Below are 57,671 nucleotides of genomic sequence, written 5' to 3'. Positions count from 1 at the left end.
TGATCATGTATCTGTTCTTGCAGAACTTCCGTGCAACGCTAATTCCGACCATTGCGGTACCAGTGGTATTGCTTGGTACCTTCGCGGTGCTAGCTGCGGCCGGCTTCTCGATTAACACCTTGACCATGTTCGCCATGGTATTGGCAATTGGTCTTCTGGTTGATGACGCGATTGTTGTGGTGGAGAACGTTGAACGTGTGATGCAGGAGGAGGGGCTTAGCCCGATAGAAGCCACTAAGAAGTCGATGGATCAGATCACCGGCGCACTAGTGGGTATTGGTCTGACGCTGTCTGCAGTGTTCGTGCCTATGGCATTTATGTCTGGTTCGACAGGTGTTATTTACCGCCAGTTCTCAATTACGATTGTATCGGCCATGGCGCTATCAGTGATGGTTGCGATCATCCTGACACCAGCACTGTGTGCCACCATGCTTAAGCCGATTGCTAAGGGTGAAAGCCACGCTAAAACAGGCTTCTTCGGTTGGTTTAACCGCAAGTTTGACGCACTGACTTCTCGTTATGAAGCGAACGTTGCTTCGATGATCAAGCGTACTGGTCGTACTATGATGGTGTATTTAGCTATCACAGTTGCCGTGGGTTGGGTCTTCATGCGTATGCCAACCGCATTCTTGCCGGACGAAGACCAAGGGATCTTGTTTACTCAGGCTATTTTGCCTGTTAACTCGACTCAAGAAGAAACCAAGAAAGTCCTTGAGCAAGTATCTGATTTCTACCTTAACGAAGAAGGCGACAACGTTAGATCGGTATTTAGCGTGTCGGGTTTCAGCTTCGCGGGTATGGGTCAAAACATGGGTATCGCGTTCGTTGGTCTTAAAGATTGGTCTGAGCGTAGTAACCCAGGTCAAGACGTGCAGTCGGTTGCCAACCGTGCCATGGGTATGTTCTCGCAGATGAAACAAGCCTTTGTGTTTGCCTTTGTACCGCCAGCGGTAATCGAGCTGGGCACGGCTAACGGTTTCGATTTCTATCTTCAAGATAAGAATGGCCAAGGCCATGATAAGCTGCTTGAAGCGCGTAATATGTTGCTAGGTATGGCAGCGCAGAATCCAAACCTAGTGGGCGTGCGTCCAAATGGTCAGGAAGATGCTCCGCTTTATCAAGTGCATATCGATCACGCTAAGTTACGTGCTCTGGGTATTGATATCAATGCGGTTAATAACGTATTGGGTACAGCCTGGGGTGGTAGCTACGTTAACGACTTTATCGACCGTGGCCGTATTAAGAAAGTATACGTTCAAGGTGAAGCCGAATATCGTATGCAGCCAGAGGATCTGGACTCTTGGTATGTGCGTAACTCTAAGGGTGAAATGGTGCCTTTCTCTGCCTTTGCATCGGGTACTTGGGAATATGGTTCACCACGGCTAGAGCGTTTTGGCGGTTTACCTGCGATGAACATTCAAGGCGGTACGGTACAAGGTTACAGTACTGGTGCTGCGATGGATGATATCGAAGCCATGGTGAAGAAGTTGCCGCCAGGGTTTGGTATTGAGTGGAACGGTCTTTCTTATGAAGAGCGTCTGTCGGGTAACCAAGCTCCAATGCTATACGCACTGTCTATTGTGGTGGTCTTCCTTGTACTCGCGGCGCTGTATGAGAGCTGGTCAGTACCATTTGCAGTTATCTTGGTTGTGCCTCTAGGTATTATTGGTGCCTTGATTGCGATGAATGGTCGTGGCTTGCCTAACGACGTATTCTTCCAGGTAGGTCTGTTGACCACTGTGGGTCTAGCGACTAAGAACGCTATCTTGATTGTGGAATTTGCCAAAGAGTTCTATGAGAAAGGGGCGGGTCTTGTTGAAGCGACACTTCACGCGGTTCGAGTACGTCTACGTCCAATCTTAATGACGTCGCTAGCATTTGGTCTGGGTGTTGTTCCGTTAGCAATTAGTAGCGGTGTTGGTTCGGGTAGCCAGAACGCCATCGGTACTGCGGTACTTGGTGGTATGATGAGCTCGACCTTTATGGGGATCTTCTTTATCCCAATCTTCTTCGTGATTGTTGAGCGTATGTTCAGTAAACGCGAGCGAGATGCAGCGAAAGCAGCTAAGGCGGAAGCTAAAGCGGCGAAAGCGAACAAGTAACCTAAGCGTTATTTAGCTCGCGAAACACTAAAAAGCCCAGCAGATGCTGGGCTTTTTGTTGTTAAAAGATAGGTTCTAGGAGCTAGGTTCTAGGACGTTCGCAAGCTCACTGCTAGGACGGTGCTGCGCACCTGCGAGGGCGCCAACAGAGTTGGCTGCTAGGAAAAGCTAAAAGACAGAGCACTCGCAAGCTCGTTTCTAGGACGTTCGCTGGCTCACTGCTAGGACGGTGCTGCGCACCTGCTAGGACGCCAACAGAGTTGGCTGCCGGGAAAAGCTAATAGCTTAAAAGCAAAGACTAAAGCCGATTAATGAAGCCTGAATGTGTTGCTTGTCTCTTTTAAATCTTGGCTTTTCCTAGGGCCTAGCACCTATCTTTTTAGCCTTTCCTCGAAGCGACAAGGTCGCGCTCTCGAAGTGACGCAGTCACGCCTCGCAGGGCGAAGCCCGTCCTCGTCTTAGCTTTCTTTACAACTTGTGATGAATTGGGCAGCTTAGCAATAGCTCATCGTTATCGATAGCACGTACCTGACACTCAGTTGCGGTGATTAAGCCATATGAAGCGCGGCAGTCATTACGGGGGATAGTGGTTGAGCCAGGGTTGAACAGTAATACTTCGTCGCGATATTCAGCGACGGGAATATGGGTGTGTCCATAGAGTAAAGCATCACCCGCTTGCAGCGGTGGTAGCTTATCAGGACCATAAACATGGCCATGGGTCAGGAATAGGCGCATTTGCGGCATCAATACCTGGGCGTAGGTCGCAGTAATAGGGAATTGCAGCAGCATCTGGTCGACTTCACTGTCGCAGTTGCCACGTACAGCAATAATCTTATCGGCATAGGCATTCAGTGTCTCGGCCAAGGCCGCAGGGTCGTATCCCTCAGGAATGGCGTTACGTGGACCGTGATTAAGTAGATCTCCGAGCAGAATCAGGTAATGAGCACCAGATTGCTCAAAGCGGCTCAGCATGGCTTGAGTGGCTGATAGAGAACCATGTAGATCGGAGGCGATAAAAAGTTTCATGGGCTATATGCCTAGAATGATAAAACAGATCGTCAATATAGCTTTGTTTCTCGATATAGCTACTAAAAAGATAGATGATAAGAGCAAGAGCACTCGCAAGCTCGTTTCTAGGGCGTTCGCAGGCTCACTGCTAGGACGGTGCTGCGCACCTGCGAGGAAAAGCTAACAGCACTTCAAAAGCTGAGCATTCCACTTTTTTATCTTTTGTTTTTTCTTCTTAGCCTTTCCTAGAAGAGACGAAGTCGCGTCCTCGCAGGGCGAAGCCCGACCTCGTCTAAGCTTTTCCTAGAACCTAGAACCTAGAACCTTGTTTTAAGGCGTGTAATAGGTGGCTGCGCCAGGACCAACCGGTAAACCAATCACAAATACCCAGATAAAGAAGAAGCAGGTCCAACCGATAAAGAACACGATTGAATAAGGCAGCATAGTCGCTACTAAGGTGCCGATACCTAGGTTCTTCTTATATTGCGAGGCAACTGCCAAGATCAGACCAAAGTAACTCATCATTGGGGTGATAAGGTTAGTTACTGAGTCACCGATTCGATAAGCTGCCTGAATCGTTTCTGGCGCGTAACCTACTAGCATCAACATAGGTACGAAGATAGGTGCGGTGACCGCCCATTGGGCAGAAGCACTACCTAACATCAAGTTGATAAAGCCACACATCATAATAAACAGCACAAACACTAACGGCCCGGTTAGCCCAACAGCGTTTAGCGCGTCCGCGCCAGATACCGCCAGTACCGCGCCTAAGTTGGTCCACTTAAAGAAGGCGACAAACTGTGAGGCGAAGAATACCAATACGATATACATGCCCATGCTGCTCATACTGCTAGACATGGCGTTAATCACATCAATATCGCGTTTCATACTACCCACCACGCGGCCATAAACCAGTCCAGGAATAGCGAAACAGATGAAGATAAAGGCGACGATCCCTTTCAGGAATGGTGAGCCTGCCACTAGGCCGGTTTCTTGGTTTCTAAGTGGAGCCCCTTCAGGAATAATGGTTAGCGCCAGTAGTACAGACATCACTAATACCGCAAGGCCAGCGATTTTAAGTCCCTTCTTTTCAAGGGCGCTCACCGTATCCATCTTCTGCTCACTAAGATCGATTGCCGCTTCGCTAGCATCGTATTTACCAAGTTTTGGCTCAACAATTTTCTCAGTAACGAATGCACCTAGGAAAGTGATTAAGAAGGTAGAGACAAACATGAAGTACCAATTTACTTCTGGGCCTACAAGGTAGTCAGGATCGATCATTTGCGCGGCTGCTTCGGTGATCCCTGAAAGCAGAGGATCAACGGTGCCAAGCAATAAGTTGGCGCTGTAACCGCCTGATACACCAGCAAATGCCGCAGCGAGACCCGCAAGAGGATGACGACCTAAAGAGTGGAAGATCATCGCCGCCATTGGGATTAAGACTACATAGCCTAGCTCTGATGCTGTGTTCGATACGATACCGGCAAAGACTAAGGTGAGTGTCACTAAACGCTTAGATGCGCCCATAACCAGTAAACGCATCGCGGCAGATAACAAGCCTGAACGGTCGGCAATACCTACACCCAACAAGGCAACAAGCACTGTGCCTAATGGGGTAAAGCCGGTAAAGTTAGTCACCAAGTTGGAGACTATCATGCGTAAGCCTTCGGCGTTCATCAAGCTGACTACGTGGATAAGGCCATCGCTACTACGACCAGATGCCCCCTCTGGACGCGGGTCGACAACGGTTAATTCGAAGTAACCGGCGATACCACTGATAACCACCACTGCCGCACAAAATAGTGCAAACAGCGTAATGGGGTGAGGCAGTAAGTTACCAAGACGCTCAACCACGTTAAGGAAGCGGACAAACCAGCCACTAGGCTTGTTACTGGGATCTAATGGAGTTTGGTTAGATAAAGGCAAGCTATCGCCGTCATTACTGCTCATCGTGTCTTCCTCAATATGCTTTTTATTTTATTATTTTTGTTTTGTTGTTGCGGCGGGCGTGACTACTAACGAGCACTATATTGTTAAGCCGATGTGGCATGATGGATAAGAAAAATTAATTAAACCTTAAATCAGTTGTTTTGTTTACTAGCTAATATAGCGTCATTGCGAGTGCCAATGCGGCTTTGCAGAAGAAAAGGCGAGAACTGATGTTGAATCTTGTAGTGAATTTTAGGCAAAAAAAAGGACTCATGTAGGATGAGTCCAAAAGGGATTGATTTGCAGTATCCGTTGGGATTGAGATTACTATAACTAGGGATAGCTGTATCTAAGCTGAACGATGGAAGTGACTTAGATTAACTCTTGTTAACCTTTGTTTGGCTAAAATGATTGAGGTGGTAATTATTTAATCTGAAAGGCTATTTGTGAATTACAGGCAAAAAAAAAGAACTCATAATGAATGAGTCCGAAGGGGATGATTGGGTTGAACGATTTCCTAAGGGATGTGATTACTATAGCTAGGGGATACTGTATCTAAGCTGAATGAGTTGTGAGCCGCTCTTGCGCACAGAGGAGGGCCGCTGTCAGTGACCGATGACATCAGGTGGAAAATAAAATGCTACAAACGGCAGGGTAAGCTTAAAGTTAATCATAAGTACCAATAATTTTAATTATTTGAGTGTTTTTATTGGCTGAAAACCTTAGATGATTTTAGGGGCGTTTAAAAAATCACACTCTAGCTTTTACTGCTAACACCTGTTCTCTAAGGAAATAATAATTTTTATTGCACAGATAGTGTACGCATAATGTTTTTTGGTACGACTCAGAATAGTTAGTTCGTTAAGGCTAGATAAGTTAGTGCTTTTTGGGGTTTCCTCTGCAGTTTTTTTCAAGTTATTTGCTAGCGAGGTTAAAAAGTAACACTGTGAATAGGTTGGTTTATCTGGTGTTGAGGCTAGATTTCGTTGCTCAAATAAGTAACAGTATAAGTTGTCAGAGAGTAGCCTAGTCATTTTTTAGCTCTAATCTACTGATGTGATAGAAATATAAGTTGTTTAAATAAAAAGAAAAATAGGAAGCACAGATGGAAGGGATATTGTTAGGGTCGGGCTTAGTCGTGATTATTGCCTACCTTTGGTATGTGAGCTTAATTAAGAAACGTAATACTGGGCGTGAGGCACTATCGGGCATAGACGTTCAGTTAAAGAAGCGCTCTAATCTAGTACCTAATATTCTCAAGATCGCACAAAAGTATATGGATCATGAGAAGTCTCTGCTAACTGAGATCACCGAGTTAAGAAGCTTAGCGGCTAAAGGCTATAATCATGTTGATCCTGACTCAGTTAAAGCTCACCTCGAAGTCTCTGAAAAGCTAAATCAAAAGATGTCTCAGTTGATGGTGAGTGTCGAGAACTACCCAGAGTTGAAGTCTGACAATACCATGCTGCAAGCGATGCAGACCTATAACGAAGTTGAGGCTCAACTGTCTGCCGCACGTCGTTTTTACAACTCGGCAGTGTCTGAGCTTAATACTGCAGTTGAGATCTTCCCCGGCTCCATCATAGCCTCTATGGCAAGCGTCAAAGTGATGCCTTTCTATGAAGCCGATGAGGCATCTAAAGCTCCGGTTGATGCAGCCGATTATTTAAAGTAACTCAAATTTTGCTATCTGATTGCCGCAGTATGTTTGTATTGCGGCAGCAATGGGTGATTAAATTGCTTGGAGTTAACTGGCAACAAAATGAATATCTTTAGCTTCCTATTTGGCGCGCCGATAAAGCCTATCCGTAATCGTAATAAGTTAACAGCTTCACCAAGTGAAATTGCAAATTTTAAGCAGTATTATCAAGATCATCTTGAGCCATTAACCAGTAAGTTTGAGAATGCGCGGGTGGCTAGTCTCAAGTCCTGTCGCCAGCGCTTATATCTTTGCTGCGCCATTTATCTTGGTATTGCAGCCTTGGCATTTATGTTTATGCCTTACCTCGATGTTGCAGATCCTATGTTTTTCTATCTTATCGGCTTAGTGCTGTTGGCATTGCCCTTTGCTTGGTGGGTCTTCAATCCCGTTAAGCACTATAGAGCCGATGTGAAACAGAAAATCTATCCGTTGATTTTTAAGTACTTTGGTCATGACTTCATTTTTTGTCGTCAACATAAGATGAGCCTGAGCGTACTAAAGGCATCGAAGTTACTCCCCCATTACGATGCTGCTAATTTTGATGATTATGTGCAGGGAACCTATAAAAATGTAGAGATCGCCATTAACGAACTGCATCTAACTAAGCAGGTTAAGCGTGATAAAAATACCGATACCGTAACCGTCTTTAAAGGGGTGATGATCGAGCTTAGCAGCCATAAAGATTTTCGCGGCCATACCGTGGTGGTAAAGAACCGTGGTGGTTTAGTGAATTTCTTGTCTGATTCATTTAAGGGCTTGGAAAGAGTAAAGCTTGAAGACCCGATCTTCGAGAAACAGTTTGATGTATTCTCCACCGATCAAATTGAGGCGCGTTATCTGTTAACTGTGACCTTTATGGAGCGACTGCAGGAGCTATCGGCGAGTTTTGGCAATAAAATCCAGTGTGCGTTCTACCGCAACAAGTTACTGATCATGCTCGGCAGTAAGGATAACCGTTTCGAGATGGCGTCCATCTTCAAGGCTGCGACATTCGAGTACGAGTTCAGTCAGATCAATAAAGAGATGAAGCAGCTATTTGCTATAGTTGATGTACTGCAATTAGAGCGAAAGACCGGATTATGATGAAGCAGGGAGTGCTGATAGCTTTGCTGTGTATCTCGGCGGCAGCAATCGCTGAGACGAGTAAGCCCCATTTTGTTGCCAAACCATCGAATAAGGGCGTGCTGGGCAAAACCGTCTCCAATAATGTTATGCACAATACGGCTCAGGCTGCTGGAGTGAGCTTGAAGCAAGGCGAAAAGGTTTATCACTACATTACCGCCAGCGGTGGGCTAGCTTTTTCCGATTCCGCGCCACAGCAAGGGCATTATCAGGTGCTGCTGTTCGATTGTTACGCTTGTAAGCCCCAGTCCAGTATCAACTGGAACGCTATTCCGCTATTCACCTCTCAATATCAGCAGCAGATCGCCGATGCCGCGCGTGCATACCAACTTGAGCCTGCTCTTATCAGGGCGGTGATCCATGCCGAGTCAGCTTTTAAGTCGGCAGCGGTGTCTAAAACGGGAGCCCAGGGCTTGATGCAGCTGATGCCTGCAACGGCTAACGAGCTGGGAGTGAGTGATGCCTTTCACCCTGAGCAAAATATCTTAGCTGGGAGCCGTTACCTGTCGCAGTTACTGAAACGTTTTAATGGCGATATAGTCTTGGCCTGCGCAGCCTATAACGCAGGAGCTTCACGGGTCGAGCAATATAATGGTGTGCCACCTTTTCCAGAGACCCAAGCCTATGTCGAACGAGTGCAGATCTTGCTAAAACGCTACCGCAATACTTAACTTCTGGGCTTAACGTCAAACCAAGGCATAAGTATGACGGTAAAGCACTGGGTCATGCTAGAGAGTCCACACTCTATCCGTACTCAGAGACCCAAGCCTATGTCGAACGAGTGCAGATCTTGCTAAAACGCTACCGCAATACTTAACTCAGGAGCGCTGCGGTATTGGCTGTACCGATAGTCTGTTGATTATCATGCTGCGCTCTCGACTGCTTTTTTCTCGACTTAACGTCTAACCAGACCATAGGTACCACAATAAGGCACAGGGCGATGTTAGAAAGCGGCATTGCCATCCACACTCCGTTAACACCTAAAAACTTAGGCAGAATCATCAAGAAAGGCAGCTGGATCAGCATATTGCCACAGGCGATGACTAGCGCCTTAACACCTTGGTTAGTCGCCATAAAATACACAGATGAAAGCGCGATAAAACCGTCTAAGGGCATGGCAAATAGATGCATGCGTATTCCATCTATGGCCGTCGTAATCAGCGCACTATCGCTGTTATTGAATAAGCCCACCATAGTCTCTGGAATCGCATTGAGCAGTAAAATCCAGCTGGTACCCGCAATCAAGGTCACCTTGATTGAGAGCTTAAGCATCTTGTAGATGTTCTCGTGTTGTTCTGCGCCATAGTAATAACTGACTGGGGGTTGCATACCCTCGGCCACACCTTCAGCAACTAAGTAATACAGCACCATAAGGTAGCCAACGATGGCGAAAGCCCCAACGGTGAGTGGCGTGCCATATTCGGTAAAGAGTCGGTTATGCAGTGCAAACACAAAGCTGGTATACAGGTACATAAATAGGCTTGAGGAACCTAATAACACGATTTGCTGAGCAAATGAGGCGTTAAACCAGCTGAATTTTGCCGACCAGTTGATGCTGCTATGTTGTGAGCAAAAATAGCCAAGACCTAGCACACACACAACCGCCTGAGCACTAATGGTGGCGATAGATGCACCTAGTAGGCCAAATTCAAATACGCCAATTAACAAGTAGTCGAGCGCAATATTAATTACAGCGCCCAATACCATTAAACCTGTGGCGATATTGGGGCTCTCATCGTTACGAATAAGCAATGGCAAGGCTGAAGCAATAATCGTGATTGCAGTGCCCCAGGTAAATACGCCAATATATTCTTGTGCCATCGCTAAGGTCGCATCTGCGCCACCTTGCGCCTCAAGAAAGAAGTCGCTAAATACGCTTAAAATCGTGGTTGAGATAGCCGCTAAGGCAAACATTAGCACCAAGCAGCTGGTCAAAATGCTTGCCGCGGCACGCGTGTCGCCTTTACCCCGCTGAATCGACAGCAAACTGCCACTCCCCATGCCCACCATGATGCCAAAACCCACCATAAAGTAGATCACCGGCCAGGCCATATTGATGGCGGCTAAGCCTTCGAAACCTATGTAATGGCCAATAAAGATGCCATCGACAATTTGGTACAGGCCGTTAACCAGCATGGCGGCAATTGCGGGTAGAGTGTAACGCCAAAAAGTACGGCTAATGGTATGGTTTGAGCTGTTTTCGATACTTGGGGCTAACATTTATATGCAAAATTTGGAGAATAATAGGTCGCAAGTTACTCTGTTATTAAGATTGAATAAAGTTAGCTTCTATCTGTTTTAGATATAGGTGGGCAGGTTGAAAGTATGAATTGGACGTTGGATGAGCTTAACGCGTTTGTAAACTCGGTCAAGCTTGGCTCATTTTCGGCAGCAGCGAGAAAGATGGGTAAGGCGCAGTCGCGGATCAGCACAGCAGTCAGTAACTTGGAGGCGGGGCTTGGCTTCGAGCTTTTCGATCGCAGTGCAAAACTGCCAGTGCTGACCCCGCTTGGTGAAGAGATGTATATTGAGGCGCAGTCAGTACTCGCTCAGTGTCAGCGCCTTAATGCGCGGGCGATGACGGTAACCTCAGGCGAAGAGGTGGCGCTAACGGTTGCGATGGATGAGGCGGTACCGGTTAACGCGTTTGAAGCCCTGTTTCAACGGATCTCGACCCAATTCCCGCTACTGAAACTCACTATTATTAATGGATCACAAGAGGACATTGCTGCTTGGGTGGATGCCAGCCGTGCAGATATAGGCATTATGTTTCACTCTTCGACTATGCTGCCGGACTCGCTCGATTTTATGTCTATTGGCCAATTTAAGCAGAGCTTAGTGGTAGCGCCCTCGCATCCACTCGCCTCGACTCAAGCGCCGACCTTAGAGCAGTTGATGCAATATCGGCAGCTGGCTATTTGTGATATTACTGGGCAATCACAGACACCGGCGTTATCGCCCAACTATTGGTATATCGATAGTTACTATTATATCGTTGCATTGGTTTTACAGGGCGTCGGTTGGGCGTTAGTGCCTGAACATGTGGCTAAATCTGAATGGTATATTGATGATTTATGTGAGCTTTCTAGTGAATATATTACTAACCCTTTATTGATTGAAATGGGTGTGGTGAATCGTCGTGACCAGCAAATCGGCCCAGTGATGCACTGGCTGTTTGATGAGTTGCATTCGGTGTTGCAGTGAGCTTATAGGCTCTAGATTCTAGGGCGTTCGCAGGCTCGCTTATAGGCTCTAGGATTCTAGGACGTTCGCAGGCTCACTGCTAGGACGCCAACAAGTTGGCTGCTAGGAAAAGCTAAAAGATAGGGCACTCGCAAGCTCGTTTCTAGGACGTTCGCAGGCTCACTTCTAGAACGGTGCTGCGCACCTACGAGGACGCCAACAAGTTGGCTGCTAGGAAAAGCTAATAGCTTAAAAGCAAGACAAAGCCGATTCATGGAGCCTGAATCTATTGCTTGTCTGTTTTAAATCTTGGCTTTTCCTAGGTCCTAGAGCCTCGCACCTAGGACCTATCTTTTAATCCTTTTCTAGAAGCGACAAAGTCGCGCTCTTGAAGTGACGTAGTCACGCCCTCGCAGGGCGTAGCCCGTCCTCGTCTTAGCTTTTCCGGCTGTTACCGTCTTAGCTCTTCCTACTCAGGTACTTCTTGTTTAACTATGGTCTTGCCACCGTTATGGCCCAGGCGGCGCTCAAGATAATCCAACATCTCTTTCGCGGCAGTATCGAGTTGCCAAGGAGGGTTGATGATCCACAGACCCGCGGCAGTCATGCCAAACTCATTGCTATCAGGCTTGATGGCTTGCTCGATGCGCAGCTGATTCTTGATGCCACTTTCGGCAAGCAGTTTAAGCATGCCTTCAGTTTGCTCTCGGTCTACAACCGGATACCACAACATATACACGCCAGTCGCAAAGCGCTTGTGAGCCTTAATAATGGCTTTCGCTACATCTTGATAGTCGGTCTTAATTTCGTAACTTGGGTCAATCAAAATCACGCCGCGACGCTCAAGTGGTGGCACGGCTGCGATAAGACCTTTAAGGCCATCGCCCTTGATCACGCGTACGGCACGGTCGCCAGTATATTGCTCATCTAAGGTTAAGAAGTCGGTGCCATGTAGCTCATGCAGTACCATGCGGTCTTTTTCACGCATGTTCATATCAACAAAAGCGGGAGAGCCTGGGTAAAATTCCAGTTCCTCTTTACCTTGGTTGAAGTGCTTCACATCCTCGATGTATTGCACTAATGATTCGGGTAGATCGCTTCTGTCCCAAAGTCTGGCAACACCATCTAAGTATTCGCCAGTTTTCTTTGAAAACTCGTCTGTTAACGCATAACCGCCTGCACCTGCGTGGGTGTCGATATAAGCCATAGGCTTATCTTTTTTGTGCATGAGTTTGAGCACTTGCAGCAAAATAGCGTGCTTGAGAACATCGGCATAATTGCCAGCGTGATAGCCGTGACGATAACTTAACATTGAGTTTTTAGCCTAAAGGAACAGAGGCTAGATTATATATCAACTCAGGCAAGGGATCATAATTTGAGTGTCTGTCGCTGCATCCACATGATGTTGTTGTTCACCAATGGCAGTTGCCAAACCGCGGTGCCATCGTCTTGATAGACGCGATAAAAACTCAGCGCTGTTTGGGTTAGGTGCTGTTTTCTAAGAGCGAGATAGATAATTTGCGCGGTATCGGATAACGCATTCGGAGAGGAGAGCGTGGTCTTGCTGACCTCGATATCGAATCTCTCTACTTTACGTTGCTGCCACTTCTCTGTGGTGCGTTTGAATTGCCCACGGATCTCGTAGCGAATAGGTGTGGTATAGCAGTCCTCATCGGTAATGCAGGCGGCGAAATAGAAGATGCCACTGTCTGGTGCGAGATCCACCATTGAAATACGGATATCGCTACGGACGAGGCGGTGATCATCAATGGCGAAGTACAGATCGCCGTGATAGATCTGCTCCTTTAAGTCGCCCTGATGTTTTCTAAGCTCAGGCAGATCTAACTTATTATAGGTTTTCTGCTCCATTCTGATCTTCGTGGTCAGAAAGTCAGAAAGAGCCAGCTTGCTACCATGGCCTTTTTCGCTACTGATATTGATCAATTGCTTACCACTACAGGCCTGATCTTGGTAGTCGGGGCAGATGGCAAAGTTGTCCATCTTATCTGTGAGTAGGCCAAAGCTGCTAAATGTTTTGAAGGGCGCCTGCCAATCTAACTCGTTACCTATCTGATTGCTAAGTCGTTGTTTGGCTATAGAGGCTGAAACCGACTCACCATGCCTAGGAGAAAACAGCGTCATCTCGCCCTTAACTTGGCTTAATTGGCTATCGATGTGTGTTTCACTGTAAGGCGGTTGATTATGGCTGACGTAACCATAAGCCATGAGTAATAAACTGGCGAAGACCGCAATGAAAAATAACCAAATCGCTCTGTTTTTGGCTGTGATTTTCTTGGACTTTTCTGCAGGTGATAAATGCAGAATATAGCCATGACGAGGAATGGTCTTTAACTCAATCTCTGGGTAGTTTGCCAGCTTCTTTCTCAGAACGCTGATGCATTGCTGTAGTGATGATGGCGAGACGACTCTGTCGTGCCAGCCCGCTTCTAGCAAGGCTTCGCGAGTGATAAGGGTTCCCTGATGTTTAAGCATCAGTTGCAGCACCGCGGTCTCGGCATAGCTGAGTTCAATACGTGACGAGTCTTCAGCATCAAATAGATGTTGCTGAGCCACATTCAAGCTTAACTTAGGAGTGAGCTGCACAGGATTCTCTAACAAAATGGATATCTAATTGAGTATATTCTTAGGTTAAAAACGATGGAAATTTTAGCCCGTAAACTTTGAGCCAGTTCGAGCTTTGCCYAAAGCTTGTGTCCCGCAGCACTGCAAAATCAAGTATATTTTCAGCATCTTTATCGTAACTTTCTCTTCTGACATTACTAATTCRGTGTTATCTACTCACATAGGTTAAAAACGATGGAAATTTTAGCCCGTAAACTTTGAGCCAGTTCGAGCTTTGCCTAAAGCTTGTGTCCCGCAGCACTGCAAAATYAAGTATATTTTYAGYATCTTTATCGAACGCTAAAAAAGTTGCAGCTCAACGCAGAGCGTTGAGCTGCTTGATCTCTTTGCCTGATTCTTTTGCAGGGACATCAGTCTAGGAAATCAATGACTCGAAGCGATAACCTTAAAGGTTATGTACCTTCTTAAGGTTGTCTACTGAGTGACAAACGGCACAAGATTCCACTTGTAGCTCGTTAGCCGTCACACCGAATCGACCGCCATTTTGTTCCATATGCGCACGCACAGCCTTGTTAATTACCATCTTACCGTCGGCATCTTCTTGCTTAGCATGACACGCATAACAAGTCGCTGAGACTGGTGAGGTATAAGCATCAACCGTGATATCTGTCGCTGGGTGAGCTCTTGAGTCTGGGTTGTAGTCCAGATCTAGGGCCAATGGACGACCCACCGCGGTTAGGCGCTCAACGCCGAAGGTGTCACCTTCGTGGCAACGGTAACAGTTTGCTTTGTCGGCTGGGAACTCGATATTACGCACACCATTTTCACGGTCTTGAGTCGCACGTTGATTAGTGTGAAGTGAGTGCATCCATACCTTATGGTCTGGGTGGCTTACGGTTAACTGCTCTACATAATCCCAGTCGCTTGGTTTAGTGTGCATTTCGCGAATGGCCTGAGTCGGTGGCGTATTCGGGTTATGACAAGCTAAACATGGGTCAACGATATCGGCAGTGGAACTCAAGAAGCCAGGCTTACCTTTAGCAACCATCGCACGTTCTTCAAATGGACGAATATGCTCACCCAGTTCATCGTGGTCATGACCAGAGAAGCAGGTGGTGTCTGCCAGCTCTTTGTTAATCTCCGTCTTGCGGCTATGGCAGTTACGACAGGCTAACTCTGAGTTGTCGTTAAACTCATCATAACCATGGCATGAACCACAGGTTTTGTTGCTGACAATTAAAGGACGCTTAGCTTCTGGTGCTTCTGTGAGGCCATCTTTGTCGAAGAACCAACGCTTGTTCGCTTCGGCGTTTTTAGTGTGACCAGCCTGATCACAGCTCACAAGGTTTTGCGCACCGTCAAAACAGTAAATTAAACGGTTAGTGATAAAACCTGCATCTCCGAGTAGATCGCCAGAGAACTGATCTTGGGTAACAACTGGACCCATTAGGTAGGTAAACACATTGTCTTCAGACTTGTGTAGCGGGGTGCGCGCACGCTCACCTGCTGGAGTGATGCCATCGCTACCATCTTGAGTAATGTCTTTCTTGTTACTCTTAACGAAGATGCTGTAACCGCGGCTGGTGGTGAAGTCTACCGAGGTACCCCAGTTAACATATAGCTGCAGGTTTTTAATCCAGTCGGCATCGGCTGGGTTGTTATTGGCAACGGCGATGCGTTGACCTTGTCTATCGAGTAGCGCAAAGCTGATCTCAGCAAAATGCTCACCGTCTTGCTCAACCAGCTTAGCGTCTTCTAGGCTGATGTTGACGATATTGCGCTGATCTTCCTCAACCGCTTTTTCTGACTTGCTCATATGAACATCATAAGTGTTCTCTGGTGAGTGACAGGTCAAGCAGCTGCCGTTATCAGGTTGAGTACTGTGGTCGTATACTGGGTTAGAGGTCATATCGTGACAGCTAGAGCAGGTCTCACGGGTTGGTACTAGGTTCCAGTTGGTCGCCTGCAGCTCTGTTTCACTGACTTCTTTAGCGTGACAAGTCGTACAGTTACCCAACGCTTGTGGGGTGATACCTATGTGCGCGGTATGAGCCAGTACAGGCCACACCTTGCTAGCGTCAGACATGTAGTTACTGGTATGGCAGCTGGCACAGTTTTCAATGTTGTCGCCGCCATGTTTGATTGAAGCTATGTCATCGTGACAGCTTAGGCACGAACTACCATCAATAATGCTGCGATTGTCGGTGATCTCGCTGCTATCAAGGTTAAAGTCAGTAATCACTTCTGTGGCCGGTAGCTGGTCTGTTTCCAAGACCTTAAACAGTACGCGCTGAGTAAAATCGCCGTTGTGACTTATGTCGCCAGCAACTAACGCAGCATCCATGGTGTAGCTATAGCTACCATCCATGTTGTCGACTAAGTTACCGTCACAGCCCTTTTCTGGTGAACAGGTTTCGCTGGCAAGTTTCTGCCATTGTGAACGCTCACCTTCAATCTGTGGCAATAGTTGCGCGGCATTGATCTTGATTGCAGCAATCTTAACAACGGGAATTGCCAGTTCGTTCTCGGCACTAAAATCGATGCTAAGGATGTTATCTGTAATCGTGGTCTTATCGATAGTTACCGTTAACACTTCGGCGGTCGTGGTAACGTTACCACCGGGCTGGCCATCTTCACCGTCTTTACCGTCATCGCCGGAACACGCCACCATGCTCATTGAGCAGGCCGCGACAAGCGTGGCATAGCACAGTCTTGTTTTGAATCTGTTTGCGTTCATCATCACGTATCTCTCTTTTATATTTTCTTAAAGTCGTTTGATTTATCAACGACGCAAAAAAGTGTGCCTTAAGAGTCAATGGCGTGACGTGAACGGATACCTATTTATAGTTATATTGAAGTTTTTTAGGTCGATTTCAGCCGCTTTGAGCTGTTTTGAGGAGTTTTGAGGAGATAAATCCAGCAAAATAAGCCTGATTTCATCAAAACAGACGCCTTTGGCTGATATGGTTTCGTTGCGAGGAGTGGTATTATCTGCAGGTTAACACTCAAACATAGAGCCTAATCGTGACCAGCATTTTCTTTAATCGCCATTATCCAACCCTTGAATCTGCTTGCGAGCGCTGGGGGCTGGAGTTCGATGCAAACGCAGAGTTTGAGTTGGTGTTTGAGAATGACATCCTGACCCTGATCAAGCGCGATGAACCTAAACTAAAAGGGATCTCTGTCGATTTCGTTTCCGGTGCAGTGGCTCATCGTCGTAAATTCGGCGGCGGCCGAGGTCAGTCGATTGCTAAAGCGGTAGGCCTTAAACAAGGTGTCACCCCAACTGTGGTTGATGGCACTGCAGGCCTGGGGCGTGATGCGTTTGTATTAGCAAGTTTAGGTTGTAAGGTAACCATGGTTGAGCGTCATCCTGTTGTGGCAGCACTGTTAGAAGATGGTCTGCGCCGCGCCTATGAAGATGCCGAAATTGGTGATTGGATGCGTGAACGTATGAGTCTATTTCATGGCTCGAGCATAGACTCATTAGCCGTCGCTGCCCAAGCGTCAAATACTGAAGTCGATGTGGTTTATTTAGATCCCATGTATCCGCACCGTGAGAAATCGGCATTAGTGAAAAAAGAGATGCGCGTGTTCCAATCACTAGTTGGCGCCGATCTCGATGCCGATGGCTTGCTAGCACCTGCGATGGCTTTAGCTACAAAGCGCGTAGTCGTTAAACGCCCTGACTATGCCGATGATTTAGATGGCGCAAAACCCAGCATGGTGATTGCCACTAAGAAAAACCGTTTCGATGTTTATGTTAAAGCGGCAATGACGGCTTAATACAGTAAGAGAAGGCCCTCATAAACTGATTATAGTATCTTGCTTTTAATACAGTTTTTAAGGGTCTAATGTTTGCTTTTTATTTACCCTCATATCTCGCCCTTATAATCTGCTATCCCCCGTCCTTAGTCTTATTATTTTAGTTACTCATGGTGTCGCTTCATTTGCAATCTACCTATAAAGGGGTGCGATAGGTCTCATTTCTTGTCACGAAATGGAACTAGCGTACAACTAATCACTCGAATTGTTTTAACAGGTGATTCGGCGGGGTTACATATCGGTTGGTTTTAATCCATTAGCTTCGTACAAGTATCTGCTACTTGATAATTAGCATTTGCTGCTAATTAATAGAAATTTAACGCAATAGAAATTTAAAACTCTTCTTTAGGAAGAGGGGCTTTGTGCATCCTAAATTCAGGGTGTTAATATTTTAAATAAAAAAAAGATAATCAATAAGAAGGAAAGAAAATGAAAATATCCAGCCTTTCTTTAGCTGTAGTGTTATCGATTACCTGTGTGCCTTCTGCGATAGCGGCAGGCGAAGAGAATCAACAAACTTTGCAGCAGATCTTAGCTGATAAAACTGAGTCAAAAGGTTTGTTTGATTTTTATCAAGATAGAAAAACTGGTGAGACTTTTATGTTAGTTAAAGAGTCTCAATTAAATAAGCCCGTTTTGTATACGGCTCATACAATCGATGGTTTAGCCGATATTTGGCAATTTAGAGGTCTTAAGCGAGATGAAAAGTTACTTGAATTTAGGCGCTATTTCGATCGTATTGACATCATAGCTAAGTCTTCTCGATTCGTGTTTGATGAGAGTAGTCCATTACGACACTCTAGAGAAGCGAATCTTAGTGAGCCAGTACTTGCAAGTTTACAAATTGAAAGCGAGCAAGATGGCAAGTTATTGGTGAATGTTGATGATTTATTCTTAAGTGAGTCGTTACACCGAATTTCACAATGGCCTGTTGCCGATGCTCAAGAAAATAAAAAACAGTTCAAGCTTGGGCAATTAGATATTACAAAATCCCGTATCGTTAAAAATCGTAGCTACGACAATAATATTGATGTGATTGTTGAGTATGTCTTTAATAATGATAATCCTTGGGGGGTCGGCTCAAAAGCCCTAACAGATCCTCGAGTTGCCTCGCTTAAAATCCAACATTCATTTTTTGAACTCCCAGATACTGATTTTGAGTCCCGTCTTGATGATGCCCGAGTGGGATATTTTCCACATCAGTTAGACAATAAAACTTCTGCTGATTGGACGCCCTATGACGATGTAATAGTACGTTGGAACTTACAGAAAAAAGATCCATCAGCGGCTTTATCTGAACCCCTAGTGCCGATAACTTGGTGGATTGAGAATACGACTCCCTATGAATGGCGCGATACGATTAAACAAGGGGTATTAACTTGGAATAAAGCGTTTGAAAAAATCGGTTTTAAAAATGCTATTCAAGTAAAGATACAGCCTGATGATGCAAATTGGGATGCAGGGGACATTAATTACAACGTACTACGCTGGATGTCATCGCCTAAACCATTAAGCAATGGTTATGGTGATGCTGTGTCTAATCCCCTTACTGGGGAGATTTTGGGAGCAGATCTAGTTCTAGAATATCGTTTCATGAGGAACACTTGGGCAGAGCATCAGATGTATAGCCAAGGAATAGATGCTGGTTTTAAAGCCGAAACAAATAATTTAAATACTCAGCCGTTTAATTGTAGCTCAGGTCACCAATTGCAACTTGGGCAGCTATTGGCTCAGTCTATTGCAACAGAAGATATGACCCAAGAGACTGTACTCGAAGAAGGATTGCGAATGTTGGTCATGCATGAGATCGGGCATACATTGGGTTTAAGTCATAATATGAAAGCGTCAAGCCTATGGGATGAAAGGGAAATCCATAATAAATCGATCACTCAAGGTGTACTCACCGGGTCGATCATGGAATATGCACCTATCAATTTGGCTCCAATTGGTGTTGAGCAGGGAGACTATTTTCAGACGGAACTTGGCCCTTATGATTATTGGGCAATTGAATATGGCTATTCTGTAGGTTTGAAAGATAAATCAGCAGAAAGAAAGCGATTGCAACAAATACTGAGTCGCTCCGCAGAGAAGGGGTTAGCTTTTGGTAATGACGCAGATGATATGCGACGTTCAGGAGTGCATATTGATCCTATGAGTATGACCGGAGATATGTCTTCTAACCCAGTCGCTTACGCGGTTGAACGAATGGCACTGATTAATCAGAACTTGGGAGAGCTTAAGAAAACAGCGTTAGTGAGAGGTGAATCGTATCAACAGCTATTAACTTCTGTTAATGCCCTCTATGGTGACTATAAGAAGCAGGCTGTGATTATCTCCCGCCAAATTGGTGGGGTGAATGTCGAGCGTAGCTTTGTTGGCGATAATACGCGTGCGCCTTATACACCTGTGACAGTTGAAAAACAGCTACAAGCAATGAATGCACTGGCTCAGTATGTGTTTTCTGAGCAGGCACTTACGTCTTTAGAGCCGCTTTATGGCTATATGCAGCATCAACGTCGGGGCTGGGATAGTAGCGGAAAAAATGAAGACCCAAAGGCTCATCAAATGGTGCTTAACATGCAATCGTCAGTGCTGGATCATTTGCTTCATAAGAATGTGTTGCAACGCATCTCTGATACCGAGCTATATGGCAATGACTACGGCCTTAATACGTACTTGAACGACCTGACTGCTGCTATTTTCGTAGATTCACAGGCGCTTAAGTCAACCAGCCAAAACCTGCAGGTTGAGTATGTACAAAGATTGATAAAGATTGCAGGCATAGGGCTTGATTCAGCGTACTCACATATCAATAAGTCTGCTGCTTTATATCAACTTCGCGCCATTGCAGATCGCAGTACTCCTTGGGGAGCGGACCAAGTGACTAAGGCACACAAAGCGTATGTGGATCTTTTAATTGAGAAAGCGCTGCAGGTATAGTTGATTCGCGAGTAACCGATTAAAAAAAGCCTAGCTATTCTAGCTAGGCTTTATCGTTTTTGATTGACTGTTATTAGTATAAATACAAAATTGAAGCTAGGCCCAAGAAGCAGAAGAAGCCGACAACATCAGTAACAGTGGTAAGAATAACTGAACCTGATAGCGCAGCGTCTTGATTCATTTTTTGTAGGATCATAGGTACCATGACCCCGGCTACGGCAGCGACTGCCATATTGATTAAGATAGCCGCGCCGATCACTGTGCCTATGATAGGGTCGCTAAACCACCATCCGGCAATGAGGCCAATCACAATCGCCCACAGCACGCCATTTAATATACCTATGCCAAGTTCGTTCTTGAGTAGCGATATGACGTTACCCGAGGAGATCTGCCCCATGGCCATGCCGCGGATCATCAGGGTGAGCGACTGACTGCCAGCAATGCCGCCCATAGAGGCCACTATCGGCATCAGTACCGCTAGGGCGACCACTTTTTCCAGAACATTTTCAAACAGGCCAATGGTGGCCGAGGCTAAAAATGCGGTCAGCAAGTTAATGCCAAGCCAGACAGCGCGGCGACGGGCACCAACGGTAATAGGGGCGAACAGATCGTCGTCCTCGTCCATACCCGCTGTTGCCATTAATTGTGACTCATAGTGCTCACGCACCAGAGCGGTGGCGGTGCGCAACGTCATACGGCCGATCATGATGCCGCTGGCATCGACGACCGCAATTTCTAATTCATTACTGTGTTCAATCGCTTCAGCGGCTTCAATCAAGCTGGCATCGGCCAGAATTGAGCGGCTGTCTTCCCACAATAAGCTTTCTAAGGTGCACTCGGGCGCGGCACGAAATACATCGTGGCGGCGCACACTACCAATATATTTGTCATCATCATCGAGCAAGAATACATGATCATTACAGTCGAGCTTAATACGGCGGAAGAAACGCTGCGCCTGTGAAACCGTCGATGTCAGATTTAACGCTAAGAATTGATGCTCGGCATAACGGCCAATCTCATTTTCTGAATATTGATCGTAGCGGTCATAGTGCTCTCTTTGGCGCTCGCCCATCTGCGATAGCGCACGGTCGGTCATTGCCTCGGGTAGCGTATCGCTCCACTCAATCAAGTCTTCTGGTGAGATCTGCGAGAACAGCGAGTCTAACTCGGTTTCTGGCATCTCTTTCAAGATGCCATTACGAGGATCGGCACGCATCAAGTCTAATACGGCGATGCGCTCGTTAGCATCGACCTGAGACCAGCGTTCGTAACGTTCGTCTAGAGGTAGTGACTCTAGTAGTAGGGCTACGGTTCCCGGTTCCGCTTCTTCTAGCATGTCATTAAACAGCTCGGCCTGCTGCTCGCCTTCTGCATTGGTCAGTTGCTCAACCGATTGGCTCACTTCTACCATAGCTAACTCAGGCGTTTCATATTCTGAATCGCTTAGATGTTGGCTGTTATCGATAGGGGATTCATCTTTTGGCAATGACATGGTTAACCGACCTTTAATGGGACTTTGAAAAGTTCGAAAGCTAATTTGAAAAAGCTAATATAAAAAATACTTTGGTTAAATTACTGACTTACAATGAGTATGCAAGTCGTTGCTGTATGTTAGCTGCGCAATATTAGCATTTTGCAGTATGAGCATGATACAGCTTAAGGGCGGTGATTATACGCTAAGTCTTAGCATAGTAGGTGTATTGTTTAAGTTAAAAGAAGCCATTGGGCTATTTGAGTAGGACTGAGATGGGCTAAAAAAAGCCTTCATAATCATGAAGGCTATAGGTGGCGTGGTTAAATCAACATTTCTAAGAGTGATGAGTCAAAACTGAGTAAAATGTGAGCCCCACTAAATTTAGTATATTTTACTTTTAGAAGTAATAGGCCACGCTAACGTTGAAGCGTTTATCCCAGTCATCTCCTACTTCAGGAAGACCAATATGGTCATTGTTAGCAGTAGAGAATGTCATGTTTTTACCCATGATAAAGTCGATTTGGGTGTAAGTAGGGCCAGCACTGATTGCAGCACCTAACACGTTTTGCATACTGTTATCGTAGCTATCGTCATCGACGTCTGGGGTCATTAAGCCAAAGTCGTTGTAGAACTTGATATTGCCCCAATCGGTTTGCAGTGTTTTGGCGATATTTGCACTGTAGACCTGCCCCTTAGAGGCGACTTCGTACTGCCAGCTAACTACGGATACAGCAATCTTATTATCGTCGGCGCTATCGGCGGCATTAAACTCATACTGCATCGCCTGTAGCTGTAGGTTCCAGCCGTTGAACGTGCTATCTAAGTGAGCTGCGAAGGCGTATCGTTCACCATTGTTACCTGTCTCAGAGTTATAGATCTGACCCGCTTCAACCGAGGCGCCAAAAGTGGTTGATCCACCTTGGTGCTCCATGGTGTAAGTTTGGCGAAGGTTAACTTGGTTAGTTTCTTCGTTGTGGTACTCGGTACCATTGATCGTGCCGCTATAAAGGTCGGCCGCATAGCGCTTGTTTTCTGTTGGGCCGTATTCAGCCCCTTTGTAAAAGGCCATGTCGGTTTGCCAGCCATTGTGTTGGTACACGGCTTTCACACCGATATCGTGGTCATCTTCAAAGCCGAGATAGTAAGGCAAACCAAACCAGTAACTATTTGAAATATATCCTAGGTTACCGAAGGGCACCTTGTTTATACCAAATTGTAACTGCCAGTCAGGGTTGAAGTCATAGTAACCATAACCAAATTTTATGTAGTTAGTGTTAGCGGTAAAACGGTAATCTGATTTTAAGCCCCAGTTTCCTTGCTTGGCATCGAAACGTAAAGAGACCATATCGAAGGTAAAATCGCCGCCTTTATCTTTTGAGCTATCACTGTAATCTTTGTAGGCATAGTTAACTCGCACACCACCGTGAATATTAATGCCATCTTCTTCTTGTTCTGCAGCGATAGTATTAAAGCTACTTAGAGCAATGGCGCTTGCTAAAATAGACAGGTAGAACCTTTTATTTGATTTCATGATCATATTATCCCCATGTTTTTAAGTTGTATTTTATAAATTATCTTTTATTGGTTTTACTCGGTAGTTATAGAAACCGAATTGAGTTCTTTTAAATTGCTATAAACTCCTTTGGCTTATATTTAATATCCTTAGTTGAGTTTTTTCTCTTAATAAGTTTGAGCCGTGTATATTATTGCGGCGCTAATTGCTAATATTTATGGCATCATTAATTAGCGCCGCAGAACTTATTAGCTGTTTGTCGCTATTCCCTTTATTTTAAACTCAGCTGAACTTGTGGTTTCTAATGCTAACCCTTTGGTTTCTGGTGCCATAAAGACTGAGATAACGAGTCCAAATAACGAGATGGCGGCACCGACTAATAGGGTGGGAGAGATACCGTAGTTCGCCATAAATATCGGCAGGGCATAAGTTGAGATAATCGTACCAATACGGCTAAATGACATGACGGCACCAACCGCTGAGGCTCGGATCTCAGTAGGGAACAGTTCATTTGGGTAGAGCCACTGCAAGATCCCTGGACCGCCTGAGAAGAAAGCATATGTGGCAAATGCACCAATAATTAACCAGACGCTTGGATCGGGCACCACACCTAATAGTGCTAATGAGGCGGTCATTATGCCGAAACTGCCTATAAGGAGTGGTCGTCGACCTATTGAGTTTAGCCAGTACATAGCTGGGATACACCCCGCCATAAAGAATAGGCTGATAACAATATTGCCTAAGGCGGCGTCTTTACCATCGGTAAATCCGAGAAGCTCAATGATCTGCGGCCCGAAGGTGTAGATGGCAAACATAGGGATAACCTGACAGGTCCAGATAATACCGATGAACAGGATTCTCTTTAGATAGACGGGCTCGAATAGTTTGCTGTACTTGGTCTGTTCCGCTGATTCATGGGCTATTTCGACATCAGGGCCAAAGAACTTCTCCATCGTTTCTTTGCACTCTTGTACGCGCCCTTTCTTGAGTAACCAGCGTGGAGACTCTGGTAAGTGAAAACGCCCCAGTAATATGACTAAACAAGGGATTAGCGCGCTACCGAACATCCAACGCCAGCCATCTTCAACGTCATATAATAAGTAGCCGACCATATTGGCTGCAGTTGCACCGACGTACCACATTGCCGCTATGAACCCCATGGTGTAGGCACGTTTTTTTGTTGGGGAGAACTCTGCCACCATAGAGGTTGCAATTGGGTAATCTGCACCGATCACTATGCCGATTAAGAAACGCAATATCACTAATTCAATAGGTGAGGAGATGAACATGGTTGCGAAAGAGAGCACTGCGATTGCAATGATATCTATCATAAACATTAGCTTTCGGCCGAATATATCAGCGACATAGCCAAAAAGTGCGGTGCCAATAAATAGACCTGCCAAGGTTGCCGCACCGACTAAACCTATCCATTGAGCGTCAAGTTCTAGCGCTGGGGTGAGCTGCTGAAGTGCTAGGCCGATGATCACCAAAACATAGCCATCTAAGAAAGGGCCTCCACTTCCCCACAACATTATTTTTCTGTGTAATGGAGTAAACTCCATATCATCGAAGTTTGTTCTTGGTTTCATGCTACTTACCACCAAATATAAATTTAAATATAAAGCTATATGATTGTTGTAATTATTTTTATGGAGTTGATTCCCCACTTGGCTATTTCATAACCTAATGTGAAATACTACTAGGTAAAAATATTAAAACGGTGATTTGACCAATGTTTTGCTATGTTTTTTAATAAATGTTCTGTAATTGTGAAGTTAAATGGATTTAGCTTTTTATAGGTACGACGAAGAGTTGAAATAATAATTTCAACTCTGTCTTTATAATCTTTTTGTTAATTTGCCGGCTAGCCGTATCTATATTCGATGCCAAATGTTCCGCGAGGGTATTCCCACTTTTCTAAAATGGTTTCTCCGCATAGGAATTTGCATGTTCCACACTCTAAACAACCGGCTGAATCAAATCTTATGCTGCCATCATCTTCTAATTTATAAAGACCAGCAGGGCAGGCGTTGACCAGTTTTCGATATTCATTCATATCGGGGTTATCTTTTAAAATAATATGTGGATGACCTTCATCAACATGGAATTTATTGGCGCCGAGTTTGACATCGACATTAACTACTTCACTCATATTGAGGTCACTCCTTTAATTCCATCTTTAATCAGGTTCATATAGCCGACTTCTTTGCAATGCTTCATCAATGTCTTTCTGATGGGTTGTGATGGCTTGCCGTCAACAGTGAACATACTTTGCATTATGTCTGCCACCATCTTTGGGTACTGATTGAAGATGCGTGGGTTTTCCATAAAGGCTGGAAGATCTTTATATAGCTTGAGATCTTTCATGATAAAGCTGTCTTCTAGCAAGCTTTGATAAGTAGACAGACCATCGGCGCTAAAGTCATTGCGTTCGCGGGCTGTTAAAACGGCTTTTGCTGCGGCTTCGCCTGATGCTATGGCTAAATCCATGCCGCGCACGGTATAACCAATATTGAGACAAAAACCTGCAGCGTCTCCAACGATCAACACGCCGTCATCAACTAAGGTTGGCACCATGTTAATGCCTGCCTCAGGAACAACATGGCCCGAATACTCAATGAGCTTTCCGCCTTCAATCAGAGGCTTGACCATTGAATGATTTTTAAAATCTTCAAGCATTTGTGGTACGGTTTTGTTTGAGCTGCCAATATCGTGCAGGCCACAAACAATACCGAGTGAAACGGAGTTTTTGTTGGTGTAAATAAAGCCGCCACCCATTAGGCCATTAGCGGGTGAGCCAGCAAATAACCAGGCGCAACCTTCATCATTCTTTAGGTTAAAGCGATCTTGGATAACTTCTTGAGGAAGCTCGATGAGTTCTTTGGCGCCAACCGCCATGAGATCACCTTTTACGCGCTTAACCATGCCAAGTTGCTCGCCCAGAATGGGGTTAACACCTTCTGCTAAAATAACTGACTTTGCTGTTAGTTCGTCACCATCGGCCTTAACACCAATGACTTTACCGTCTTGAGTTAAGATCTCATCAACTCGGATCCCAGTAATAAATTGGGCACCAACCTCTTCGGCTTTCCCCATTAGCCACTGGTCAAAATCGCCCCTTAATAGGGTATAAGATTCTTCAGTTGCCGTTTGTGCTCGACCGTTGTGGTAGTCGAGAGTGACACCGGTATCATCGGTAAGAAAAGTGACTTTTTCTTTAGTGACTTTTCTTTCTATTGGCGCTTCTTTAGCGAAGCCGGGAATAATTTTTTCTAGACTGTGGGCATATAAACGACCGCCGGTCATATTCTTGCTACCAGCATAGTTACCGCGCTCGATTACGAGAACGTCTGCTCCCTCTTTTGCAAGAACATACGCCGCAACACAACCTGCAAGCCCTGCTCCTACGATAATGGCGTCAAATGATTCTTCTGACATACTCGTCACTCTCTAGGTATATTTGTCTACTCGCCTCTAATCTATTTTGCGATTAGAGGCGATTGAAATAACAATAAAAATTGTGTTTCAGTTAGGCTTTTAAAGCGCTAATTAGTGCAGGCATTACCTTGTTGATATCACCAACAATGCCGTAATCCACATATTGGAAAATAGGTGCATTCTTATCTTTGTTTACGGCAAAAATAGTTTGTGAACCTAAGGCTCCCACCATGTGTTGGATTTGGCCTGAAATACCTAGAGCAAAGTAGATCTCAGGTTTTAGCATCACGCCTGATACACCAATGTAGCGTTCGCGCTCCATCCATTTCTCTGTTTCAGCAATAGGACGTGAACAACCTAACTCGGCACCGATTAATGCACTGAGTTCACCTGCCACTTGTAGGTTTTCTTGGCTACCGATCCCGCTACCAACACCAACAACACGCTTGGCTTTGCCTAGGTTTACGCTTTCGCCTTGTTTAGCGCGGCGCTCTATACATTTAATTGCTGATGTAGGTTCGACAAACGCCACATTAACCGCTTCACCTGTGCGAGTGGTATCAGCTGCTGGCACCTCATAAGCACCGCTGCTTAAGGTGATAATGGCGACTGGGCTATTGATTTTCTCTTCTGCGATGGCTAAACCGCCGTAGGCCATGTGCTTAGCACGTACGCCATCTTCGATGCTAACTTCAGTCACATCGTTAACAACACCGGCTTGTAACTGAACACCTAACTTACTGGCTAGTGCCTTGCCGCGTTTTGTTGGGGCAAGTACCACCAAAGTGTTGTCGTTAGCGGCTGAAATAACTTGCGCCATAGTGTGGCTGTAGTCTTCAGTAATTTTTTGGCTGTCTTTGTCGCCTAGGTAGTACACATGGGTTGCACCATATGAATAGGCTGTAGCGATATCGGCTTCGCTGCCGATGACAAATGCCGATACTTTTTCGCCTAACGCTACGCCAGCTGCGATCATTTCAGGTAAACGGGAAGCGATATCGCTAAATACCCAAATATTAGATAGTTTGCTCATCATTTATCCTTAATTAGTTAAGTGCTTTACGTAAGTGTTCTGCGAATTGGGCGATCTGCTGCTCGTCATCACCTTCGATAATAATTTTCTGACGTGCTTTCTGTTCAGGTGCGATAACCGAAACCAGTTCAACTAACGCTGGAAACTCGCTTAACTCAATATCAGAGGCGCTTAGGCTGGTGACAGGTTTTTTCGCAGCCGCAAGAATCGTCTTCATCGAAGGGATTGTTGGCTCGTTAATATCTGCAGAAACAGAGATGACAGCCGGTAGCGTGACTTCTAACACTTCCACTTCATCATCTAACGATCTTTCAACTGTGAGTTTGCCTGGCTCGGCCGAGATGATTTTGCTTACGGCATTGATATTGGCTACACCGAGTAACTCGCCTAACTGTACGCCAACTTGTTGCGCATAAAGGTCGCCAGAACCATCACCACAAAGAATGAGGTCAAAACCATTTTTTTGTGCTGCAGCCATTAATACGCGAGCGGTTTGATGAGGTAGAAGCTGTTCAAATTTTTCGTCAACGATAACGGTTAAGTCATCGGGTCCACGAGAAAGAATGTCTTTGCGTGCTTTAGGGTTTTCTAGTGCCTTGCCACCCACACTCATTGCTGTGATGCTAGCGCCATCGACGAGTCCCTTGATCGCTACACCCGCTTCAACCGCACATAGGTCGAATGGGTTAATTTTTGGGGCCGCCTTGTTGGTATCTAAGCTGCCATCAGCAGTAACTGCGATATCTTGCTCTTCTGGCACTAATTTGTAACACGTAATAATTTTCATTATTTCTCCCGTTAAAATATTAAGTATTGATAAACCTAATATAAAAATGGACTGTAGAATCACCACTTATTATCCGTTTTTCTGAAACTTAACTTCTATCTAGTGGTGTCAGTTAGTCAAATAGGTTTAAAATTACTGATTTATATAAAACGCTTAGTTAGTTGAAAAAAGTTTTTATATATTCTTAAACGTTTTTTGCTGCCTAACGTTGTAAGTTGAATCAATTATAGGACCATAAATTAGCAAGCTAATGTTATATTGGTCACACTTATTAATCGATGCTTGGTTAGTCTTTCTAACAGAGATATTAGTTACTCTAATAGGCTTTGCTTATCGGTTTTTAAGTTAATTTAATAACCTTATTAGGTTTGCTAATAGTGGATTTTAGAGCGACTAATGTGGCTATTAGTTATTCTTAAAAAGTGGCTGTTAAGTAATTCTAATACGCTTATTAGAATTATAGTTTTCCGGTTGTGCTACTGTTTTTTATGGTGCGTTTCAGGCTGGTTCTGGCTTAAGAAATTGTAGCGGCTCAAATTGGACGTTCGTTGTAATTATATGTTTTCTCAGCTCTTTTTGGTCATTACTCTTGCAGTTATTTAACGCTGTAGTGGCATAGTGGAAGTGACTTTTTGTTATTGTTTACTTATCGATTTTCAATTGATTTATTTAGTGTGTATCGCAACTTTTATCCCCCTAAGTTTCTATTTCAAATGAACGTGATAACGATCACTGTATACCCAAATATTGGCTGGCATGATTCTTACGCAAATCAGCGGGCTTGAAATAACTAATTAATTATCTATAAGCGTATTTGGTTTTATAAATAATTAACTTTATTGTTTGGTGATTGGTTTTGTTTGCTAGTTATATTTATTGAGTAGTGATTTATAACTAAAAGTAAATAATTAAATTCTAAAGTACTTAGTTTGAAACTTTAACAATTATCCTCCTAAAACAGAGAGGGAGAAGTATTGATATGAACGATAAAACGATGGATGTAAATGCCACTGTTGGGAAGAAGAAGGTCACAATTGACCCCATTATCTTTTTTCCTTCATTAATTGCCGTCATATTACTTTCTTACTTTACGGTAAGAGATTTAGATGCGGCTAACGTTGCGATTCAAGAAGTATTCCACTATTTAACTCACTCTTGGGGGTGGGCGTTTGAGTGGTATATGATCTTTATGGGAGCTGGTTGGGCTTGGTTAACATGGGGACCATACTCTAACAATCGCTTAGGTCAGGAAAAGCCTGAATTTAGTACTGGAAGTTGGATCTTCCTAATGTTTGCTTCTTGTACTTCAGCAGCGGTGCTGTTCTGGGGCTCACTAGAAGTTTATTACTACGTGACTTACCCGCCATTCGATCTTGCCCCATTATCTGTCCAAGCTAAAGAGTTAGGGCTTGCATATAGCTTATTCCACTGGGGTCCACTTCCTTGGATGGGTTATGGCTTCTTTACTGTGGCACTCGGTTACTTCCTTTTCGTTAAGAAAATGGACGTGGTTCGCCCAAGCGGCACCTTAGAGCCTGTGTTAGGTAAGCACCATAAAGGTTTCATCGGTATCTTTATCGACAACGTCTATGTGGTTGCATTGATCCTTGCGATGGGTACCAGCTTAGGTCTAGCGACTCCTCTGGTTACTGAATGTATTCAATGGCTATTCGGTATTCCACGTACCCCTGAAGTTGACACCATCATTATCTCTGCATGGATCATCTTCAACGCTATCTGTGTGGCCTTCGGTCTAACTAAGGGCGTTAAGATTGCCAGTGACCTACGTAGCTACTTAAGCATCATCATGTTGGTGTGGGTGTTCCTTATCGGTGCAACCAGCTTCACCATCAACTATTTCACCGATTCTGTCGGGGTTATGTTAGAGCTTCTTCCTCGCATGTTGTTCTATACAGCGTCAGTGAGTGGCGGCAGCTTCCCTCAAGACTGGACCGTATTCTACTGGGCTTGGTGGGTAGTGTATGGCATCCAGATGTGTATCTTCTTAGCTAAGATCTCTCGTGGCCGTACTGTACGCGAACTCTGTTTGACTATGGTTGCTGGTCTAACTGCTTCTACCTGGTTCCTATGGACCATCCTAGGCAGTAACACCATGAGCTTGATGAATGAAAACCTTGTCAACATGCCTCAGCTTATTGAGCAGTATGGCGCGGCGAGAGCCATCATCGAAACATGGGCTGCATTACCTTTCAGCACAATCACAATGTGGGGCTTCTTCATTCTATGTTTCCTTGCCACTGTGACCTTAGTTAATGCCTGTTCTTACACCTTAGCCATGTCGACCTGTAAAGGTGCCGACGCTGATAACGAACCACCTATCTGGGTTCGTGTGGGCTGGTCTGTACTTGTGGGTGTTATCGGTATTGTTCTGTTATCACTGGGTGGTTTGAAGCCGCTGCAAACGGCAATTATTGCCGGTGGTGCGCCGCTGATTATCGTCAACATCATGATCATCGTCTCTTTCTTAAAAGATGCTCGTAAAAATAATTGGAAACCTGTCGGTGAAGAGGCTTAGCCACACCTGGGATCCACAGTTGAAATTGAGAGGAATAAATAATGGATTTTAAATTAACCGACGAACAAGAGCTTTTTGTAGCAGGTATCCGCGACTTAATGGCTAAAGAAAACTGGGAAAGCTATTTCGCAGAGTGTGATGAGAATAGCCAGTACCCAGAGCGCTTCGTTAAAGAGCTAGCCGAGATGGGCATCGACAGCTTGTTATTGCCTGAAGAGCACGGTGGATTCAACGAAGGCATGGTGACGCTAGCCGTGATCTGGGAAGAGTTAGGTCGCTTAGGCGCACCAACATACGTGCTATATCAGCTACCAGGTATCACTACTATGCTAAGACACGGTAGCCCAGAGCAGATCGATAAGATCATGGCGCTTCGTGGTACAGGCAAGCAGATGTGGAACTCAGCGATCACTGAGCCAAGTGCGGGTTCTGATGTGGGTAGCTTGCTAACCACTTATAAGCGCCGTGATGGCAAGGTGTATTTGACCGGTAGTAAGTGCTTCATTACCAGTGCTGCGGGTGCACCTTACATAGTGGTTATGGCTAAAGATGCTGACTCTGAAAAACCAATCTTCACTGAGTGGTTTGTCGATATGTCTAAGCCAGGCATCAAGATGAGCAAGTTACCAAAGCTAGGCTTGAAAATGGATAGCTGCTGTGAGCTTCAGTTTGACGAGTTTGAGCTAGAAGAGTCAGACATGTTTGGTATTGAAGGTAACGGTTTCATGCGCGTTAAAGAGGAGTTTGACTCTGAGCGTTTCCTTGTGGCCCTAACTAACTATGGTGCAGCGTATTGCGCATTTGAAGATGCGGCTAAGTACGCTAACCAACGTGTTCAGTTTGGTGAAACGATTGGTCGCTTCCAGTTAATCCAAGACAAGTTCGCACACATGGCTATCAAGCTTAACAGCATGAAGAACATGGTTTATGAGGCGGCTTGGAAGTGTGATAACGGCACGATGACTTCAGGTGACTCTGCAATGTGTAAGTTCTACTGCGCGAATGCAGGCTTTGAAGTCATTGACTCTGCGATGCAAGTGCTAGGTGGTTATGCGATTGCTGGTGAGCACCGTATCAGCCGTATGTGGCGCGATATCCGAGTTGACCGCGTCTCTGGTGGTTCTGATGAAATGCAGATCCTGACCTTAGGTCGTGAAGTGTTAAAGCGTTACCGCTAAACATGCACTGATAACAGGCTAGGTACTGAGTAAGTGAGTACTTAGCCTGGACGGCAGCTAGATTGGGATTTGAGAGCCTCTTTTTAATTTTAAGCAGATCGACACTGCTTCTTAAATCCAGTGGGTTGCCGTTCATCACTGTAGTGCTTGGTAAATTCCAATTATGACTATCTTCTCGGCGCTGTTGTCGTGATGAATTTTTGTTCGAATATTTAGAGAGATGGGTATCATGTCAAATAAATTGTCCACACCTACGTTTGGTCCTCTTTCTGGTTTGAGAGTGGTGTTTTCTGGTATTGAAATTGCGGGTCCATTCGCAGCACAAATGCTTGCGGAGTGGGGCGCTGAGGTGATTTGGATCGAAAACGTTGCTTATGCGGATACCATCCGTGTACAGCCGAACTACCCAGAGCTATCACGTCGTAACCTTCATGCATTATCACTTAATATTTTTAAAGACGAAGGCCGTGATGCATTCCTTAAGTTAATGGAAACCACTGACATTTTCATCGAAGCGAGTAAGGGGCCTGCATTCGCTCGTCGCGGGATCACTGATGAAGTGCTATGGGAACGTAATAAGAAGTTAGTCATCGCTCACTTATCTGGCTTCGGTCAGTATGGCACCGATGAATATACTAACTTACCTGCCTACAACACGATTGCTCAAGCATTCAGTGGCTACCTAATTCAGAACGGCGATATCGATCAGCCAATGCCAGCCTTCCCATACACAGCAGATTACTTCTCAGGTATGACGGCAACTACTTCAGCACTCGCTGCACTATACCGTGTACGTGAAACCGGTGTCGGTGAAAGTATCGACGTGGCTATGTATGAAGTGATGTTGCGTATGGGTCAATACTTCATGATGGATCACTTCAATGGCGGCGAAGTTTGCCCACGTATGACTAAGGGTAAAGATCCTTACTACGCAGGTTGCGGTCTATATAAGTGTGAAGATGGCTATATCGTAATGGAGCTTGTGGGTGGCATGCAGATCGAAGAGATGTTCAAGGATATGAATATCATGCATCTGTATGGTGGCGAAGAGATCCCCGCTGGTACACAGCTAATTCATCGTGTTGAGTGTCCATTCGGTCAACAGGTTGAAGATGCCTTAGATGAATACCTAGCACATAAGAGCATTGAAGAGGTGTTGGCAAGATTTGCCGAGCTAAACGTTGCTTGTGCGAAAGTCTTGACCATCCCTGAGCTTGATAGCAACCCTCAGTATATCGCGCGTGAATCGATTACTGAGTGGAAGAACATCGACGGTAAGACCTACAGAGGTCCAAACGTGATGCCTAAGTTCAAGAACAACCCTGGTCAGATCTGGCGTGGTATGCCAAAGCACGGTATGGACACGGCTGCAATCTTGGAAGATATCGGTTACACCGCAGAGCAAATACAGAGCTTAAGCGAGAAAGGCTTAGCAAAAGTATCTGAGTGTAAGTGAGGCTAGAAGAATGGATATCGTTGGTAGCAAAACATTAAGATGCATGTGGGATGAGCGTGCTCGTAAATTTAGTAATAACACAGCGTTGGTTTATGAGGATGCTGCCGGCGATGTCCAAGAGTTTACCTATAGTCAACTGAACGACGAAATTAATAGAACCGCTAGCTTATTTTTGAGTCTAGGCATTAATAAAGGTGATAAAATTGCGGTGCAGTTATATAACAGTCCGCAGTTTATTTTCTGTTGGTTTGGTTTAGCTAAAATAGGCGCAGTTATTGTGCCTATTAATAACCAATACTTATTTGATGAGAGTCTATTCATTATAAATAAGTGTGATGTTAAAGCCGTCGTTATTGAAGAAGAGTTTCTCGCTATTTATAGCAAGATGAAACAGCAAGTAGGTAACTCAATAAATAATATTTTGGTTACAAGAACGACTAACCCTGAGATATCGGAATCGATGAACTTCGATATTCTCGTGAGTCAGCAAGCGGCTGAGTTAGTCAAACAGATCACCATTAGTAGTGACGATGTGGCCGAAATATTATTTACCTCAGGTACAACATCGCGGCCAAAAGGTGTGGAGATCACCCATTGTAATTTGCAGTTTGCAGGCTATTACACGGCGTGGCAAACCTGCCTGAGAAGCGATGATACCTACTTGAGCATGATGCCGAGTTTCCACATCGACTTTCAATGTAATGCCGCCATGGCAGCATTTACCGTTGGCGCTAAGTTGGTGATGCTAGAGAAATACAGCGCACGTAAGTTCTGGCAACAGATCTGTGATTACAAAGCGACGATTACTCACAGTATGCCTATGATAGTTCGCACCTTAATGCTGCAGCCTAAAGTGGCAACTGAGCGTGACCATTGTCTACGTGACATGCTGTTTTTCTTACATATTTCAGATCAAGAGAAGTTGGATTTTGAAACCCGCTTTAATGTGCAATTGTTTAATTCTTATGGCATGACAGAAACCTTAGTGGGCCTGATTGGTGATAGCCCCGCAGAGGAGCGTCACTGGCCGTCAATAGGCCGTCCCGGCCTAGGTTATGAAGCCAAAATTGCCGATGAAAATGGCCAAGAACTGGCTGCGAATGTGGTGGGCGATCTTTGGGTGAAAGGTGTACCCGGTCGCACGATCATGAAGGGCTACTATCAAGACCAAAAATCGACTGAAGAAGTATTAAGTGCCGATGGTTGGCTCTATACCGGTGACAAAGCCTATGTCGATGAAAGTGGTTTATTTTACTTTGTCGATAGAAAGACAAACATGATAAAGCGCTCTGGTGAAAATATTTCCAGCTCCGAAATTGAAAAAGTTTTAATGTCCCATCCCTATATTCTCGATGCAGCCGTTATTGGCGTGCCAGATTTAATTCGCGATGAGGCCGTTAAAGCATTTGTCATATTTAATGAGGGTGTGTCTTTAAGTGTCGAGCAAATTTTACAGTACTGTGCTGAAAATATGGCGAAATTTAAAGTTCCATCTTTTATCGAAATAAAAAAATCTTTTCCAAGAACCTGTACCTGCAAAGTACAAAAAAAACTTCTAATGTGAAGTTAACTTAATTAGCTTTTAAATAAATGAGTCTGAAGTGGCTCTATATTGGAGTATTAGCATGAGTGAATCATTACACGTTACCCGCAATGGCGCTATTTTAGAAATTACTCTTGATAGACCAAAGGCCAATGCGATTGACGCAAAAACAAGTTTTGAAATGGGTGAGGTCTTCTTAGCGTTCCGTGAAGATCCTGAGTTACGTGTGGCGATTATCACGGGTGCTGGTGAGCGCTTCTTCTCTGCAGGCTGGGACTTAAAAGCGGCTGCCGAAGGCGAGGCTCCCGATGCGGATTTCGGTCCAGGCGGATTTGCAGGCTTAACTGAAATTTTTGATCTTGATAAGCCAGTGATTGCAGCTGTAAATGGTTACGCATTTGGTGGTGGATTTGAGCTGGCGTTAGCGGCCGACATGATTGTCTGTTCTGAAAATGCCAGCTTTGCGCTGCCAGAAGCCAAGCTAGGTATCGTACCTGATAGCGGCGGTATGTTGCGTCTACCTAAATTATTACCACCTGCAATCGTGAATGAATTGATGATGACCGGCCGTGGCATGGGGGCAGAAGAAGCACTGCGCTGGGGCGTGGTAAACCGTGTGGTAGAAAGTGAGCAATTAATGGAAAGCGCTCGTGAATTGGCGCAACAGATTGCCCAAGGCGCACCATTAGCGATCGCAGCGATCAAAGAGATCTACCGTGAAACGAGTGAGCTTTCAGTGGAAGAGGGCTATCGCCATATTCGCGCTGGTGGCCTGAAAAACTACCCATCGGTTCTGCATTCTGAAGACGCATTAGAAGGCCCGTTAGCCTTCTCTGAAAAGCGCGACCCTGTGTGGAAAGGTAGATAGGTTTCAAGGTGTTTACGCTGGATAAAGCCTGATATTTCTATGAGATATCGGGTTTTATTTTAACTGTTTGTCGGTAATGGAAGGATTTACAGATGGCGTTGAAATTAGAGATGCAAGGGCAAACCTATGGCCCATTCGTTAATGAGTATACCGCTAGAGATGTGATGCTGTTTGCACTGGGCTGTGGCGCGGGAAGCGATGGTAAAACCGATCTCGATTATGTGTATGAAAAGCAATTAAAAGTATTGCCAATCTTTGCAGCAACCCAAATCGTCGATGCCGAGGTGACTAAGACGATAGATTATGGCTTTAATTGGGGCGGCTCTTTGCATTGGGGCTTCGATCTGCATATCCATCAGCCACTGCCCACCAACCCCGGGAGGTTGACCACTAAGGTACTGTTGAAAGGGCTATTTGATCGCGGTGAGGGAAGGGGCTGCTTGGCTCAACACATAGGTGAAACCTTCGATGAAGCGGGCACTAAGCTGTTTACCAACGAAAGCTGGGATTGTGCCTTATATGACGGTGGTTTTGGCGGCCCCAAGGCGCCTCAAGACATTGTCGAGATCCCCGACCGTGAACCTGATTTTGAAATCGAGCAAGACATTCCATTAAACCAAGCACTTATCTACCGTTTATCTGGCGATGATCATCCGCAACATGTGGATTGGGAGTATGCCCAGGAGTTTGGCCATCCTAAGCCAAATCTACATGGAGTCAGTACCGCTGGTGTCGCTTGTCGTCATGTGATCCAAGCTATGTTCGCCGGTGAGCCTGAACGTCTGACGCGCTTTAAGACTCGGCTGACTAAATCCTTGTATCCGGGCTGCAGAGTCAAAACTCAGATCTGGAAATGGGGCGAGAATTGTGTCCATTTCAGAGTCGCGGATGCAAATGCTCCCGACACCTTCTACCTCAACTTTGGTCTCGTTGAGTGGAAGTAAGCCTGTATAGGGGGGCTTTGCCCCCTGTTTAGAAAAGGGGGAGAGCTTAACGACATCTGTATTTAGCAGTTAGGTCTTAATGTTAGAGACCTAACTGCTAAGTAGAGAGCCGTGTGAATTTATGAAGAGTAAAAAAGTTTATGCCCTGCTATGAATTTGAAGGATTAGTACCCGTTGTCGATCCAACTGCTTATGTGCATCCAACAGCAGTACTGATTGGTGATGTCATTGTTGAAGCTGGAGTGTATATCGGCCCCAATGCTTCATTGCGTGGCGACTATGGCCGCTTAATCTTGCAGCGTGGCAGTAACCTTCAAGATGGTTGCATCATGCACGGTTACTGCGACATGGATACGGTCGTCGAGCTAGATGGCCATATTGGTCATGGGGCGATTTTGCATGGCTGCGTAATCAAGCGTAACGCCTTAGTGGGAATGAATGCCGTGGTTATGGATGGTGCGGTCATTGGTGAAGATAGCATTGTCGCCGCCATGAGTTTTGTTAAAGCTGGCTTTCAAGGTGGGGCTAAACAGCTGCTAATGGGCCAGCCCGCAAAAGTGGTGCGTGAGGTGACCGAACAGGATCTGCACTGGAAGGGACTCAATACGCTGGAGTATCAAGTCTTAGCCCAGCGTTCAGCAAAAACAATGCAGTTGGTCACGCCGCTAACTAGGCCAGAAGCCAATAGGCCAAGACTGAAAGGGGTGACTGAAGTGCAACCCAAGGCATAGCCTGCATAAGTCGATTAATCAATGCCGCCTGAGCGAGTCGTAGGGGCTCGAGGTTTAAGGGGAATGCGATCCCGATAACGCTTAAACCGATTAGCGCCTCAGGCGGCACACCTCATGATTGCAATATTAAGCTGTCGTCCCCGCGTTGGGACGATGATAGAGAAGGAAAGTGGTATGCCGTTAGATCCCAAAGTCGCACTGTATTTACAACAAGTTCGCGAGTCCGGTGCCAAGGCCTATGAAGATATGACCCCAGCGGAATCGAGACGTATCGATATGAATGAACTGACCAAAGCGCGGGCAGAGCGAGTGCTTGAGAGCGTAGCTGCGATTGAGCATAGCTTTATTCCCGGCCCCACAGCCGATCTTCCTGTGCGAATTTATCGTCCAACAGTTTGTGCCAATGATGAACCTCAGCCTGCCATCATTTTCATTCATGGTAGCGGTTGGGTGGTATCGAATATCGAGACCAACGATCATTTTAGTCGTGCGCTTGCCAATCGCACAGGTTCTGTTGTGGTAGCAATTAATTACCAGAAGGCGCCTGAGCATAAGTTCCCTATTCCAATGGATGACTGCTATGCATCGACATTATGGATCTTTGAGCATGCAAGCTTGCTGGGATTGGATCCAAAGCGTATCGGTATTTTGGGAGACAGTGCCGGTGGAAACCTTGCGGCCGCAGTCACCCTAAGGCTGCGCGATGAAAAAGGGCCGCAATTGGCGTTTCAGGCTTTGGTCTACCCGGCAGTACAGTATGGTTGGCAGACCCCATCGGCCATCGCCCACGCAGAAGGTTATCTATTACAGCAGGCGAGTATGAAGTATTACTGGGGGCATTATTTGCGCAGTGAAGCCGATGCACAAAACCCCTATTGCTCTCCGTTAAATGCACAGAGTCATAAAGATTTGCCGCCAACCCTGATCTATACCGCCGAATTCGATCCCTTGTGTGACGATGGTTATCTCTACGCACGGGAATTGCAAGGCTGTGGGGTAAAGGTTAAATACCGTTGTTTCGATGGTGTGATCCACGGCTTTATTAAAATGCTTGGAGTATTTGACCAAGCAGACGAGTTTCTCAATGAGTTTAAGCAAGATCTGATTGAGATCTTGGAATGATCCACTGAAATTTGCTTTTGCATGTGTTCGCAAAACGAACAGTTTCGTGAGCTTGTTCGAAGATCTGTTAACTTGTTCCCTTGAGTGAATGAATTCATATTTATTGTGGTCACAGTTACATTTTTACGCTCAAGGCTTGTGCTAATCTCGAGCATCATGCACTTAAACTATGTATATAAAATATGAATCATAATATCCCATTAAGGGCGTTACAGGTTTTCGAATCATGCGCAAGGTTGGAAAGTTGCTCACTCGCTGCGAATGAGTTATGCATCACTCAGAGTGCGGTCTCGCAACAGATAAAGCTGCTTGAAGATTACTTCTTAGAAAAGCTGTTTCATCGCAATGCCGGCAAGATCACCTTGACTGAGTCAGGCTTGGAGTTGAGGCAAAGGCTAGCGCCAGTTTTTTATGATTTAAACAGTGTATGTGCGAGTTTAGTGCCTGATATGGCTAACGAAGTTAGGGTTCATTCCTATAACTCCTTAGCCGCCCGCTGGTTAGTACCTAAAATGGCGAAGCTAAGAGCAGAGCACCCAGAGTTCAATATCAATGTTGGTATGTTCCAAGATGATGTCGAGATGAGCGATATGATCGCAGATATCTTTATCATCACCCGCGAATGCCAAGACGGCTATACCATTACCCCGTTAGTTGAAGAGAAGCTGGTGGCTTTTTGTAGCCCTGAATATTTGCAAAAACATCCAGAGATCTCCTTGAGCACCTTCCATGAGCAGACACTGCTTTACTCAAAACATAAAGACTATGGTGTCGATTGGGAAGGCTGGTTTAGATATAACAAAGTTGCAGTCGGCCCCTTACAGCGAAAAATTATTTTCAATCATAATATGCTGGCGGTTCAGGCGGCAATTTTTGGTCAGGGGATCGTGTTAGGTTTAGAGCAAACACTACAGGTAGAGTTAGATTCAGGAAATCTTGTGAAGTTGGAGCTCCCCCATTGCTATACAGGCTGGACCTACTCAATTGCCTATAAGTCCTCGAGAAAACGAGACGCCCGTATAACTAAGATTGTCGATTGGATTATTAAAGAATATGCCGCGACAACGGAGTCTCAATAAGCCGAAGTCGCCGATAAAAGGCCGACTTTAACAAAGCCCTTACTCTCTCTCGGTGTTTGTTTGGTTTCAATTTTATTAGCATACCTTTTGACTAACGATATTAAAGGGGCTTCTCATGATTGAAAAAGGACAAACATTACCAGCTGGAACCTTGGCTGAGCTTACAAAAGATGGCGTGGTAACTCATGATATAACGGCGCTTTTTTCTGGAAAGAAGGTCGTTTTATTTGCGGTGCCGGGTGCATTTACTCCCACTTGTTCAGAAGCACACCTTCCAGGTTTCGTGGTTTTTGCCGATCAATTAAAAGGTAAGGGCGTTGATCTTATTGCCTGTATCTCGGTGAATGACGCATTTGTTATGAAAGCGTGGGGCGAAGCGCACAATGCGTCTGAATTAATGATGTTGGCGGATGGTGATGCCAGTTTCACCAAAGCATTAGGGCTTGATATGGACACTGGAAACTTCGGCGGTGTTCGCTCACAGCGTTATGCGATGGTGATCGACAATGGCGTTGTGACCTTACTTAATGTCGAGGCGCCTAAATCCTTTGAAGTCAGCACGGCAGAAGCGATTTTAGCCGAGCTGTAAAACGGCTTTATTGTATCAAGCAGTCTTAATGTTAAGGCTGTTTATTCCGAGGCTAATTTCGATGCACGTTACACTTTGCTCTACCTCTGAGGCAATGATGGCCGATTGCTCAGATGCTGCCTTTGCATGATTTTTCATGCTGTTCATCGCTGTAGCGAAATCATCTAAATAACAAACCTGTTGCTGTGTGTGGCTGGCTCCTTGTTGCGCTGAGAGTGCCATATTGCTCGCTTGGGCCTGTACGCTTTGTGCGAGTTGCCACAGTTTTTGAGTTCGTTGTTTTTGTGTTTGTGTAGCGTGTTCTATGCCGTTCATTCTATGGTCTAAATCGCAATTAGCCGCAGTTAGCTGCTCTAAAATCCCCACGATCTCTTTGAGTGATATCTGCGTGCGTTGAGATAAGTTTCGCACCTCCTCAGCCACCACTGCAAAGCCGCGCCCCTGCTCACCGGCTCTGGCTGCTTCAATGGCGGCGTTTAGCGCCAATAGGTTGGTTTGCTCGGCAATATTGCTGATCACATCGATGATCCGCGACACATGGCTAACAGAAGTGGTTAGGCTAGAAAGGGCGTGATGGCAATGTTGCACTGCGCTTTGCGTTTCGTCGGTGGCGTTGAGCACAGCTTGCGCTTCTTGCTGACTTTGCAACATCTGCTGCTGGGTCTGCTGAGCGTTATTCTCCACTTTTTCAGAAGTGTCACAGGCTTCTTTAGCCAGCAGGCGAATATGCTCTGTTTGTTCTTGGGCGGTAAGCACAATTTGCTGGGTTTGCTCTGTACTAGTTGAAATGTGACCTATACGATTGACCAGTTGGCTTAATGAATGAGACACCTGAGTGATCTGCTTGCGCTGCAGTTCTTCCTCCTCCTCGAAGCGATCGAGCAGTTGATTGAAGTGGTGGGCAATTCCACCCGTTTCGCAGCGGCTATAGATGGCGATCCGTTCTCGGCTATTGCTTTCGGTGAGTTTGCGAAAGGCGTGGCTAAGCTGTTTTAGCGGTTTGACTACCCGCTGTTGTAGCAGGATCGGGTAAGCAACGGCAAATAAGATCAGTACCGAAACCATGGTATAGATAGCGAAGGTTAATTGTTGTTTTAGTTGTTGGTTTTGCTGACGTTGCTGGTCGCCCAAGACCATTAATTGTTGCTCAATAGTATTAATATCTTGATTCAAAAGCCGCTGGGAATCTTGGTTTTCAGTCAGCTGGTTATGGGTATTGCTGATCTCCTTACTGTACCGCTTAGTCAAACTTAACAGCTCTGCGATGGTATCTTCTCCAATTTCGATGGTTTCTGGCTCATCGTCGCCAAGGGAGAACTCATCTTGTTCCTCTGCTGTGTAGAGCCCAATAAGTGGCAGGTTTGTCAGTTGCTTGTTCCAAGCTTCAAGCTCATTGATGTGGCTTGATAGGATAGGTTTTAGGTGCTGTTGTTTACCGATCAGGTAGTTATCACTTAACTGCGAGAGTTTGTAGACAAGTGGAGGCAGGGCACGAGTTAATACCAAGTATTGGTTGGCTAAGTTTGGATGTTCATCTTGGCCAAGAATAGCGTAGTCGACCAAGTGATTATTGAAATTTAACATTTCAGATTCAGCATGGGCTAAAAGCTGTCTTGGGTTGCCTGATAATTTTCCTGCAGTGCGGTATTCACTGTTTAAGGCTTGGGTAAAGCGAGTGATGAACCGCTGCAGTTGCTCGGTATCAAGCGCATTTAGTTTAGCCATTTTCGTGGCCAACTCGGTTAATTTTAGCTTGGCATCTTCAAGTTTGATGCTATTGCCACTTAACAGGTAGCTGTCGATTTCTCGTCTTATATCGACTAGAAAGCTGTGCTGGATCTCTTGCAAGGCTGTTGTCTGCTGCTCTATATATTGACGTTTGTCGTTACTGAATAATAGGCTGGCCGCCAGCAATGCCGCGATAGCCACAAGTGCGATGGAAGCAGAAAGAGAGAGGGTGGATATTTTCATTGTACGCGCCAAGTTTAAAACATGGCGCTAGAGTATGGCATTTGGGTTACAGATAAATTACACAGAAACTATTCAATCGGTAACCAAACTTGAGCATGCAATCCGCCCTCGCTACGGTTGGTGAGGATGACCTTGCCCTGATGCCTATCGACAATACGCTTGATGATAGCCAGACCTAAACCCGATCCAACACTGCCGCGGGCCGTATCGCCTTGGGTAAAAGGCTGGAACAGTTTCGGGATCTGCTCTTCCTCAATCCCGGGGCCATCATCCTCGACACTAAAGCCGACATACTGACCATTAAACTGTGAATTAATCCGTACCCAGCCATTACCATAGCGGTAGGCATTTTCGACAAGGTTGCTGATCACACGTTTAATGGCAATCCCTTGCATCGGAATACTTGGACACTCACTAAGTTCTGAAGCTATCTTTCCTTCACGATTCGACTCGGCTTGAATCACATCCTGAATCAAATCATTAATTTGTTCGGGTTCTCGTGTACCTTCCTGATCTTGCCTGATATAGGAGATGAACTGATTAATGATGGCGTCCATATCTTCAATATCGCTGACGATGCCATCTTTGAGGTATTGGTCCTCTTCTACCATCATTTCTGAGGCTAAGCGGATCCGAGTCAACGGTGTGCGAAGGTCGTGGGAGATCCCCGCCATTAATAGTGCTCTGTCCTGTTCCAGCTGTTTCATGCTGTGAGACATCTGATTAAAGGTGTTGGTTACCTCAACTATTTCCGTTGAGCCACTTAACGGTAGCGGTTTCGGATAGTCACCTCTAGATACCGCAATAGCGGCCTTTTGTAGTCGTCTCAGTGGACGGTTTTGTTGGCGAGCAAACCACCATCCGCCCGCAACACTCAATGCGCCGATCACCATTAAGTATAGGGTTAGCGGTGAAAGACTTTTCTCATTGAGGCCGGTAAGCGGAACTCTGATCCAGATAGAAGGAGCCTGAGGGGGACGGATCCAGATCTCAAATTCTTCCCCCTGAGCGATACGCACCTCTGCCTCTCCACCTAGGTATTCGGACATCTGAGAGGATAAGAAACTGTAGTAAGTCGCGCGTTCGATGCCCGCTTGGCGAGCTTGCTTTTGGTTATAAAACTGCATGGTGTCATCACGCACCTTGGCGTTAAGGGCATCCACCATGGTGAGGTGTTCACGGCCGATATCGACGCCATCAACAAACAGCAGTTTGACCTGTCTGGCTATTAGTTGGTTGATTTGCTGATAACTGGGCTTAATGAAGTAAACGGCAACAGATATGTACGACACCAACTGATTTGTCAGCAGCAAACAGCCAATCAACATTACTGTTTGACTGAAGGAGCTGCGTGGCAAAAAGCGTTGCCACCATCGTCTGTTTAAAGCCACTTATCTATTTACGCGATTGGCCGTCAGGCACAAATACATAGCCAAGGCCCCATACCGTCTGGATATAGCGTGGGTTAGCTGCATCTTTCTCAATCAGACGGCGTAAACGCGAAACCTGCACGTCAATCGAGCGCTCAAGTGCTGAATAGTCACGGCCGCGAGCGAGATTCATTAGTTTGTCCCGTGAAAGGGGTTCCCGTGGGTGGCTGACCAGCACTTTGAGTACCGCAAATTCACCACTGGTTAGGGCGATACTTTCTTCTCCGTGGTACATCTCACGAGTCGCAAGGTTTAAGGAGAATTCGCCAAAGGTGATCTCTTCCTCTTGCTGGGTTGGAGCACCGGGTACATCTTGAGTCTGTCGACGCATCACGGCTTTAATCCGTGCCAGCAATTCTCTAGGATTAAATGGTTTAGGTAGGTAATCATCGGCGCCTAATTCTAGGCCTATGATACGATCGACCTCGTCCCCTTTAGCGGTAAGCATTACGATAGGGATAGGGTTACCCGTTTGGCGTAGTCGACGACAGATAGAGAGTCCATCTTCGCCGGGGAGCATAAGATCGAGTACCAGCAAGTGGAAGTTTTCGCGCTCGAGTAGGCGATCCATCTGCTCGGCATTAGCGGCGCTACGTACCTGGTAGCCTTGCTCCATTAAATAACGCTCTAACAATGCCCTTAGTCTCATATCATCGTCGACGACGAGAATTTTTGAGGTTTCTTGTCCCATGTTTAAGGTCCTTTTAACTCGGCGGCCACCTCTTATCGGTAGGCAAATATCTGATATTGAATATGATTAATCCTAATATAGCCGTTTTAATATGTTAATGACTAGCAGGCATTTCCTTCAGTGATGAGAAGGCTTATATTAGCTGGTGGTTTTTGTTGGCTAAGTGTTTGAATTTAATTTCAAAAGCGCGTACCCAACTGAGGGCGTAAAATTGTAAGCAAATTGAAATAGGTCATTATTATCTTTAAAAGCTGAATGTGACCTAGCTAAGCTTAGCGGAATTTATGCTATTATTTTTGTCCCTGAATTATGACCACTCCCTTTATAAAGTAGAACTTATGAGAACCGCTATCGTCACCCGTGAAGGTTTCGAGAAACTGCAAAAAGAGTTGAATTACCTTTGGCGCGAGCATCGTCCAGAGATCACTAAGATTGTTAGCTGGGCTGCGAGCTTGGGCGACAGAAGTGAGAATGCTGATTACACTTTCAATAAGCGAAAACTACGTGAAATCGACCGTCGAGTGCGTTACCTGCGTAAAACCCTCGAAAATGTACAAGTTGTCGATTACTCGCCGGCACAAGAGGGTAAGGTATTTTTTGGTGCCTGGGTCGAAATTGAGAATGATGATGGTGACAAATTGCAGTTTAAGATTGTCGGTTATGATGAGATCTTTGGTCGGAAAGACTATATCTCGATAGACTCGCCGATGGCTCGTGGTTTATTGAAAAAAGAGGTCGACGATGAAGCCGTGATCAAGACCCCTGCAGGGGAACAGACCTGGTACGTCAATCGCATCTCCTATCATGGCTTTGAATAGGCCTTTCTTCCTCATACAGCGTTTTTAGTTGCAGCCTTTTTCTAAGGCTGCAAGGTTTCGCCCCTCAAATAGCATATTTGTCTAAGCATTAGCATTAACCAAAGCCATGGGCTGTGGTATCTTTGGCGAAATACCGATTACCAACTAGGCTCGACCTCTATTTATGCAGAATATTGCACAGCTCATCGCTGAGGAACTTAATGTTCGCCAGCAACAAGTTATCGACACCATTTCATTACTCGATGATGGCGCTACCGTGCCGTTTATTGCCCGTTACCGTAAAGAGGCGACCGGCGGTTTAGATGACGTTCAGTTACGTACACTAAGCAGTCGCTTAGGCTACCTGCGGGATCTTAATGACCGCCGTAACGTTATCTTATCGAGTATTGAAGCACAGAGTAAGTTAACGCCAGAGTTGAAGGCCGCAATCAATGCTGCAGATAGTAAGACTCGCCTAGAGGATCTTTACCTTCCTTATAAGCCAAAGCGTCGCACCAAGGGCCTAATTGCCATTGAAGCCGGCATCGAGCCATTGGCCGATTATCTATTGGCCAATCGTCAAGCCGACTGCGAAGCGGTTGCTAGCGAGTACATCAATGCCGATGCGGGTTTTGCCGATGCTAAAGCCGTGCTCGATGGCGCGCGTTTTATTTTGATAGAGCGCTTTGCAGAAGATGCAGAGTTGCTACAAAAAATTCGTGTTCAGCTAGAGCAAAATGCCCAGCTTGAAAGTCGAATGGTCAAAGGCAAAGAGAAAGAAGGCGCCAAGTTTAGAGATTACTTCGAGCATTCAGAAAAGCTTGCCAAGGTGCCATCTCACCGTGCATTGGCGATGTTGCGTGGCCGCAATGAAGGCATGCTCAGTTTAAGCATTAATGCTGATCCTGCTCAGGATCCTAAGCAGGCGAGTTATTGTGAAGTGATTATTATGGATCACTTCAAGTTAGGTTTAGGCGATAGTAATGTCGATGCATGGTTGAAAACCGTAGTTGCTGCGACTTGGAAGGTTAAGATTGCCCTGCAGATGGAAACCGAGTTTCTAGGTTGCATGCGTGATAACGCCGAGCAAGAAGCGATTAAGGTTTTTGCCCGTAACTTAGGTGATCTATTGATGGCGGCCCCAGCTGGTGCCAAGGCTACTCTGGGCTTAGACCCAGGTTTACGCACCGGTGTGAAAGTCGCTATCGTTAACGATACGGGTAAGTTAGTTGCGCATACCACTATCTTCCCCCATGCGCCGCAAAATCAGTGGGATAAGTCGGTAAGAACCTTAGCTAACTTAGTGAAGATGCATAAGGTTGAGCTGATTGCTATCGGTAACGGTACAGCTTCTCGTGAAACAGACAAACTGGCGGCGGATCTGATCAGCCAAGTGAAGGCCGAGTTACCTAAGTTAACAAAGATTATGGTTAGCGAAGCGGGCGCTTCTGTCTATTCGGCATCTGAGCTAGCGTCAGAAGAATTTCCGGATATCGATGTGTCTATTCGAGGCGCTGTATCGATTGCACGCCGTCTACAAGATCCATTGGCGGAGCTGGTGAAGATTGAGCCTAAGGCTATCGGTGTGGGTCAGTATCAGCACGATGTGAGCCAAAGCCAGCTTTCAAGTTCCCTAGAAGCCGTAGTTGAAGACTGTGTGAATGGTGTTGGTGTCGATGTGAACATGGCGTCGGCGGCGTTGTTAGCACAGGTGGCTGGTCTAAATAAAACCTTGGCGCGTAATATAGTGATGCACCGTGACGAGCAGGGACGTTTCAATAACCGTAAGGCACTGCTTAAGGTTGCACGTCTCGGACCGAAAGCCTATGAGCAGGCGGCGGGTTTCTTGCGTATTCGTGAAGGGGAGAATCCACTCGATGGCTCTTCAGTGCATCCAGAAGCATACTCATTAGTAGAGTCGATTGCGGCCGCTAAAGGCATCTCTGTTGCCGAGTTAGTGGGTAACGCTGAGTTACTTAAATCCCTTGAGGCGAAAGATTTTATCACCAGCGAGTTCGGTCTACCGACCGTCACAGATATTCTTGCAGAGCTTGATAAGCCAGGACGCGATCCTCGTGGTGAGTTTAAGACGGCGACCTTTAAAGAGGGGGTTGAAGAGATAAAAGATCTGCAACTGGATATGATCTTAGAAGGTGTGGTCACTAACGTGACTAACTTTGGTGCCTTCATCGATGTGGGCGTTCATCAAGATGGTTTAGTGCATATCTCATCGATGACAGACAAGTTTATCGATGATCCACACAAGGTGGTTAAAGCTGGCGATATCGTTAAAGTTAAGGTAATGGAAGTCGATGCCGAGCGTCGCCGTATCGGTTTGAGTATGCGTCTTGATGACAAGGCCGGTGATGCGCCTAAGAGTGCGCCACGTCCAGCTCATAATAAAGCGAACTCAAATAAGGGCGGTGCTAATCAACAGCGTGGTCAGCAAAAGACTCATAAGCCGAAGCAACCAGCTAATGCGGCTATGGGCAATGCTTTCGCCGATGCGTTCGCTAAACTGAAGAAGTAATCCTAAGTCCGATAAAGCGCAACGTGAGATACAAAAAAACCGACAACTGAGTTTGTCGGTTTTTTTATGCGGTCTCTAAAAAGCCGGGGGGATTATTGGGCTCAGTGCGCTGGTGGTAAAACGCTTCTATACGGACGCCAAAAGCTTGATAAAACTGTAGGGGCTCATTAGGCATGGTTGTTTTGTTTTCACTCTTCACATCGCTACTAGCAACAACTTGTTCTGGGATCTTGATATCGCTGCGCTTGAGTGGCCTGCGTTGGCTAAGCAACTGTTTTAGGTTGAGTGCGGTATGCTGTTTCTGCTTTTCTTGACCCGATTGCTCTTGCTGTTGGGACTGACCCTGCTGCTTCTGTTGCACAGACTCGCGCAGCTTAGCTTGGCTTTGAGCATGTTCGGCAGTACGTTCATGTTGTGGATTAAAGGCACGCTCTTCGTGGCCTTTAGTTGCTTGCTGTGGGGGGATAATCGGTGGACGCTGTTGACCATCCGTGCGCGCAGAATCGGTTGCAGCATTAGATGTTGCAATCGGCACGTTGGGATAGTTGGTCACCACTAACATAATGTTCCCCTATAAAGTCTCGATTAAATATTAACCAATTCGGGGCGGGAAATAAAGCTAACAATATTGACTAGTTGGCTTTATGTTGGGCAAATCTAGAATAACAAAATGCTTTTATATCAGACTAGTTCATCTAGCCATTGATTAAAGCCTTCGACAAACTCCTGCTGATGGCTAATAAACGGTGCGTGGGAGGCTTTGTTGATTAGTAGGTCTTGGCTTCGGCTAAGTTGCGGCATCGTAGTGATGACTCTACGGGGCACTAGACCATCTAATCGTCCCCAGACTCTGAGCCAAGGTTGACCAATCTGGGCTAGCTGGCTGCGCAGATCGACACGTTCCAGCATGGTTAATCCTTGGGCTAATGCAGATTGCTGTGCTTTAGGCTTAGCCAGCACTAATTCACGTAGCTGTTTGATATCGCCTTTGGCGGTTGCACTTCCCATGGCCTGAATTGCAAGAAAACGCTCAACGGTTTTATCGAGATCGTGGGTCAGCTGTTGCGCGAATTGATTTAATACTTCAGGTGCGATCCCTGGCCAGTTGTCATTGGCCATAAAGCAAGGGGATGATGCTATGGTGCACAAGGCTGAAACACGTCGCGGATGGTGTATGGCGGCAAGTGTTGCGACTAACCCTCCCAAAGACCAACCAGCCCAGATTGCCTGTTGTGGCACAACCTCTAAGATAGCATTAAGCCAGTCGTGGATATCTCCCTCAACGGCTTGGCTATCGCCAAATCCCGGCAGATCAACGAAGTGAATCCTATACTTAGTCAATGCGCCTTGCAGTGGCGCAAATACGGCGCTGTTAACCCCCCAACCATGAAGCATCACTAGATCGGGCCCTTCGCCGATAGATTCGATATATAGCTTGGTTAAACTCATTTTATGCCTCATGGGTTAGCGTTGAGACTTAACAATGAAAAGGAATTCATTATCAAGAAAGCACCTTGGACTCGGTGGCTGGCAGCAATTTTACCCAATCGCTGTTTAATGTGCCATCAACAGATAGAGTCTAGTAACCGAGGGGTCTGCAGCGTGTGCTTGCATGCCAGTCGTTATCAAACGCCAGTTTGCTTGGGATGTGGTGGTGAGATCCCGCTGCTAATGGCTTTTTGTGGCCATTGTCTGGCATCGACACCTTTAAGTGTTATCGCTCCCTGTAGCTATCACCAAGGTCTAGGCCATTGGATTGGACAGATAAAGTATCAGGCGCAGTTTGCTGTGATAGATGTGCTGGTCGATGCGCTAGTGCAGCGTATTCTATATCTAGAATATTTAGGTTTCACCGATCTGCCGCAGGTGTTGATAGCGGTGCCACTACATGAAAAAAGACTACAACAACGCGGTTTTAATCAGGCTTGGCTAATCGCGCAGGCACTTTCTAAGCGTTTGGGGATCCCCCTTGTTGATAATGTACTGCTAAGAGTGAGAGAAACTCAGCCTCAGGCGGGACTGTCAGGTAAGTTGCGCCGTAAAAACCTTAAAGATGCCTTCACTCTCTCTGACGATTTTAACTGGCAGCGAGTGGCGTTAATTGATGATGTGGTGACCACGGGTACCACGGTGGATGAGATTGCGAGACTATTGCAGCGAAAGCACACTCAGGTACAAGTTTGGTGCCTAGCGAGAGCCGAGGCACCAGGAAAATAGTGTAATGATATGGTCACAAGGGCCATGTCTACGAGTATTAATGTAGCGCCGGAATGAAGTAGAGCGCATTGGCGTAGGCTTTCTCAGCTCCAAGCCAAATATTTCTGAACAGCAGATTATCGGCTAGCGCTACCACGGCGCCCTTGTTACGTGACTCGATAATCATTGCGGGGGAATGACTAAAGCTGCTCTGGTACTCTTTGGCCAGATAGCCGCTCAGCAGTGGCTGAGAAGCATAGCTCGCCGCGACTGAAAAGGCTTTGCTGCTCGGTGAGAAGCCTAATACTTTGTTTTTCATCACTGGCAGACGATCACCATTAAGCCCAAAGCTGAGAGGATGGCTCGTATCTAACTTTAGCTCGACAATCGCACCGCCAATCTGCTGTTTGGCATTGAAGTCCGATTTCTGCTCGAAGGACAATCCATCGGCAGTAAATAGCTGCTTATAAAAACGTTCACTGCGAAGATCGGTCGCGAGTAGGTTGGAGTCACTTAACCAATTCAGTGCGCCTTTTTGGGCAATGACTACACCACCTTCAGAGGCAAACTGACCCAGCTTGCGAGCAAGGCGATCATTTAAGGTTTTATAGTTGCCATCGGCTAGTAGTACATGGCTGTAATCGGTTAATGTTATTGATGCAAGATCGTTACTGTCGATGAGCGTGGTAGCTACGCCTAGAGTGTTATCTAAGTAGTACCAGAGCTGACCAACCTCGGCAATCGAAGTCCCTTTACCGCTAACAACGAGAGGTCGAATCGGCTTTATAGGCTTAAAATCAGGGCTGCCGAGATCGATTCCCTTAGTCGCGCTGCTGGTATTGGTCGCTATAACATCGACCTTAAACTCTTGTGCTAACTGTTTTACACCTTGGCGTATTTCACTCGCCGATAAGCCATCCTGTTTGAGTGGGACTTGCAGGGTTCCGGCTACAAAATCTATTTCACCATCACCAGTCAAAATACTAAATGGCTTAGCGGCAAACTTAACTTTTATCTCTTGATTGAGTAGTTGCTGTAGTAATACCGCGGCTTGGCTATCGCGCCAGTCAATGAGTAAGGCGACGGCATCATCATTCCATGTTGGTAATGAAAACTGAGCTGGGCTTTGGCTTAAAACAGTTAGCTCAAGTTTGACATTACGACGTACTGACAGATCGAATGCGTGTTGTAGGCTCCAGGTCGAGATATCATAAAAAGTCGGGTCGATAAATTCGGTTCTATCGTCAAACATTGCGCTAAGTAGTGCGCTTTGTGCCTGCTTGTTAGGGATAAAAATACTGCTGTCGACATCAAAATCCACGCCACCTTGAGTGAGTTTATTGGTGAGGTAGTAGTATTCGATCTGGTGTTGGTTGAGTAGATGGGCTAACGCTCGAATTCTGCTTGGGTCATTGTTCGTGCTGAGCAGCAACCCCGCTTGGCGAGGCTTTTTTCGCATCGCTTTTTGATGCTTGTCGTTAAAAAATTCCGCTTGGTATTGCTCTAGTTCAGACTTTAACGCTAGAGCGCCTTTTAGACTGGAAATGGACGTTGCATATTGGTTCTCTATAGCTTGTTGAAAGTGAACTACGCCATTGATTGAGTCCTGCTGTTGTCCACGAGCGCTGGCTTGCTCAAACAGCACGCCAATTGCGCCATTGATATCTGGGTAGGTAGAGCCTTTACCATAGAAGAAATCATCGAATAGTTGGCGGCTAAAATAGCTCTGTTTTTTCTCATCGAGTGCCGCTTGGTGATAGGCGGCGAGTTTTGCTGTTAACTTCTGGTTGCCTGCTGGTGTGAGTGGGTGGGTTCGCTCGGGCACGCCGGGCTGAAAAAAGTAACTGTAGTTATGGCCCATCTCATGGAAGTCACCCACATAGTGGGGTTGCCAGCGGTGAAATAGTGCTACGCGGCCTTGGGATTCGGGGTGGCGCAGGAATAGCCAATCGCGATTGAGATCGGCGAAGTAATGGTTGCTTCGACCCGTCGGCCAGCCCTGCTTATGCTCTTTATGATTGGGGTCGCTAACGACAACTTTACCTGCATAGCCATTGGCCCAAGTTGAAAATCGGTCGAGCCCGTCGGGGTTTTGGCTTGGGGTGATAAGAACTACCGCCTGTTCCAGCAACTCTGTGACCCACTTTTCTTCGCTGGTGGCTAACATATGGCTAAGTTGTAGTGCACTATGGGCGCCGCTGATCTCATCACCGTGAATAGAGTAGGCCAACCAGATGATTAGTGGTCCACCTTGCTTACCCTGGTATTTGATCTGCTGTCGCTGAGCTAAGATCTCATCGAGTTTGTTTTGATTCTCTACTGAGGTGATAACGGCGGTTAACTGCTGCCTAGCCTCATGGCTATGTCCTGTATTTTCCAGTGATACTCTGGGGTTTTGTTTGGCTATCTCTTTGAGGTAGTAATTGATCTGATCGTGGCGCAGTAAACGCTCTCCGAGGGGATAGCCTAAAAACTCCTCTGGACTAACCGTGTTTACGCCATATAGGGGACTGTCTGTTAAACGCGTCTTCTTCGCTTCGGCAAAAAAAGAGGATGATATTAAAAAGGCGTATAAAAAAACGAGGCAGATTCTGAGCATGGGTTTTTCATTATATTTATAATATTGTTATTAAATTAGCAGCTCGGCGTTGACAAAACCACAGCCGGATATGATAAAAAACTGTGATCTGGATGGTGTTTATTCTCAAACTGTGAGGGATAGGGGCTACAAAGGAGTGCAGAGTAAGAGTATTATAGGGCTAATTCTTACTAAAACACTCAGGTTTACTCCTGACGGAGCATGTTTTCATGATTACCATTTCCGAAGCAGCTCAGGCGCATTTTGTTAAATTGTTATCAGATCAGCCTGAAGGAACCCACATTCGAGTATTCGTTATCAGCCCTGGCACAGCTCAGGCTGAGTGTGGTGTTTCATATTGTCCACCCGATGCTGTAGAAGCAGATGATACAGAGTTAGAGTTCAATGGCTTTAGCGCCATGGTTGATGAGAAGAGCGCTCCTTTCCTAGAAGAAGCTAGCATCGACTATGTGACTGACCAACTTGGTTCTCAGCTAACACTTAAGGCGCCAAACGCGAAGATGCGTAAAGTGTCTGACGATGCGCCTTTGACTGAGCGAATCGAGTACATGATCCAGTCTGAAATCAACCCACAACTTGCCAGCCATGGTGGTAACATCATGCTAGTCGAAATCACCGAAGACGGCATCGCAGTACTTCAGTTTGGTGGTGGTTGTAATGGTTGTTCAATGGTTGATGTGACTCTAAAAGATGGCATCGAGAAGCAGTTACTTGAACAGTTCCCAGGCGAATTAACTGGCGTTAAAGATGTGACAGAACACCAGCATGGTGCTCATTCTTACCAGTAATACAGCGACATGAATAAATAAAACGCGACCAAATGGTCGCGTTTTTTATGCTTGAAGAGACGGTAATTAGTCCAGTACCAGCCTGAGTTTGAAGTAGTAGTGCAGCGATAATGAAGCACTACGAGCCAACATAAAACAGCTCATCGCTGCCCATAAGGCAAAGTTACCTTGTGGCTCTAACAGATACCAAACCGGGAAAAACACACCAAAGGTCGATAAGATCATGCTGTTACGCATCACCTTTCCTTGCGCCGCACCAATATAGACACCATCGAAAAGGTAGGAGCCAAAGGCGAGCAGAGGCAGGAATATCACCCAAATCAAGTATTGCTCGGCCACGGCTCGCACCTCACTGATACTGGTGAGCATAGAGATAATCTGTGACCCCACAAGGGTAAAGAACACCGTAAAACCTAGTGCAGCGATGGCGGACCAAGCCCAGGCGAGAGCCACAGATTCTTGCATTAAGCGGCTATTTTTCTGGCCATGAGCGCGTCCGACCTCGGCCTCAGCATAGTAGGCTATGCCATCGAGTGCGTAGGAGATAAGAAGTAGTAGGTTGAGTAACACCGCATTAGCGGCAACGGTGTTATCACCTAAGCCGGCCCCATAGAAGGTCATAAAAGCAAATGACAGCTGCAGACAAAGGCTACGAATAAAAATATCTGTGTTTAAACTCATTAGCTTGGCGTAGCTTTGCAGTGATAGTTGCTTGGCGATTTGAATCAGCTTAAAGTCACCGAGTTTGCAGAGCTGGCCGCGCACCATAGTCAGAGCCACTGCGAAGCCAGCAATATCGGCGCATACCGATGCGATAGCTGCCCCTTTTACGCCCCAGCCAAGCGCTAGAACAAAGAGAACATCTAAGACTATATTCACTAGGTTGGCTACAATCAGCTGCCACATCGCCGCTTTGGGCTGCTGCCTGCCGAGTAGCCAGCCAAGTAGTACTAAGTTCATCAGTGCAAACGGGGTCGACCAGATCCGGATCTGGAAATATTCCCGACAATAGCGTTCGACTTCGATACTGGCATCAGACATTGCCATCGCTAAATTAACGATAGGTAACTGTAGCGCTATGGCTGCAATACCGAACATCAGTGCTAGACTTGCTGCTTGTACCAAGAGTCTAAACTGTTGCTGGGTGTCGTTTGCACCATAGGCTTGAGCAACTAATCCTGTAGTTGCCATGCGTAAAAATCCTAGCAACCACAAAATTAAGGTTATAATCGTTGACCCAACTGCCACGCCGCCCAAATAATAGGCGTTACTAAGATGTCCAACAACGGCGGTATCGACGAGTCCCAGCAGTGGCACCGTGATATTTGATAAAATCATCGGCAGTGCGAGTGCAAGTAATTGTCGATTTTTTTGTGGGTTTAACAATAAGGCAATCATTCTAGAGGTCTAATATTTATGGTTAAAAACGTGTTGCTAGCGCTACTCGCGCTGACAGGTTTTTCGGCTCACGCGACGGTGATATTACAGTATCATCATGTTTCGGATAGTACGCCAGCGATCACCAGCGTTACCCCTGCTCAATTTAAAGAGCAGATGCAGTACCTGGCGGAAAACAACTTCAATGTAGTGCCACTTTCAACTGTGGTGGAGTCAATTAAGGCTAAGAAAGCGCTGCCTGCAAAAACGATAGCGATTACCTTCGATGATGGTTATCGCAGTATTGCTAATACAGCGCACCCCATTTTAAAGCAATATAAATTCCCCTACACCCTTTTTGTCTCGGTGGAGCCTATTCTAAAAGAGTATGGTGAAATGATGAGTTGGCAGCAGCTGATTACTTTATCTGAAGAGGGGGCAGAAATTGCCAATCACAGTTGGGGGCATGAGCATCTTATTCGTAAGTTGACGGGAGAAACCGATGCGCAATGGTTAGCGCGTATCGAGAGTAATATCCTACGAACAGAAAATGAGATAGCAAAGGCCACTGGTCAGAATCTGAAAATGCTGGCTTACCCTTATGGTGAATATAATGAGCAGATAGAAGAGATGCTCGACAAGCATGGCTTTGTGGCATTTGGTCAGCAGTCCGGTGCAGCGGGCCCTTATTCGCCGTTAACGGCACTGCCTCGTTTTCCTGTTGCTGGCGTCTACGCCGATCTAAATAGTTTAAAGGTGAAGCTACATAGTTTGAATATGCCAGTACTTGCCCAAACTAATAGTAACCCTGAACTTTCTCAAGGCCAATGGCGCCCAGAAATAAAGGTTACCTTGGATATGAGTGATATCAATGCCTCACAGCTAATGTGCTTTATTCAAGGTCAAGGGGCTAAGAAACCTAACTGGATCTCTGACAATGAGTTCAGCATTCAGGCTGAGCTGGATCTGCCCGCAGGGCGTTCACGTTATAACTGTACGGCTCCGAGTAAGAGCAAAGGAAGCTACTACTGGTTTTCGCAACCTTGGGTTCGACCAAAATCGAACGGACAGTGGATTGCTGAATAACATTTACCAAACACCCTATATAAAGGTGTTTAGCATCTTCCAAAGCCAGTAGCCGAGCTATACTCGTTACTGGCTTTTCATTATGTAATTGCTCGGTGTCTTCACCTTTACCTTATAGTAGAGACACTTTTCATATATATGGTTAGTGACTCTCTATATATAGCAAGATTCCTGTTTTAGTATTTAACTCCCTTTGACAGAAGCTTTCGATCGTAATCATGTGCTTAATTATTAAGAGCTGTGTATTTATGGTTGAAACTTGAGGCTTTTAAACGCCTCTTAATGGTTTAGTCATCGTTTAGCTTGCTAAAAAGAAGCTTTGATACGCTTTTAGCACTCTAGGTTGTGTGTGCTCGCTTCAGTTTTATTGTGTTTTTTGCGTAACTCTGTGGATAACTTGTTGGTTAACTGTGCCTAGTAAAGGTATAAAAATTAAATGTATTTTTCTTTCAAAAAGCGCTTGCGCTCGCCTCAAATCTCCCTATAATGCGCATCCACTGACACGGCACAGCAGGCCAACTACCCAGCGTAAACGCTAGATAGMACGGGACTTGCAGCGGTGTTAGGGATTCGAAAATCGGAAGAGATTTGAATCTGGTGACAAGCGGTTTAAGAGCTTCATTTGATGTGCCTTGTATAAAGAATCATCGCTTGAAAAACTTCTTAAAATAAACGCTTGACGCCAACAACGGGAAGTGTAGAATACGCAGCCCTAGCCACTTGGAACGGTTCGCTGAGAACGCCAAGCAGGCAACGCTCTTTAACAATATGACAAGCAAATCTGTGTGGACACTCCGCTTGCGCTCATCTTAAATCTCCCTATAATGCGCATCCACTGACACGGCACAGCAGGCCAACTACCCAACGTAAACGCTAGATAGCACGGGACTTGCAGCGGTGTTAGGGATTCGAAAATCGAAAGAGATTTGAATCTGGTGACAAGCGGTTTAAGAGCTTCATTTGATGTGCCTTGTATAAAGAATCATCGCTTGAAAAACTTCTTAAAATAAACGCTTGACGCCAACAACGGGAAGTGTAGAATACGCAGCCCTAGCCACTTGGAACGGTTCGCTGAGAACGCCAAGCAGGCAACGCTCTTTAACAATATGACAAGCAAATCTGTGTGGACACTCACAGAGATTAAGTTATTCGAAACTGTCTTCTAACGAAGCAGTCAAAAATTTACTTAATGAATGAGTGTTCATAGCAATATGTAATACAGAATTCGTTGAGCCGCTGATTTCACTCTTATTTATAAGAATGGATGAAGCAAAAAAAACTTTAATTGAAGAGTTTGATCATGGCTCAGATTGAACGCTGGCGGCAGGCCTAACACATGCAAGTCGAGCGGTAACACAAGGGAGCTTGCTCCTGAGGTGACGAGCGGCGGACGGGTGAGTAATGCCTAGGTATCTGCCCAGTCGAGGGGGATAACAGTTGGAAACGACTGCTAATACCGCATACGCCCTACGGGGGAAAGGAGGGGACCTTCGGGCCTTCCGCGATTGGATGAACCTAGGT

The 57,671-nt window shown here is 45.8% G+C and carries 42 protein-coding genes and 1 rRNA gene (1 of these 43 running past the window's edge); 23 read left to right on the top strand and 20 right to left on the bottom strand.

Features of this window, described 5'->3' with window-relative positions; all coding sequences use genetic code 11:
• On the top strand, window positions 1-2,102 hold the 3' portion of the coding sequence (locus L1D44_RS03800; RefSeq protein WP_239888882.1) for an efflux RND transporter permease subunit. Its footprint begins 1,057 nt before the window's first position; the window shows 2,102 of its 3,159 coding nt (coding positions 1,058-3,159); its start codon lies beyond the left edge, outside the window; the stop codon is at window positions 2,100-2,102.
• A gap of 468 nt (window positions 2,103-2,570) precedes the next feature.
• Here the strand turns inward: L1D44_RS03800 and yfcE are convergent, their stop codons facing one another.
• Both yfcE and L1D44_RS03790 read right to left on the bottom strand, forming a co-directional pair.
• Complete coding sequence (gene yfcE, locus L1D44_RS03795) at window positions 2,571-3,128, bottom strand: phosphodiesterase (protein ID WP_239888881.1); 558 nt, start codon at window positions 3,126-3,128, stop codon at window positions 2,571-2,573.
• A gap of 312 nt (window positions 3,129-3,440) precedes the next feature.
• A complete protein-coding gene (locus L1D44_RS03790) occupies window positions 3,441-5,060 on the bottom strand; it encodes an AbgT family transporter (RefSeq protein ID WP_239888880.1) in 1,620 nt (539 codons plus the stop codon).
• Between the two features lie 1,084 nt (window positions 5,061-6,144).
• Here L1D44_RS03790 and L1D44_RS03785 point away from each other — a divergent pair.
• The 3 genes from L1D44_RS03785 to L1D44_RS03775 all read left to right on the top strand — a co-directional run bounded on the left by L1D44_RS03785 (window position 6,145) and on the right by L1D44_RS03775 (window position 8,534).
• Window positions 6,145-6,714, top strand: a complete 570-nt coding sequence (locus tag L1D44_RS03785) for a LemA family protein (protein ID WP_239888879.1) — start codon at window positions 6,145-6,147, stop codon at window positions 6,712-6,714.
• Between the two features lie 87 nt (window positions 6,715-6,801).
• Complete coding sequence (locus L1D44_RS03780; RefSeq protein ID WP_239888878.1) at window positions 6,802-7,824, top strand: DUF3137 domain-containing protein; 1,023 nt, start codon at window positions 6,802-6,804, stop codon at window positions 7,822-7,824.
• A complete protein-coding gene (locus tag L1D44_RS03775; protein ID WP_239888877.1) occupies window positions 7,821-8,534 on the top strand; it encodes a lytic transglycosylase domain-containing protein in 714 nt (237 codons plus the stop codon). The genes L1D44_RS03780 and L1D44_RS03775 overlap by 4 nt, the downstream gene beginning before the upstream one ends.
• 142 nt (window positions 8,535-8,676) lie before the next feature.
• Here L1D44_RS03775 and L1D44_RS03770 read toward each other — a convergent pair whose 3' ends face one another.
• Window positions 8,677-10,083, bottom strand: a complete 1,407-nt coding sequence (locus L1D44_RS03770) for an MATE family efflux transporter (protein WP_239888876.1) — start codon at window positions 10,081-10,083, stop codon at window positions 8,677-8,679.
• A 105-nt stretch (window positions 10,084-10,188) separates the two neighbouring features.
• Between L1D44_RS03770 and L1D44_RS03765 the strand changes: the two genes are divergently transcribed.
• Entirely contained in the window at window positions 10,189-11,067 is an 879-nt protein-coding gene (locus tag L1D44_RS03765) for a LysR family transcriptional regulator (protein ID WP_239888875.1), read from the top strand.
• A 448-nt stretch (window positions 11,068-11,515) separates the two neighbouring features.
• Here the strand turns inward: L1D44_RS03765 and rlmJ are convergent, their stop codons facing one another.
• The 3 genes from rlmJ to L1D44_RS03750 all read right to left on the bottom strand — a co-directional run bounded on the left by rlmJ (window position 11,516) and on the right by L1D44_RS03750 (window position 16,369).
• Window positions 11,516-12,358, bottom strand: coding sequence for a 23S rRNA (adenine(2030)-N(6))-methyltransferase RlmJ (gene rlmJ, locus L1D44_RS03760; RefSeq protein ID WP_239888874.1), 843 nt, complete (start codon window positions 12,356-12,358; stop codon window positions 11,516-11,518).
• Window positions 12,359-12,414: 56 nt separating this feature from the next.
• Window positions 12,415-13,665: a helix-turn-helix domain-containing protein gene (locus L1D44_RS03755; protein ID WP_239888873.1), complete on the bottom strand. Its 1,251-nt coding sequence runs from the start codon at window positions 13,663-13,665 to the stop codon at window positions 12,415-12,417.
• 409 nt (window positions 13,666-14,074) lie between these two features.
• Window positions 14,075-16,369: a cytochrome C gene (locus L1D44_RS03750; RefSeq protein ID WP_239888872.1), complete on the bottom strand. Its 2,295-nt coding sequence runs from the start codon at window positions 16,367-16,369 to the stop codon at window positions 14,075-14,077.
• Window positions 16,370-16,653: 284 nt separating this feature from the next.
• On the opposite strand from L1D44_RS03750, the gene L1D44_RS03745 reads away from it, so the two are divergent.
• Both L1D44_RS03745 and L1D44_RS03740 read left to right on the top strand, forming a co-directional pair.
• The gene (locus tag L1D44_RS03745) at window positions 16,654-17,415 is read left to right on the top strand and encodes a class I SAM-dependent methyltransferase (RefSeq protein ID WP_239888871.1); all 762 of its coding nucleotides are present in this window, start codon (window positions 16,654-16,656) and stop codon (window positions 17,413-17,415) included.
• Between the two features lie 468 nt (window positions 17,416-17,883).
• Window positions 17,884-20,394 carry a zinc-dependent metalloprotease gene (locus L1D44_RS03740; protein ID WP_239888870.1) on the top strand — a complete coding sequence of 837 codons (2,511 nt, stop codon included), beginning with the start codon at window positions 17,884-17,886 and terminating at the stop codon, window positions 20,392-20,394.
• A 73-nt stretch (window positions 20,395-20,467) separates the two neighbouring features.
• Here L1D44_RS03740 and L1D44_RS03735 read toward each other — a convergent pair whose 3' ends face one another.
• From L1D44_RS03735 to L1D44_RS03705, 7 genes are all read right to left on the bottom strand, one after another.
• The gene (locus L1D44_RS03735) at window positions 20,468-21,886 is read right to left on the bottom strand and encodes a magnesium transporter (RefSeq protein ID WP_239888869.1); all 1,419 of its coding nucleotides are present in this window, start codon (window positions 21,884-21,886) and stop codon (window positions 20,468-20,470) included.
• Window positions 21,887-22,265: 379 nt separating this feature from the next.
• The gene (locus L1D44_RS03730; protein WP_239888868.1) at window positions 22,266-23,405 is read right to left on the bottom strand and encodes a hypothetical protein; all 1,140 of its coding nucleotides are present in this window, start codon (window positions 23,403-23,405) and stop codon (window positions 22,266-22,268) included.
• A 224-nt stretch (window positions 23,406-23,629) separates the two neighbouring features.
• Window positions 23,630-24,970: an MFS transporter gene (locus tag L1D44_RS03725; protein ID WP_220771115.1), complete on the bottom strand. Its 1,341-nt coding sequence runs from the start codon at window positions 24,968-24,970 to the stop codon at window positions 23,630-23,632.
• Between the two features lie 275 nt (window positions 24,971-25,245).
• Window positions 25,246-25,533 (bottom strand): 4Fe-4S dicluster domain-containing protein, encoded by a 288-nt coding sequence (locus L1D44_RS03720; protein WP_220771116.1) that lies wholly within the window; start codon window positions 25,531-25,533, stop codon window positions 25,246-25,248.
• A complete protein-coding gene (locus L1D44_RS03715) occupies window positions 25,530-26,819 on the bottom strand; it encodes an FAD-dependent oxidoreductase (protein ID WP_239888867.1) in 1,290 nt (429 codons plus the stop codon). The genes L1D44_RS03720 and L1D44_RS03715 overlap by 4 nt, the downstream gene beginning before the upstream one ends.
• A gap of 91 nt (window positions 26,820-26,910) precedes the next feature.
• On the bottom strand, window positions 26,911-27,855 hold the full coding sequence (locus L1D44_RS03710; protein WP_239888866.1) for an FAD-binding protein: 945 nt from the start codon (window positions 27,853-27,855) through the stop codon (window positions 26,911-26,913).
• A gap of 10 nt (window positions 27,856-27,865) precedes the next feature.
• Complete coding sequence (locus tag L1D44_RS03705; RefSeq protein ID WP_239888865.1) at window positions 27,866-28,639, bottom strand: electron transfer flavoprotein; 774 nt, start codon at window positions 28,637-28,639, stop codon at window positions 27,866-27,868.
• Between the two features lie 979 nt (window positions 28,640-29,618).
• Between L1D44_RS03705 and caiT the strand changes: the two genes are divergently transcribed.
• From caiT to L1D44_RS03655, 10 genes are all read left to right on the top strand, one after another.
• Entirely contained in the window at window positions 29,619-31,175 is a 1,557-nt protein-coding gene (caiT, locus tag L1D44_RS03700; protein ID WP_239888864.1) for an L-carnitine/gamma-butyrobetaine antiporter, read from the top strand.
• 41 nt (window positions 31,176-31,216) lie between these two features.
• Window positions 31,217-32,353: a crotonobetainyl-CoA dehydrogenase gene (gene caiA, locus L1D44_RS03695; RefSeq protein WP_028766819.1), complete on the top strand. Its 1,137-nt coding sequence runs from the start codon at window positions 31,217-31,219 to the stop codon at window positions 32,351-32,353.
• A gap of 229 nt (window positions 32,354-32,582) precedes the next feature.
• Window positions 32,583-33,809, top strand: coding sequence for an L-carnitine CoA-transferase (gene caiB, locus L1D44_RS03690; protein WP_220770806.1), 1,227 nt, complete (start codon window positions 32,583-32,585; stop codon window positions 33,807-33,809).
• A gap of 10 nt (window positions 33,810-33,819) precedes the next feature.
• Entirely contained in the window at window positions 33,820-35,373 is a 1,554-nt protein-coding gene (caiC, locus tag L1D44_RS03685; RefSeq protein ID WP_239888863.1) for a crotonobetaine/carnitine-CoA ligase, read from the top strand.
• 61 nt (window positions 35,374-35,434) lie between these two features.
• On the top strand, window positions 35,435-36,220 hold the full coding sequence (caiD, locus tag L1D44_RS03680; protein WP_220770804.1) for a crotonobetainyl-CoA hydratase: 786 nt from the start codon (window positions 35,435-35,437) through the stop codon (window positions 36,218-36,220).
• A gap of 92 nt (window positions 36,221-36,312) precedes the next feature.
• Complete coding sequence (locus L1D44_RS03675; RefSeq protein ID WP_239888862.1) at window positions 36,313-37,164, top strand: MaoC/PaaZ C-terminal domain-containing protein; 852 nt, start codon at window positions 36,313-36,315, stop codon at window positions 37,162-37,164.
• A 140-nt stretch (window positions 37,165-37,304) separates the two neighbouring features.
• Entirely contained in the window at window positions 37,305-37,895 is a 591-nt protein-coding gene (gene caiE, locus L1D44_RS03670) for a carnitine operon protein CaiE (protein ID WP_239888861.1), read from the top strand.
• 174 nt (window positions 37,896-38,069) lie between these two features.
• Complete coding sequence (locus L1D44_RS03665; protein ID WP_239888860.1) at window positions 38,070-39,017, top strand: alpha/beta hydrolase; 948 nt, start codon at window positions 38,070-38,072, stop codon at window positions 39,015-39,017.
• A gap of 182 nt (window positions 39,018-39,199) precedes the next feature.
• On the top strand, window positions 39,200-40,096 hold the full coding sequence (locus L1D44_RS03660) for a LysR substrate-binding domain-containing protein (RefSeq protein ID WP_239888859.1): 897 nt from the start codon (window positions 39,200-39,202) through the stop codon (window positions 40,094-40,096).
• 115 nt (window positions 40,097-40,211) lie between these two features.
• Window positions 40,212-40,685, top strand: coding sequence for a peroxiredoxin (locus L1D44_RS03655; protein ID WP_239888858.1), 474 nt, complete (start codon window positions 40,212-40,214; stop codon window positions 40,683-40,685).
• 15 nt (window positions 40,686-40,700) lie between these two features.
• Here the strand turns inward: L1D44_RS03655 and L1D44_RS03650 are convergent, their stop codons facing one another.
• The 3 genes from L1D44_RS03650 to ompR all read right to left on the bottom strand — a co-directional run bounded on the left by L1D44_RS03650 (window position 40,701) and on the right by ompR (window position 44,777).
• Window positions 40,701-42,656 (bottom strand): methyl-accepting chemotaxis protein, encoded by a 1,956-nt coding sequence (locus tag L1D44_RS03650; RefSeq protein ID WP_239888857.1) that lies wholly within the window; start codon window positions 42,654-42,656, stop codon window positions 40,701-40,703.
• 68 nt (window positions 42,657-42,724) lie between these two features.
• Window positions 42,725-44,047, bottom strand: a complete 1,323-nt coding sequence (gene envZ / locus L1D44_RS03645) for a two-component system sensor histidine kinase EnvZ (RefSeq protein WP_345773623.1) — start codon at window positions 44,045-44,047, stop codon at window positions 42,725-42,727.
• Between the two features lie 4 nt (window positions 44,048-44,051).
• Window positions 44,052-44,777 carry a two-component system response regulator OmpR gene (ompR, locus tag L1D44_RS03640; protein ID WP_202723030.1) on the bottom strand — a complete coding sequence of 242 codons (726 nt, stop codon included), beginning with the start codon at window positions 44,775-44,777 and terminating at the stop codon, window positions 44,052-44,054.
• Between the two features lie 338 nt (window positions 44,778-45,115).
• On the opposite strand from ompR, the gene greB reads away from it, so the two are divergent.
• The gene (greB, locus tag L1D44_RS03635) at window positions 45,116-45,595 is read left to right on the top strand and encodes a transcription elongation factor GreB (RefSeq protein WP_239888856.1); all 480 of its coding nucleotides are present in this window, start codon (window positions 45,116-45,118) and stop codon (window positions 45,593-45,595) included.
• A 163-nt stretch (window positions 45,596-45,758) separates the two neighbouring features.
• On the top strand, window positions 45,759-48,104 hold the full coding sequence (locus L1D44_RS03630; RefSeq protein ID WP_239888855.1) for a Tex family protein: 2,346 nt from the start codon (window positions 45,759-45,761) through the stop codon (window positions 48,102-48,104).
• A gap of 64 nt (window positions 48,105-48,168) precedes the next feature.
• Here the strand turns inward: L1D44_RS03630 and L1D44_RS03625 are convergent, their stop codons facing one another.
• Window positions 48,169-48,666, bottom strand: coding sequence for a hypothetical protein (locus tag L1D44_RS03625; protein ID WP_239888854.1), 498 nt, complete (start codon window positions 48,664-48,666; stop codon window positions 48,169-48,171).
• 119 nt (window positions 48,667-48,785) lie between these two features.
• Window positions 48,786-49,553: a pimeloyl-ACP methyl ester esterase BioH gene (bioH, locus tag L1D44_RS03620; protein ID WP_239888853.1), complete on the bottom strand. Its 768-nt coding sequence runs from the start codon at window positions 49,551-49,553 to the stop codon at window positions 48,786-48,788.
• Between the two features lie 108 nt (window positions 49,554-49,661).
• Here bioH and L1D44_RS03615 point away from each other — a divergent pair, with 108 nt between their 5' ends.
• The gene (locus tag L1D44_RS03615) at window positions 49,662-50,321 is read left to right on the top strand and encodes a phosphoribosyltransferase family protein (RefSeq protein ID WP_239889003.1); all 660 of its coding nucleotides are present in this window, start codon (window positions 49,662-49,664) and stop codon (window positions 50,319-50,321) included.
• A 37-nt stretch (window positions 50,322-50,358) separates the two neighbouring features.
• Here the strand turns inward: L1D44_RS03615 and L1D44_RS03610 are convergent, their stop codons facing one another.
• Window positions 50,359-52,899 carry a M14 family zinc carboxypeptidase gene (locus L1D44_RS03610; RefSeq protein WP_239888852.1) on the bottom strand — a complete coding sequence of 847 codons (2,541 nt, stop codon included), beginning with the start codon at window positions 52,897-52,899 and terminating at the stop codon, window positions 50,359-50,361.
• A 209-nt stretch (window positions 52,900-53,108) separates the two neighbouring features.
• Here L1D44_RS03610 and nfuA point away from each other — a divergent pair, with 209 nt between their 5' ends.
• Complete coding sequence (gene nfuA / locus L1D44_RS03605) at window positions 53,109-53,687, top strand: Fe-S biogenesis protein NfuA (protein WP_220770790.1); 579 nt, start codon at window positions 53,109-53,111, stop codon at window positions 53,685-53,687.
• A 66-nt stretch (window positions 53,688-53,753) separates the two neighbouring features.
• On the opposite strand, the gene L1D44_RS03600 is transcribed toward nfuA, so the two are convergent.
• Window positions 53,754-55,085, bottom strand: a complete 1,332-nt coding sequence (locus tag L1D44_RS03600) for an MATE family efflux transporter (RefSeq protein WP_239888851.1) — start codon at window positions 55,083-55,085, stop codon at window positions 53,754-53,756.
• A gap of 18 nt (window positions 55,086-55,103) precedes the next feature.
• On the opposite strand from L1D44_RS03600, the gene L1D44_RS03595 reads away from it, so the two are divergent.
• Window positions 55,104-56,150, top strand: a complete 1,047-nt coding sequence (locus L1D44_RS03595) for a polysaccharide deacetylase family protein (RefSeq protein ID WP_239888850.1) — start codon at window positions 55,104-55,106, stop codon at window positions 56,148-56,150.
• Window positions 56,151-57,432: 1,282 nt separating this feature from the next.
• Window positions 57,433-57,671 (top strand): 16S ribosomal RNA (locus L1D44_RS03590); the annotation flags it as partial.

This window comes from Shewanella sp. Isolate13 (genome assembly GCF_022398325.1).
Taxonomy (GTDB): domain Bacteria; phylum Pseudomonadota; class Gammaproteobacteria; order Enterobacterales; family Shewanellaceae; genus Shewanella.
This window is presented reverse-complemented; position numbering and strand designations above follow the sequence as displayed.

Bases quoted from the DNA above. Each gene is read 5' to 3' on its own strand.
- yfcE (WP_239888881.1), bottom strand. From the start codon at position 3,128: ATGAAACTTTTTATCGCCTCCGATCTACATGGTTCTCTATCAGCCACT.
- greB (WP_239888856.1), top strand. From the start codon at position 45,116: ATGAGAACCGCTATCGTCACCCGTGAAGGTTTCGAGAAACTGCAAAAA.
- L1D44_RS03790 (WP_239888880.1), bottom strand. From the start codon at position 5,060: ATGAGCAGTAATGACGGCGATAGCTTGCCTTTATCTAACCAAACTCCA.
- L1D44_RS03785 (WP_239888879.1), top strand. From the start codon at position 6,145: ATGGAAGGGATATTGTTAGGGTCGGGCTTAGTCGTGATTATTGCCTAC.
- L1D44_RS03715 (WP_239888867.1), bottom strand. From the start codon at position 26,819: ATGTCAGAAGAATCATTTGACGCCATTATCGTAGGAGCAGGGCTTGCA.
- rlmJ (WP_239888874.1), bottom strand. From the start codon at position 12,358: ATGTTAAGTTATCGTCACGGCTATCACGCTGGCAATTATGCCGATGTT.
- bioH (WP_239888853.1), bottom strand. From the start codon at position 49,553: ATGAGTTTAACCAAGCTATATATCGAATCTATCGGCGAAGGGCCCGAT.
- L1D44_RS03660 (WP_239888859.1), top strand. From the start codon at position 39,200: ATGAATCATAATATCCCATTAAGGGCGTTACAGGTTTTCGAATCATGC.
- L1D44_RS03595 (WP_239888850.1), top strand. From the start codon at position 55,104: ATGGTTAAAAACGTGTTGCTAGCGCTACTCGCGCTGACAGGTTTTTCG.
- L1D44_RS03750 (WP_239888872.1), bottom strand. From the start codon at position 16,369: ATGATGAACGCAAACAGATTCAAAACAAGACTGTGCTATGCCACGCTT.
- caiA (WP_028766819.1), top strand. From the start codon at position 31,217: ATGGATTTTAAATTAACCGACGAACAAGAGCTTTTTGTAGCAGGTATC.
- L1D44_RS03600 (WP_239888851.1), bottom strand. From the start codon at position 55,085: ATGATTGCCTTATTGTTAAACCCACAAAAAAATCGACAATTACTTGCA.
- L1D44_RS03710 (WP_239888866.1), bottom strand. From the start codon at position 27,855: ATGATGAGCAAACTATCTAATATTTGGGTATTTAGCGATATCGCTTCC.
- L1D44_RS03615 (WP_239889003.1), top strand. From the start codon at position 49,662: ATGTGCCATCAACAGATAGAGTCTAGTAACCGAGGGGTCTGCAGCGTG.
- caiC (WP_239888863.1), top strand. From the start codon at position 33,820: ATGGATATCGTTGGTAGCAAAACATTAAGATGCATGTGGGATGAGCGT.
- L1D44_RS03780 (WP_239888878.1), top strand. From the start codon at position 6,802: ATGAATATCTTTAGCTTCCTATTTGGCGCGCCGATAAAGCCTATCCGT.
- L1D44_RS03720 (WP_220771116.1), bottom strand. From the start codon at position 25,533: ATGAGTGAAGTAGTTAATGTCGATGTCAAACTCGGCGCCAATAAATTC.
- L1D44_RS03610 (WP_239888852.1), bottom strand. From the start codon at position 52,899: ATGCTCAGAATCTGCCTCGTTTTTTTATACGCCTTTTTAATATCATCC.
- L1D44_RS03765 (WP_239888875.1), top strand. From the start codon at position 10,189: ATGAATTGGACGTTGGATGAGCTTAACGCGTTTGTAAACTCGGTCAAG.
- L1D44_RS03675 (WP_239888862.1), top strand. From the start codon at position 36,313: ATGGCGTTGAAATTAGAGATGCAAGGGCAAACCTATGGCCCATTCGTT.
- L1D44_RS03735 (WP_239888869.1), bottom strand. From the start codon at position 21,886: ATGTCATTGCCAAAAGATGAATCCCCTATCGATAACAGCCAACATCTA.
- L1D44_RS03705 (WP_239888865.1), bottom strand. From the start codon at position 28,639: ATGAAAATTATTACGTGTTACAAATTAGTGCCAGAAGAGCAAGATATC.
- L1D44_RS03740 (WP_239888870.1), top strand. From the start codon at position 17,884: ATGAAAATATCCAGCCTTTCTTTAGCTGTAGTGTTATCGATTACCTGT.
- L1D44_RS03725 (WP_220771115.1), bottom strand. From the start codon at position 24,970: ATGAAACCAAGAACAAACTTCGATGATATGGAGTTTACTCCATTACAC.
- caiE (WP_239888861.1), top strand. From the start codon at position 37,305: ATGCCCTGCTATGAATTTGAAGGATTAGTACCCGTTGTCGATCCAACT.
- L1D44_RS03625 (WP_239888854.1), bottom strand. From the start codon at position 48,666: ATGTTAGTGGTGACCAACTATCCCAACGTGCCGATTGCAACATCTAAT.
- ompR (WP_202723030.1), bottom strand. From the start codon at position 44,777: ATGGGACAAGAAACCTCAAAAATTCTCGTCGTCGACGATGATATGAGA.
- caiB (WP_220770806.1), top strand. From the start codon at position 32,583: ATGTCAAATAAATTGTCCACACCTACGTTTGGTCCTCTTTCTGGTTTG.
- caiT (WP_239888864.1), top strand. From the start codon at position 29,619: ATGAACGATAAAACGATGGATGTAAATGCCACTGTTGGGAAGAAGAAG.
- nfuA (WP_220770790.1), top strand. From the start codon at position 53,109: ATGATTACCATTTCCGAAGCAGCTCAGGCGCATTTTGTTAAATTGTTA.
- L1D44_RS03730 (WP_239888868.1), bottom strand. From the start codon at position 23,405: ATGATCATGAAATCAAATAAAAGGTTCTACCTGTCTATTTTAGCAAGC.
- L1D44_RS03775 (WP_239888877.1), top strand. From the start codon at position 7,821: ATGATGAAGCAGGGAGTGCTGATAGCTTTGCTGTGTATCTCGGCGGCA.
- caiD (WP_220770804.1), top strand. From the start codon at position 35,435: ATGAGTGAATCATTACACGTTACCCGCAATGGCGCTATTTTAGAAATT.
- L1D44_RS03650 (WP_239888857.1), bottom strand. From the start codon at position 42,656: ATGAAAATATCCACCCTCTCTCTTTCTGCTTCCATCGCACTTGTGGCT.
- L1D44_RS03655 (WP_239888858.1), top strand. From the start codon at position 40,212: ATGATTGAAAAAGGACAAACATTACCAGCTGGAACCTTGGCTGAGCTT.
- L1D44_RS03630 (WP_239888855.1), top strand. From the start codon at position 45,759: ATGCAGAATATTGCACAGCTCATCGCTGAGGAACTTAATGTTCGCCAG.
- L1D44_RS03665 (WP_239888860.1), top strand. From the start codon at position 38,070: ATGCCGTTAGATCCCAAAGTCGCACTGTATTTACAACAAGTTCGCGAG.
- L1D44_RS03770 (WP_239888876.1), bottom strand. From the start codon at position 10,083: ATGTTAGCCCCAAGTATCGAAAACAGCTCAAACCATACCATTAGCCGT.